The 41,136-nt window shown below is 63.8% G+C and carries 45 protein-coding genes and 3 tRNA genes; 21 read left to right on the top strand and 27 right to left on the bottom strand.

The genetic code is table 11. From position 1 onward, the window contains the following. Position 1: 1 nt before the first annotated feature. On the bottom strand, positions 2-904 hold the full coding sequence (locus tag X803_RS0108040) for a carbohydrate ABC transporter permease (protein WP_253907417.1): 903 nt from the start codon (positions 902-904) through the stop codon (positions 2-4). Continuing rightward, entirely contained in the window at positions 901-1,833 is a 933-nt protein-coding gene (locus X803_RS0108045) for a carbohydrate ABC transporter permease (RefSeq protein WP_051470597.1), read from the bottom strand. The genes X803_RS0108040 and X803_RS0108045 overlap by 4 nt, the downstream gene beginning before the upstream one ends. A gap of 256 nt (positions 1,834-2,089) precedes the next feature. On the opposite strand from X803_RS0108045, the gene X803_RS0108050 reads away from it, so the two are divergent. Beyond that, positions 2,090-2,710: a TetR/AcrR family transcriptional regulator gene (locus tag X803_RS0108050; protein WP_026544739.1), complete on the top strand. Its 621-nt coding sequence runs from the start codon at positions 2,090-2,092 to the stop codon at positions 2,708-2,710. Positions 2,711-2,824: 114 nt separating this feature from the next. On the opposite strand, the gene X803_RS0108055 is transcribed toward X803_RS0108050, so the two are convergent. From X803_RS0108055 to sigK, 3 genes are all read right to left on the bottom strand, one after another. Then, positions 2,825-3,247 (bottom strand): DUF3151 domain-containing protein, encoded by a 423-nt coding sequence (locus tag X803_RS0108055; RefSeq protein ID WP_026544740.1) that lies wholly within the window; start codon positions 3,245-3,247, stop codon positions 2,825-2,827. After that, positions 3,247-4,266 carry a class II fructose-bisphosphate aldolase gene (fbaA, locus tag X803_RS0108060; protein WP_026544741.1) on the bottom strand — a complete coding sequence of 340 codons (1,020 nt, stop codon included), beginning with the start codon at positions 4,264-4,266 and terminating at the stop codon, positions 3,247-3,249. The genes X803_RS0108055 and fbaA overlap by 1 nt, the downstream gene beginning before the upstream one ends. 98 nt (positions 4,267-4,364) lie before the next feature. Then, positions 4,365-4,964 (bottom strand): ECF RNA polymerase sigma factor SigK, encoded by a 600-nt coding sequence (gene sigK / locus X803_RS0108065; RefSeq protein WP_026544742.1) that lies wholly within the window; start codon positions 4,962-4,964, stop codon positions 4,365-4,367. A 175-nt stretch (positions 4,965-5,139) separates the two neighbouring features. Between sigK and X803_RS0108070 the strand changes: the two genes are divergently transcribed. Next, positions 5,140-5,634: a MarR family winged helix-turn-helix transcriptional regulator gene (locus X803_RS0108070; RefSeq protein ID WP_035778310.1), complete on the top strand. Its 495-nt coding sequence runs from the start codon at positions 5,140-5,142 to the stop codon at positions 5,632-5,634. 5 nt (positions 5,635-5,639) lie between these two features. Here the strand turns inward: X803_RS0108070 and X803_RS0108075 are convergent, their stop codons facing one another. Then, complete coding sequence (locus tag X803_RS0108075; RefSeq protein ID WP_026544744.1) at positions 5,640-6,290, bottom strand: TrmH family RNA methyltransferase; 651 nt, start codon at positions 6,288-6,290, stop codon at positions 5,640-5,642. A 69-nt stretch (positions 6,291-6,359) separates the two neighbouring features. Between X803_RS0108075 and X803_RS0108080 the strand changes: the two genes are divergently transcribed. After that, positions 6,360-7,139 carry an HAD-IIA family hydrolase gene (locus X803_RS0108080; RefSeq protein ID WP_026544745.1) on the top strand — a complete coding sequence of 260 codons (780 nt, stop codon included), beginning with the start codon at positions 6,360-6,362 and terminating at the stop codon, positions 7,137-7,139. 4 nt (positions 7,140-7,143) lie between these two features. Here X803_RS0108080 and X803_RS0108085 read toward each other — a convergent pair whose 3' ends face one another. From X803_RS0108085 to X803_RS0108100, 4 genes are all read right to left on the bottom strand, one after another. Further along, complete coding sequence (locus X803_RS0108085; protein WP_026544746.1) at positions 7,144-7,788, bottom strand: UdgX family uracil-DNA binding protein; 645 nt, start codon at positions 7,786-7,788, stop codon at positions 7,144-7,146. Positions 7,789-7,854: 66 nt separating this feature from the next. Beyond that, positions 7,855-8,850 (bottom strand): thioesterase domain-containing protein, encoded by a 996-nt coding sequence (locus X803_RS0108090; RefSeq protein ID WP_026544747.1) that lies wholly within the window; start codon positions 8,848-8,850, stop codon positions 7,855-7,857. Continuing rightward, the gene (gene pyrE, locus X803_RS0108095; RefSeq protein ID WP_026544748.1) at positions 8,850-9,413 is read right to left on the bottom strand and encodes an orotate phosphoribosyltransferase; all 564 of its coding nucleotides are present in this window, start codon (positions 9,411-9,413) and stop codon (positions 8,850-8,852) included. The genes X803_RS0108090 and pyrE overlap by 1 nt, the downstream gene beginning before the upstream one ends. A 90-nt stretch (positions 9,414-9,503) precedes the next feature. After that, entirely contained in the window at positions 9,504-10,820 is a 1,317-nt protein-coding gene (locus X803_RS0108100; protein ID WP_216699046.1) for an ROK family protein, read from the bottom strand. A gap of 151 nt (positions 10,821-10,971) precedes the next feature. Between X803_RS0108100 and X803_RS0108105 the strand changes: the two genes are divergently transcribed. The 12 genes from X803_RS0108105 to X803_RS0108160 all read left to right on the top strand — a co-directional run bounded on the left by X803_RS0108105 (position 10,972) and on the right by X803_RS0108160 (position 23,419). After that, complete coding sequence (locus X803_RS0108105; protein ID WP_026544750.1) at positions 10,972-12,129, top strand: substrate-binding domain-containing protein; 1,158 nt, start codon at positions 10,972-10,974, stop codon at positions 12,127-12,129. Positions 12,130-12,189: 60 nt separating this feature from the next. Further along, complete coding sequence (locus X803_RS0108110) at positions 12,190-13,695, top strand: sugar ABC transporter ATP-binding protein (protein WP_026544751.1); 1,506 nt, start codon at positions 12,190-12,192, stop codon at positions 13,693-13,695. Positions 13,696-13,697: 2 nt separating this feature from the next. Continuing rightward, the gene (locus tag X803_RS0108115; protein ID WP_026544752.1) at positions 13,698-14,672 is read left to right on the top strand and encodes an ABC transporter permease; all 975 of its coding nucleotides are present in this window, start codon (positions 13,698-13,700) and stop codon (positions 14,670-14,672) included. A 5-nt stretch (positions 14,673-14,677) separates the two neighbouring features. Then, positions 14,678-15,808, top strand: a complete 1,131-nt coding sequence (locus tag X803_RS18665; protein ID WP_035778311.1) for a Gfo/Idh/MocA family protein — start codon at positions 14,678-14,680, stop codon at positions 15,806-15,808. A gap of 10 nt (positions 15,809-15,818) precedes the next feature. Continuing rightward, a complete protein-coding gene (locus X803_RS0108125; protein ID WP_026544753.1) occupies positions 15,819-16,640 on the top strand; it encodes a sugar phosphate isomerase/epimerase family protein in 822 nt (273 codons plus the stop codon). A 49-nt stretch (positions 16,641-16,689) separates the two neighbouring features. Then, positions 16,690-17,862, top strand: coding sequence for a levoglucosan dehydrogenase (locus X803_RS0108130; RefSeq protein WP_026544754.1), 1,173 nt, complete (start codon positions 16,690-16,692; stop codon positions 17,860-17,862). A gap of 41 nt (positions 17,863-17,903) precedes the next feature. Then, positions 17,904-18,647, top strand: a complete 744-nt coding sequence (locus tag X803_RS0108135; protein WP_026544755.1) for a sugar phosphate isomerase/epimerase family protein — start codon at positions 17,904-17,906, stop codon at positions 18,645-18,647. Continuing rightward, positions 18,644-19,747, top strand: coding sequence for a Gfo/Idh/MocA family protein (locus X803_RS0108140; protein ID WP_026544756.1), 1,104 nt, complete (start codon positions 18,644-18,646; stop codon positions 19,745-19,747). Before X803_RS0108135 ends, X803_RS0108140 begins: the two co-directional genes overlap by 4 nt. Before the next feature lie 22 nt (positions 19,748-19,769). Further along, positions 19,770-20,768: a sugar phosphate isomerase/epimerase family protein gene (locus X803_RS0108145; protein WP_026544757.1), complete on the top strand. Its 999-nt coding sequence runs from the start codon at positions 19,770-19,772 to the stop codon at positions 20,766-20,768. Between the two features lie 96 nt (positions 20,769-20,864). Next, positions 20,865-21,692: an ammonia-dependent NAD(+) synthetase gene (nadE, locus tag X803_RS0108150; RefSeq protein ID WP_026544758.1), complete on the top strand. Its 828-nt coding sequence runs from the start codon at positions 20,865-20,867 to the stop codon at positions 21,690-21,692. Positions 21,693-21,766: 74 nt separating this feature from the next. Then, on the top strand, positions 21,767-22,567 hold the full coding sequence (locus X803_RS0108155) for an exodeoxyribonuclease III (RefSeq protein WP_026544759.1): 801 nt from the start codon (positions 21,767-21,769) through the stop codon (positions 22,565-22,567). Positions 22,568-22,570: 3 nt separating this feature from the next. After that, positions 22,571-23,419 carry a DUF8083 family protein gene (locus X803_RS0108160; RefSeq protein WP_026544760.1) on the top strand — a complete coding sequence of 283 codons (849 nt, stop codon included), beginning with the start codon at positions 22,571-22,573 and terminating at the stop codon, positions 23,417-23,419. Here the strand turns inward: X803_RS0108160 and X803_RS0108165 are convergent, their stop codons facing one another. The 6 genes from X803_RS0108165 to X803_RS0108190 form a co-directional block, all read right to left on the bottom strand. Continuing rightward, entirely contained in the window at positions 23,420-24,148 is a 729-nt protein-coding gene (locus tag X803_RS0108165) for an alanine--tRNA ligase-related protein (protein ID WP_026544761.1), read from the bottom strand. A 26-nt stretch (positions 24,149-24,174) separates the two neighbouring features. Then, positions 24,175-25,185, bottom strand: a complete 1,011-nt coding sequence (locus X803_RS0108170; protein WP_026544762.1) for a LacI family DNA-binding transcriptional regulator — start codon at positions 25,183-25,185, stop codon at positions 24,175-24,177. 25 nt (positions 25,186-25,210) lie between these two features. After that, a complete protein-coding gene (locus X803_RS18670; RefSeq protein ID WP_035778297.1) occupies positions 25,211-25,414 on the bottom strand; it encodes a hypothetical protein in 204 nt (67 codons plus the stop codon). 10 nt (positions 25,415-25,424) lie between these two features. Next, positions 25,425-26,282: a carbohydrate ABC transporter permease gene (locus X803_RS0108180; protein WP_253907423.1), complete on the bottom strand. Its 858-nt coding sequence runs from the start codon at positions 26,280-26,282 to the stop codon at positions 25,425-25,427. Between the two features lie 38 nt (positions 26,283-26,320). Then, positions 26,321-27,304 carry a carbohydrate ABC transporter permease gene (locus X803_RS0108185; protein WP_026544764.1) on the bottom strand — a complete coding sequence of 328 codons (984 nt, stop codon included), beginning with the start codon at positions 27,302-27,304 and terminating at the stop codon, positions 26,321-26,323. A 151-nt stretch (positions 27,305-27,455) separates the two neighbouring features. Then, positions 27,456-28,727, bottom strand: a complete 1,272-nt coding sequence (locus X803_RS0108190; protein WP_026544765.1) for an ABC transporter substrate-binding protein — start codon at positions 28,725-28,727, stop codon at positions 27,456-27,458. 243 nt (positions 28,728-28,970) lie between these two features. On the opposite strand from X803_RS0108190, the gene X803_RS0108195 reads away from it, so the two are divergent. Beyond that, positions 28,971-30,566 carry a glycoside hydrolase family 13 protein gene (locus X803_RS0108195; protein WP_156930016.1) on the top strand — a complete coding sequence of 532 codons (1,596 nt, stop codon included), beginning with the start codon at positions 28,971-28,973 and terminating at the stop codon, positions 30,564-30,566. A 59-nt stretch (positions 30,567-30,625) separates the two neighbouring features. Here the strand turns inward: X803_RS0108195 and X803_RS0108200 are convergent, their stop codons facing one another. The 9 genes from X803_RS0108200 to X803_RS0108240 form a co-directional block, all read right to left on the bottom strand. Next, positions 30,626-31,234: a hypothetical protein gene (locus X803_RS0108200; RefSeq protein ID WP_026544767.1), complete on the bottom strand. Its 609-nt coding sequence runs from the start codon at positions 31,232-31,234 to the stop codon at positions 30,626-30,628. Further along, positions 31,231-31,818, bottom strand: coding sequence for a DUF6286 domain-containing protein (locus X803_RS0108205; RefSeq protein ID WP_026544768.1), 588 nt, complete (start codon positions 31,816-31,818; stop codon positions 31,231-31,233). Before X803_RS0108205 ends, X803_RS0108200 begins: the two co-directional genes overlap by 4 nt. Next, a complete protein-coding gene (locus tag X803_RS0108210; protein ID WP_026544769.1) occupies positions 31,815-32,192 on the bottom strand; it encodes a hypothetical protein in 378 nt (125 codons plus the stop codon). The genes X803_RS0108205 and X803_RS0108210 overlap by 4 nt, the downstream gene beginning before the upstream one ends. Further along, positions 32,186-32,377, bottom strand: a complete 192-nt coding sequence (locus X803_RS0108215; RefSeq protein WP_026544770.1) for a DUF2273 domain-containing protein — start codon at positions 32,375-32,377, stop codon at positions 32,186-32,188. Before X803_RS0108215 ends, X803_RS0108210 begins: the two co-directional genes overlap by 7 nt. Positions 32,378-32,386: 9 nt before the next feature. Further along, a complete protein-coding gene (locus X803_RS18675; RefSeq protein WP_035778299.1) occupies positions 32,387-32,827 on the bottom strand; it encodes an Asp23/Gls24 family envelope stress response protein in 441 nt (146 codons plus the stop codon). 69 nt (positions 32,828-32,896) lie between these two features. Further along, the gene (locus X803_RS0108225; RefSeq protein ID WP_026544771.1) at positions 32,897-33,361 is read right to left on the bottom strand and encodes a hypothetical protein; all 465 of its coding nucleotides are present in this window, start codon (positions 33,359-33,361) and stop codon (positions 32,897-32,899) included. Positions 33,362-33,512: 151 nt separating this feature from the next. Next, positions 33,513-33,588, bottom strand: a tRNA-Phe gene (locus tag X803_RS0108230). A gap of 55 nt (positions 33,589-33,643) precedes the next feature. After that, positions 33,644-33,717: transfer RNA gene (locus X803_RS0108235), tRNA-Asp, on the bottom strand. A 62-nt stretch (positions 33,718-33,779) separates the two neighbouring features. Beyond that, positions 33,780-33,852 (bottom strand) — tRNA-Glu (locus X803_RS0108240). 128 nt (positions 33,853-33,980) lie between these two features. Between X803_RS0108240 and X803_RS0108245 the strand changes: the two genes are divergently transcribed. The 3 genes from X803_RS0108245 to X803_RS0108255 all read left to right on the top strand — a co-directional run bounded on the left by X803_RS0108245 (position 33,981) and on the right by X803_RS0108255 (position 36,907). After that, positions 33,981-34,340: a metallopeptidase family protein gene (locus tag X803_RS0108245; protein ID WP_026544772.1), complete on the top strand. Its 360-nt coding sequence runs from the start codon at positions 33,981-33,983 to the stop codon at positions 34,338-34,340. Between the two features lie 38 nt (positions 34,341-34,378). After that, on the top strand, positions 34,379-35,296 hold the full coding sequence (locus X803_RS0108250) for a cation diffusion facilitator family transporter (RefSeq protein WP_026544773.1): 918 nt from the start codon (positions 34,379-34,381) through the stop codon (positions 35,294-35,296). A 141-nt stretch (positions 35,297-35,437) separates the two neighbouring features. Then, the gene (locus tag X803_RS0108255) at positions 35,438-36,907 is read left to right on the top strand and encodes a C40 family peptidase (protein ID WP_026544774.1); all 1,470 of its coding nucleotides are present in this window, start codon (positions 35,438-35,440) and stop codon (positions 36,905-36,907) included. Here the strand turns inward: X803_RS0108255 and X803_RS0108260 are convergent. After that, the gene (locus X803_RS0108260) at positions 36,904-37,920 is read right to left on the bottom strand and encodes a universal stress protein (protein WP_051470587.1); all 1,017 of its coding nucleotides are present in this window, start codon (positions 37,918-37,920) and stop codon (positions 36,904-36,906) included. The two genes, X803_RS0108255 and X803_RS0108260, sit on opposite strands and share 4 nt — an antisense overlap. 263 nt (positions 37,921-38,183) lie before the next feature. Here X803_RS0108260 and X803_RS18680 point away from each other — a divergent pair, with 263 nt between their 5' ends. Further along, positions 38,184-38,879 (top strand): FAD-dependent monooxygenase, encoded by a 696-nt coding sequence (locus X803_RS18680; RefSeq protein ID WP_253907418.1) that lies wholly within the window; start codon positions 38,184-38,186, stop codon positions 38,877-38,879. Positions 38,880-38,918: 39 nt separating this feature from the next. Here the strand turns inward: X803_RS18680 and X803_RS0108275 are convergent, their stop codons facing one another. Continuing rightward, positions 38,919-39,599: a copper resistance CopC family protein gene (locus X803_RS0108275; RefSeq protein WP_051470589.1), complete on the bottom strand. Its 681-nt coding sequence runs from the start codon at positions 39,597-39,599 to the stop codon at positions 38,919-38,921. Between the two features lie 92 nt (positions 39,600-39,691). Between X803_RS0108275 and X803_RS0108280 the strand changes: the two genes are divergently transcribed. Then, positions 39,692-41,136, top strand: a 1,445-nt coding sequence (locus X803_RS0108280) for an NCS2 family permease (RefSeq protein WP_253907419.1), incomplete at its 3' end; no start/stop codon positions are given.

The following is a 41,136-nucleotide window of genomic DNA, read 5'->3' on the forward strand; positions in this document are numbered from 1 at the left end:
TTTATTTGACGCTTCCGGCGCTGAGTCCGCTGCTCCAGAAGCGCTGCAGGCCCAGGAACGCGATGATGAGCGGGACGATCGAGACCAGCGCCCCGATGATCACGTAGGTACGCAGCTCGGGGATCTGGCTGATCTGGCTGTTCCAGGCATAGAGACCAAGGGTGACCGGGAAGAGCGCCTGGTCACGCAGCATGATCAGCGGCAGGAAGAAGTTGTTCCAGATGGCCACGAACTGGAACAGGAAAATCGTGACGAGAGCCGGCGCCATCAGGCGGGTGGACACCGTAAAGAAAGTCCGCAGCTCACCCGACCCGTCCAGCCGGGCCGCTTCGAGGAGCTCACCGGGCACGCTGGCTGCGGCGTAGATCCGCGCCAGATACACCCCGAACGGGCTGACCAGACTGGGCAGGAACACCGCCCAGTAGGTGTTGGTCAGGTTCACCTCGCTGAAGATCAGGAACAGCGGCAGGGCCAGCGCTGTGGCCGGGACCAGCACACCGCTGAGGACCACGTTGAAGATCGCCTCGCGGCCATTGAACTCGTACTTGGCCAGCGCGTAGCCGCACATGGCCGCAATGATGGTGCCGAGCAGCGCTCCCGCACCGGCATACAGCGCACTGTTGGCCAGCCACTTGACGAACAACCCGTCCTGGTACTGGAACAGTCCGGTGAAGTTGGTGAAGAACGTCGAGATCGAATTCGGGGTGAACCACAGCGGTGCCGTCCCGGTGATCTCGCCCCCGGTCTTCGTCGAGGTGACCAGCAGCCACCAGATCGGGGTCAGGAAATAGAACGTGAAGACGCCCATCACCAGCATCGCGGCTGCACGGGACATCACGTTCTGGCGCGGGCCCCGCGAGTGCGCCTTCTCGGCGGCGGTCAGAGGAACGGTTGGTGTGCTCATTGGGATACCTTCCGCTGGGTGGCCTTCAGGAACACGAAGGAGAGGATGAACGTGGCGAGCGCCAGCACAACTGAGAACGCGGCGGCCAGGTTGTAGTTGGGCACAGACGCCGTGGTGTAGACGGCGAGGTTCGGGGTGTAGGTGCTGCTGATCGCGGAGCTGAAACTGCGCAGCGTCTGCGGCTCAGCGAGCAGCTGCAGCGTGCCGATGATCGAGAACACACCCGTGAGGATGATGGCCGGGGTGACCAGCGGGATCTTGATCCGCCACGCAATCTGCGTATTGGACGCGCCGTCGAGCCGGGCCGCCTCATAGATTTCCGTGGGGATCGCCAGCAGCGAGGCGTAGATAATGAGCATGTTATAGCCCACATACACCCAGGTCACGATGTTCGCGATCGACCACAGCACGAGTGATCCGCCCAGGAAGTTGACCTCCGAGGTCACCGCCCCGAACGGGGACAGCGACGGCGAGTACAGGAATCCCCACATGATGGCGGCAATGACACCGGGCACCGCATACGGGGCGAAGAACGCGAGCCGGAAGAACCGCTTGCCCTTCAGCAGCGGTGAGTCCAGCAGCAGTGCGAACAGTAGCGCCAGGCCAAGCATCACCGGCACCTGCACCACCCCGAACAGGAGAACCCGGCCTACGGAGGCCCAGAAGGCCTGGTCCTGGAAGACGAGCACGTACTGGCTGAACCCGCCGAAGACCTGCTGCGGCGGCCCGAACGTCCCCTCGCGCTCAACCGTCAGGAGCGACTGGATGACCGCGAAGACAATGGGCGCCGCGTAGAAGAGGAGAAAGAGCACGGCGAAGGGTGCAACGAAGACGGCCACCGCCTCGCGTGTGCTGCGTCCCTTATGCGCCGTACGCGGCGATCGCCCGGCCTTGAGCGGCGGGGTATGGGCTTGGTTCAGGGTAGCCATCAGGTGGGCCTCCTTGCCTGTTAGATCGGCGCCTACAGCGCCGACGGTACCTGTGGGAATGGCGACGACGTCAACAACTTCAATCTGAGCGCCAGCTTCCACGCGGGGTGCCGAGTGATAGTTGGTACGCGTTCTCGCCTCATCGTTTCTTGGCGCATTCGCGAAGCGCTGTGTCAATCGTTCGGAATATCGGTATGACAAGAATAACACGAAAGTCGAGTAATTACTCTAGATTAATTCGATCTAAACTTCCTGTATGACCACGAGAACCCCCGCACGCCGAGGCACCCGCGGACCTTACGCCAAAACAGCCGCGCGCCGACGTGAAATTCTTGAGGCGGCGGTATCCATTTTCGGCTCCAAAGGCTATAGCGGTGGGAGCATCCAGGAGGTCGCCGACCAGGCCGGAATAGCCCAAACGACCCTCCTTCATCACTTTCCGACGAAGGAGCAACTCCTCGTGGCGGTTCTTGAGTACCGAGACGAAATCAGTCCCAACACACCGGGCACCCGGGAACATTTCGCTGAGGTAGTAGCCGAGCAGGCAGAAAACAACGAGGGTGTCCCCCACCTGATCGAGCTCTACTCCGTACTGTGCGGCGAGGCGACCACGCGCGACCATCCCGCACGGGAGTATTTCGTCAAGCGCTTTCAACGGCTTCGGGCCGAATACAGCAACGAGCTACGCTATCTGGCCAGCATCGGTCGACTGCGCCCCGGAGTTGATCCGGAAATCGCCGGCCCAACGATCGTTGCCCTTTGGGATGGGATTCAGACCCAATGGCTGTTGAATCCGGAGCAGGTCGACATGCCGGGCACCCTCAAGGCCTATCTGGATCTGATCCTCATCAACCCCGAGCACTCCCCCACCCGATGAATCAGTAGCAACAGAGGGGAACTCCCGCAGAGGCCACACCAAGGACTGAATCCAACCTGGAGACGACAAGGGCCGCCCTCCCTGCCGGGAAGGCGACCCTTCTTTACCGGGACGTCAGGACCCGGAAAGCTTTTCGCTTGCCTCCGGGTCCGACTCCCTCAGGAACTTGGCGATGCGCTCCGCCTCATCGATCTCGCCGATGGAGGCCGCCGCACGGCCCAGCGCATTCAGTGCCCGCAGGAACCCGCGGTTGGGTTCATGCGAGTACGGCACCGGCCCGGCTCCACGCCACCCGTTGCGCCGAAGGGAGTCCAGTCCGCGGTGGTAGCCGGTCCGTGCGTAGGCATAGGACTCGATGGTCCGGCCTTCGCGGTACGCCTCGTCGGCCAGAATGGCCCACACCAACGACGACGTCGGGTGCCTGGCTGCCAGATCGACAGCCTCCTCCCCTGCCGCCAGCCGCGCCACGACGTCGGGCTCCTCGGGAAGAAGGGTGGGCTCCGGCCCAAGCAGGTTCTTGCGGAACTCGTCCGACATCAGAGCTTCTTGCCGGCTGAACCGAGCGACTTTGCTGCCTCGACAACGCGGGCCGCCAGCCCTGCTTCCGCGGATGCGCCCCACACGCGTGGGTCATAGGTCTTCTTGTTGCCGACCTCACCGTCAACCTTCAGAACGCCGTCGTAGTTCTTGAACATGTGGTCGGCAACCGGGCGGGTGAATGCGTACTGGGTATCGGTGTCGATGTTCATTTTGATGACGCCGTAGGACACGGCGTCAGCGATTTCCTGGTCGCTGGAGCCGGATCCGCCGTGGAACACCAGGTCGAACGGCTTGTCCTTGCCGATCTTGGCGCCCACCTGCTCCTGGATGTCCTTCAGGATCTCCGGGCGCAGCTTCACGCCGCCCGGCTTGTACACACCGTGCACGTTGCCGAAGGTGAGCGCGGTGATGTAGCGGCCGTTCTCGCCAGATCCCAGCGCGTCAACGGTGGCCAGCGCGTCATCGACCGTGGTGTAGAGCTTGTCGTTAATGGCGTTCTCCACGCCGTCTTCCTCGCCGCCCACGGTACCGATTTCCACCTCGAGGATGATCTTCGCCGCAGCAGCCCTGGGCAGGATCTCCCGCGCAATCCGCAGATTCTCCTCGAGAGTTTCGGCGGAACCGTCCCACATGTGGGACTGGAACAGCGGATCCTCGCCGCGCTTGACGGCTTCCTCGGAGGCCGCCAGCAGCGGCATCACGAACTCGTCCAGCTTGTCCTTGGGGCAGTGGTCGGTGTGGAGCGCGATGTTCACGTCATAGCTCTTGGCCACCTCGCGGGCGAAGGCCGCGAAGCCGAGGGAACCGGTGACCATGTTCTTCACAGATGCGCCGGACCAGTAGGCCGCGCCGCCGGTAGAGACCTGGATGATGCCGTCGGATCCGGCGTCAGCGAATCCGCGGATGGCCGCGTTGAGGGTCTGTGAGGACGTCACGTTCACCGCGGGGTAGGCAAAGCCGCCTGCCTTCGCGCGGTCGATCATCTCGGCGTAACTGTCCGGTGTGGCGATGGGCATGGCAACTCCTCGTATGGGTTTTGGGCGACCTAGGCTTCATGGGACATGAAGCCTCACTCCTGTCCCATCCTAACGAGGGCGCTAATTGCGCGGAAACCTTACGACGCAAGCGATGAATCGGGTTCGAGCGCGCTTCTCAGACGCCCCAGCCCATCCCGGATCCTGGCTTTCACCGTTCCGAGGGGAGCCTCCAGCGCCTCGGCAACCTGGGCATAGGTGAGCCCCCGGTAATAGGCCATCTCGATGGCCTGCCTCTGCTTGTCGGTCAGGGCACTGAAGGCAGCCCTCACCGCAAGGGACTCGTCCCGGGCCATGACCGACTCGGTCACCTCATCGAAGGGAGTGCCGGTTTCCGTCTCCGACCAGCGGTTGAGCCTGTCCCGGTGTGCCTGCTCCGAGCGGATCCTGTCCACTGCGCGGCGGTGCGCAAGTGTCATGAGCCAGGCCATCGGCGACCCGAGGTGCGGGGAAAATTCGGCGGCCTTGTTCCAGACCTGAAGGAAGACCTCCTGTGTCACCTCTTCGGAAATCGCCGGGTCAACCACGATCCTCCGCACCAGTCCGAAGATTCGCGCACTGGTGGAACGGTACAGCTCGGTGAACGATGCCTCATCCCCATTGCCTGTCTGCTGCAGCAGCCAGGCAAGGTCGGGTTCTCCAGTAGGCGCCGCCGATGGGGCTTCCCCGGTGCAGGTCATCGCTGGAGTGGCATCGGGATGCCGGACTGCCCGGGGGTGACGGTGAGCGACATTGCCGTACTTCCAATCTCAATTACTAGCTTAGCTAGTAGTTCATCCTTCGTTTCACTAGGAAACCTACCTAGTAGGTGACCATCCTGCAAGCCTGCCTAGTGAAAATGCTAGGATGGCCGCTATGAGCACCATTCCGGATTTACCCACCCGATCCACGGGCTACTGGTATGGGCGGGCCGCTGCGGACCTCGACGTGCTCAACGCTCTTCGCGACTACCGGGCCGCGGAAACGGCCATGCGGCGCCGGACACGCTCGTCCATGGGAATGAACGAGACGGACCTGTTGGCCCTCCGGTACCTTCTGGAAGCCCAGTATGCCGGCCGGGAAGTCAGCCCCAAGGAGCTCACGGCGAAGCTTGGGATATCCTCCGCGGCCACCACCACCCTGATTGACCGGCTGGCGCGGAGCGGCCATGTACGTCGCAAGCCCCACCCCCGGGACCGCCGCGCTCTAGTGCTCGAGGCGAGCGCCGAGTCGGGCGCCGAGGTGCGCCAGACCATGGGAACCATGCATACGCGAATGGTGGAGGTGGCCCGGTCCCTCCCACCGGAGGATGCCGCCGTCGTCGTCGATTTCCTGATGCGCATGCGGGAAGCAGTCGACCAGATCGACTGAGGACATCAGGACAGCTGGGAGCCCACCCGCTGGTTGAACACGTGGCGGCGCACCCAGCCGTGCATGGCGATTGCTGCCGCCGCCGAGGCGTTGATTGACCGGGTGGACCCGAACTGGGCGATGGACAGCGTAGCGTCCGCAGCCGCATGGACCTCGGCTGTGAGTCCCGGTCCTTCCTGGCCGAAGACGAGGACGCAGTCGCGCGGCAGGTCGTACGTTTCCAGCGGCACGGAGTCCGGAAAGTTGTCGATCCCGATGACCCTCAGCCCCGCCGACTGCGCCCACACGACGAATTCCTCCACCGTGGGATGGTGGCGGACATGCTGGTAGCGGTCGGTGACCATGGCGCCGCGCCGGTTCCACCGGCGTCGTCCGATGATGTGGACTTCACGCGCAAGGAAAGCATTGGCGGTGCGCACCACCGAACCGATGTTGAGATCGTGCTGCCAGTTCTCAATGGCGACGTGGAAGTTGTGCCGCCGGGAATCGAGGTCCGCGACGATGGCCTCGTGCTTCCAGTAGCGGTATTCGTCAACAACGTTGCGGGTGTCGCCGTGCGCGAGCAGCTCCGCATCCCATTGCGGACCGGAGGGCCAGACGCCCTCCCATGGCCCGACGCCCACTGTTCCCGGAGGGTTCTCCACGGTTTCTTCCACCCCCCAAGACTAAGGTGAAAGACTGTTCCCGGGTTCATGCCCAATCCAACGTCGTCACGGAAGAAGCGAATGCGCGAAAACGAACACATTGAGTGCTGGCTGACCGATATGGATGGCGTCCTGGTCCATGAGAACCAGGCGATTCCCGGAGCCGCGGAACTGATCGACCGCTGGGTGGCAACCTCCCGCCGGTTCCTGGTCCTCACCAACAACTCGATCTACACCCCGCGTGACCTCGCCGCCCGGCTGAAGGCATCAGGGCTTGAGGTGCCGGAGGAGAACCTGTGGACGTCAGCCCTCGCCACCGCACAGTTCCTGCAGGACCAGTTGCCCGGCGGGCGCGCCTATGTGATCGGTGAGGCCGGACTGACGACGGCGCTGCATGAGGCAGGCTTTGTGCTCACCGACCAGAACCCGGACTACGTGGTGCTCGGGGAAACCCGCACCTACTCGTTCGAGGCGATCACCAAGGCCATCCGGCTGATCCTCGACGGTGCGCGGTTCATCGCCACCAACCCGGATACCACCGGCCCGTCGAAGGAGGGTCCGTTGCCGGCCACCGGCGCAATAGCGGCGCTCATCACCGCGGCCACCAACCGTGAACCCTACATTGTGGGCAAGCCCAACCCGATGATGTTCCGCTCCGCCATGAACCAGATCGACGCGCATTCGGAGACAACCGCGATGATCGGCGACCGCATGGACACGGACATCATCGCCGGCATGGAGGCCGGACTGCACACCGTGCTGGTGCTCACGGGCATTACGCAGCGCTCCGACATCGAAGCCTTCCCGTTCCGGCCGGCGCAGATTGTGGACTCGGTCCAGGACCTGATCGAGCAGGTGTAACACCTCAGCCGAGCGCTGCGTCCCTCGCCACGACCAGATCGGCCACCAGTTCCCCGAGAGCCGGTTCGCGGTCTTCCGCGTTGCGCAGGCGAAGCAGCGCGGAGGGGTGGGTGGTGAGCAGCACCTGCGCCGGCGCAACGCCCTCCGGACCTTCCATGAGGATGCCGCGTTCAGCGCCCACCCGGACCGGCCGGCCGAGCACAGCCCGTCCCGCCGTTGCCCCTAGACAGACCACGACGACGGGGCGCACTGCCTGAAGTTCCGCCTGCAGCCACGGCAGGCAGGCAGTGATGTGTCCGACGTCGGGCTTCTTGTGGATGCGCGCCTTGCCGCGGCGCTCGAACCGGAAGTGTTTGACTGCGTTGGTGAGGTACACGGACCGGGTTTCAATCCCGGCGGCAGCGAGGGCGTCCGCGAGCAGCCGCCCGGCGGGCCCCACGAATGGGCGGCCGCGCTGGTCTTCCTGGTCTCCCGGCTGCTCGCCCACCAGCATGAGGGCGGCCTTCTGCGGGCCGGCGGAGAACACCACCTGCGTTGCGTCCCGGAAGAGTTCGCAGCCGCGGCAGTTCCCGGCGGCCTCGGCCAGCGCTTTCACGGCACTGGTTTCGGGCACCCACTGCCCTGCTCCGGGGCGTTCCTCGTCCACCATTCCGGCCTCCTCACCGTGCGTGTCCTGAGGCGACTATAGGCAGGTTTCGCCTCCTGTGCACCGGTGCTAGAAGATGCTCTTTGTCGCTCCGCCGGTGGGAATGGGCAGGAATTCCTGCTGCAGCTTCCGCGCTACCGCCTGGTAAATGAGCGGATTCCACTGGGGGCTCGCGTGCGCCGGCAGGGCGCCTTCGGTGACCAGGTCCGCGGAGACCATATTCTCCGGGAAGGCCGCCGCCCAGCCCGGCCGCGCCGTCGCATAATCCACCGTCCGGTCATTCGGGTTGCCGACAAACGCGAGCTCCGTAGCGCCGAGGCTGAACCGGGCGACGTTGTAGTGGAAGATGTAGGACGCCTGGGACTGGATCAGCACGCTCGAGGGAGCGAAGGGCGAGAGCTGCTCAAGCGTCTGGTCAACGATCTGCGCCCACGTGCGCTCGTTCTTGTGCACGATGCGTTCGGCGAGCTCGTACCCGCCGCGCAGCACCGTGGGAACACGGTAGCCGGCCTCGTAAAGGTAGACGACGCCGTCGAACATGGTCTGGTCAACAACGTCGAAACGGGCGTGAGGGCTCGAATCGAGCATGATGAAGCGCACGTCCACGCCCACCTCCCGGAGACGGGAGGCCACCTCTACCGCCACCATTCCACCGAAGCTGTGGCCGTAGAAATAGAGCGTGTCGATCTGCTGGGTGCGGATATAGCGCCGCAGCGAACCAACGATCGTCGACACGTCCAAGCCGCGGTTGGAGTAGCCCATCACGGCAAGCCGGGCACGTCTGCTCAGCACCGGACGGAGGGAGTTCATGATCCAGACTCCCTCTTCCCAGCTGGTCTTGTAGCCGGGGAAGAGGATCCAGCGGGCGTTGGGGAACGTGGCGTCGGCGTAGTCATCCGCCACGGGGATGATGGAGAGTTCCTCGCGGGCTTCCTGGATCTGCCGCGTGACAAAGAGGTCGGTGGCCAGGGCGAGGCCGAGGGCTGAACCGGTGAGGAATCTCCTGCGTGACATGCCCTTCAGGCCATGCGCGTACTCCAGGAGCCGCTGGGGATCGTTGGTCATTACTCCAGACCGAGTTCATCCTTGCTGTAGGCGAAGAGGTAGGGAACTCCGGCCTCCGCCTCGATCCGCTCCTTCGACCCGGTGTCCCGGTCCACGATGACCGCGACCGCCTTGACGTTGCCGCCGGCCTTCCGCACTCCCTCCACGGCGGTCAGTGCCGACCCGCCGGTGGTGGAGGTGTCTTCAAGAACGACGACGTCGCGCCCGGCGACATCCGGGCCCTCCACCTGGCGGCCCATCCCGTACGTCTTCTGTGCCTTGCGGACAACAAACGCGTCGATGGCGCGCTCTTCACGCGCGGCTACGTGCATCAGAGCGGTTCCCACCGGATCCGCTCCCATGGTCAGGCCACCCGCACTCTGGAAAGTGATGCCCGCGTTGTCCAGCAGTTCGAGCATGACCTGGCCGACCAGCGCTGATGCTTCATGGTGGAGGGTCACACGGCGCAGATCGATGTAGTAGTCCGCTTCCTTGCCGCTGGAGAGCGTCACCTTCCCCCTCACCACCGCCAGTTCCAGGATGAGATCGCGGAGTCGGTCACGGGCGGTGGGGATATCGGTCATGGCAATCAGTTTAGTAGGAGGGCCCGCGGGGTTCCCGTCGGCGTCGATTTGCGGAGGTTTGCCGGGTAGCTGAGCGTGCAGTCAGGACATTCAGCCGCGAGGAGTCCGTTCGACAAGACCGGGATATCCAGCAGGTGACCCGAGGGGGAACCAACGCTGAAACAGGGCCGGGGAGAAGATCTGGTCTAAGACCATAAACGCTGCCCCCCTAAGGCCCGCGTGATCAGAGTTCATAGACGGAAGGATACGAAGTGATCGCGTCGCCAATGGAAGAGAACGCTCGAGAATTGTTGTCCGGATTTGTGCAAGGTAAAAGTCGCCGGCCCCGATTACGCCTCCGCAGAGCAGGACCAAGGACGGGTTGAAAAGGTTCACAAGGGTGGATACTGCTTCACCGACCATCGCAGCAGACTCCTGTAAGAGATCCCGGGCTACTGCGTCACCACGACCTGCTGCGTCAGCTACGTCCTCGGCGCTTACGGACCCGGAGGCGTGGAGCCTTGCAGCCAGTAAGGCGCTGTTTCCGGCCCGCGCCACCTGCTCGCCGCGCATTCCTACCGCTGTGCCTCCTGCGAGTGCTTCGAGGCACCCCCTTTTCCCGCAGCGGCAGACCACTGCACTGGAATCTGAAGACACAATATGCCCAATGTCACCGGCACTGCCTTGGGCTCCGCGATGGAGGCGACCTTGCGAAACTAACCCAGCGCCGATTCCAGAACCCACCTTAAGACAGATAAAGTCAAGGTCACTTTTCGCCAGACCACTGCGAAGTTCACCCAAAGCGATGAGATTTACATCGTTGTCGGCCCAAACCGGGGCGTTGTACCTGGAGGAGAAGTAAGCCCTGACATCAAACCCGTTCCATCCCGGCATTATGGGCGGCACCACGGGCTGGCCGGTTGCAAATTCGACAGGCCCTGGAAGCCCGATGCCGATCCCCCACACCATCGCGCCGCCTTCGCGCGCGCTCAGCATCTTCGCGAAGAGCTCATTTACGCGGCTAAGAGCAACCTCAGGCCCATCTGTGATGTCGGCGTCCTCCACATGGACGTGGGAAAGATTGCCTGCAAGATCTGAGATCGCCACTGCAAGGCTTGTCGCACCAAGTTGTGCACTCAATATCAGCCCCGCCTCGGCGCAAAACGTTATCCGACGAGGAGCTCGGCCACCGTTGGAACGGGCCAGATTTCCCTCCCGGAACAACCCGGCTTCCTGCAAGGTCGAGACCCGTTGCGCAACAACATTGCGGCCCAGGCCGCTGCACTCGACCAACTCCGGGCGGGTAGAAGCCTTACCCGATCGCACCGCCTCGAGGAGGGAAAGCAGTCCTCGGACGTGGTCCAGAGTGCGCTCCCCCTCATCCAGTACTCCCATGAGTGCCGTCCCTTTCTTTTCGTCCTCGATCATAGTTTAGTACATAAGGGGTTGACTTTTGCATGATTCGTGCATAAGTTGTGATGTGTTCCACTAATCACTGAATCAGCAAGGACAGAAAAGGGTCCCTGATTCAAGCCGCTGCCGTTCCTTTGGCCTGAATGGCACCACCTCTGGGAGATCAATGATGAAACTCACCTATCGTCTAGCTGCGCTGGCAGCCTCGGCCGCACTCGCCGCGACCGGTTGCAGCACAACGAGCACCGCGACATCCAGCGAAAACGCCGATATAAGCGAAAAAGCCAATGCAGCGTTGGCGGAAATTTCGGAGTCCGTCCTAAGCGCCGGCCCGAACGGAGAGGAGGCGACCCCAGCCAGTGAAGTGGAACTCACCGAAGAAGACGTAGCAGCGGTCAGCGCCCTAGGCGCAAAGGCGGCAATTGTCATGCACTACGGCGGCAACGACTGGGCCACCGCGCAAGTCAATGGTCTCCGGAGCGAGTTTGAACGTCTCGGGATTGAAGTCACCGCCGTCACCGACGCCGACTTCAAGCCGGACAAGCAGGTCTCCGACCTGGAGACTGTGATGGTTCAGGACCCCGATATCATCGTTTCAATTCCGACTGATCCGGTCGCTACATCCGCCGCATACAAGCGGGCTGCCGATGCCGGAATTGAGCTGGTATTTATGGACAATGTCCCGCAAGGCCTGACAGCCGGCGAAGACTATGCTTCGGTGGTTTCTGCGGACAATTACGGCAATGGGGTGGCCTCGGCACACCTCATGGCTCGCGAGCTCGGCGGGCAGGGACAGATCGGGCTCATTTACCACGAAGCAGACTTCTTCGTGACACAACAAAGGTATGACGGCTTCAAAGAAACCGTCACCAGTGAATACCCAGACATCGAAATCGTTGAGGAGCAGGGTATCGCCGGCCCGGATTTCGCGGGCGATGCACAGGGTGCGGCCAACGCAATGATTACTCAATATCCAAACCTTGCAGGTATCTGGGCTGTATGGGACGTCCCGGCTGAAGGTGTCATGGCAGCCGCACGCGCTGCAGGTCGCGCCGATTTGAAAATCGCCACCGAGGATCTTGGCAAGAACGTGGCCATTGCACTTGCAAAGGACGAGCTCGTGATCGGGCTTGGAGCTCAGGTGCCATTCGATCAGGGAGTCACGGAGGCTCGTCTTGCGGCGTTGGCGCTGCTCGGCCGCGAAACACCCCCTTATGTTGCGCTCAGCTCGCTCCCCGTTGATCACGAAAACGTGCTGGAAGCTTGGGAGCAGGTTTACCACGAGGAAGCACCGCAAGACTTGCGGGACTCCTACAAGGACTAGGACTGGCGAACCCCGGGGGCCTAAGCGGTACTGGCCCCCGGGCAAACGAAAGGTAAGGCCATGACCGAAAAGGTCAAAGCAGTCCACATGCGGTCCATCTCTAAAAGCTTTGGTGGCGTGCCTGTTCTTCAGGATGTTGACTTCGACGTCGTCGCCGGTGAAGTGCACGCCCTTGCTGGCGGTAACGGGGCGGGCAAGTCCACACTGATGAAAATCCTCCAAGGCGTGTACCAACTGGATTCCGGTGAAGTGGAGATTTCCGGCGAGAAGACTTCGTTGAGCTCTATCCACGACGCAAAGGCAGCGGGCATTGGGATGGTGTTCCAGGAATTCAGCCTCGTGCCGGCACTCACGGTCGCGCAGAACATTTTCCTTGGGGTCGAGCCAATGAACCGAGGCCTCATACAGGACCATGAATCGGTACGTCGGGCAGCGAAGATCTTCGAGGAAATGGAGGTCGCTGTCGATCCGAGAGCGACCATTGCCGATCTTGGAACCGCGTATTGGCAGTTGACGGAAATCGCGAAGGCACTGGCTCAAAACGCAACGGTACTCATCATGGATGAGCCGACCGCCAGCCTTGCCCGCCACGAGGCAGAGGCGCTTTTCGAACTTGTTGACCGGCTCAAAAAGCGCGGAATATCCATCATCTATATCTCACACAGAATGGACGAGGTGTACCGCATTGCGGATCGCATCACCGTACTCCGCGATGGCCGATGGTTGTTTACCAAGGCGCTTACAGAGGTGACTCCCGAAGAAATTGTCGAGGGCATCGTCGGGAAGAAAATCGAAGGGCAACTCGCCTACCAGGCGCGCCATATCTCAACCAGTGAAGGAGCGCCCCTGATTGAGATCGAAGGGCTCACCGCTGGTGACCGGGTGCGCAATGTGACCTTGTCTGTCCGTCCCGGTGAGATTATCGGCCTTGCTGGTCTGATGGGTAGCGGTCGCACTGAACTGACCCGGGCCATTTTCGGGATTGACCGGGTAAGCAGCGGAACCATCAAAATCCGTGGGGAAAAAATGAGCATAAGCAATCCCCGCGACGCTATGGATGCAGGGATCGCGCTGATACCCGAGGACCGCCGCGAACAGGGCCTGGTCCTCGACCACTCAGTTCGTGAAAATCTGTTGCTTCCGCTTCTGGACCGCGTCAAGAGTGGACCATTCATCAATCGAGCGGCGGCAAAGTCGCTATCCTCCTCACTGCTCGAGCGCTTCGCCGTCAAAACTTCCCACCCCGACAAATCAGTGCGTCTCCTGTCGGGAGGCAATCAGCAGAAAGTCGTCCTCGCCAAGTGGCTCGGCACAGAACCGGACATCCTCATTTTGGATGAACCGACCGCCGGGGTCGATATCGGAACTAAAAGCGAAATTCTTACCGCAATCAGAGCGATAGCCGATGAAGGTAAAGCGGTGATCGTGATCTCTTCCGAGTATCCAGAGCTCCTCGCGGTCAGTGACCGCGTCCTCATTCTCAAAGCCGGATCCATTTCGGCGGAACTCGACCGGGCTGAGATCCCAGACGAGGAATACCTTCAACTCGCAGTCCAAGGAGTCTGATCATGAATGTCACACCAAGAGCAGTTTTATCTACATCGCAGATGAGCCAACGAGCTAAAGGGCTCGACTGGCGACGGTATGTCATCTACATCGGATTCGTTGTGGTCTTCCTCCTCTTCGCGATTTTACTGGGCGACCAGGGGTTCCTGAGCAGCAACAACCTCCTCAACATCTTCAGGCAAACCGCGACCATCACCGTCATCGCGGTCGGTATGACATACGTCATTGCGTGCGCGGAAATCGACCTCAGCGTGGGGTCGGTAGCCGGTCTATCGAGCGTATGTGCCGCCATGGCCATCGCACAGTGGGGACTTCTGCCCGGCATAGCCGCCGGCCTGGGCGTCGGCTTGGCTGTGGGCGCGATCAATGGTGCGCTGGTCAGCCTTCTGAGCATTCCCTCCTTCCTTGTAACTCTCGGCATGCTCGGCATCGCTGCCGGCGTCGCACAATGGATCACCGCCTCTGCTCCGCAACCCATCCTGAATGGGACCTTTAACATGCTTTTTGGATCCGGAAACGTGGGACCGATACCAGGGCTGCTGTTCTGGAGTCTGGCATTCGTTGCTATTGGTGCGGTTGTCATGTCCCGGACGAAGTTCGGTCGCCAGGTTGTGGCCACAGGAGGAAATCGCACGGCCGCGGAATTCACCGGCATCAATACCAAGAAAATCAAGTTTCAGGTTCTCCTAATCTCGGGTGGTGCCGCTGGCATCGCCGGCATGTTATATGCGGGGCGCCTGCAGTCCGGGAGGTTCCAGTGGGGGGAAGGTGACGAGCTTTCGGCTATCGCTGCAGTCATTCTTGGCGGAACCAGCCTGTTCGGCGGACATGGACGGGTGGTCGGCACCCTTGTCGGAGCCCTGCTCATAGGCCTAATCAACAACGGCCTCATCCTCGCGGGACTTGAGAGTAGCCAACAGCAAGTGGTCCGTGGCGCCATCATTATTCTGGCCGTCGCACTCGCGAGGAAGAAGTAATGGCAATGAATTCACCAGTCCGAGCAGGCATTATCGGCACAGGATTCATGGGTGGAGTCCACGCACAGGCCATTAGGACCGCCGGTGGCACCGTGACCAGGGTGTCGGGCAGTTCCTCCGCCAAAGCTGACTCCTTCGCCCGCCGTATAGGCGCCAAGAGCGTAGCATCCACCGCAGACGCTCTTATTGAGTCCGACGACGTGGACGTTGTCCATATCTGCACCCCCAACAACTCGCATGCTGAGCTCGCGCTCAAAGTGATCGAAGCAGGCAAAGCAGTGGTGTGCGAAAAGCCCCTGGCCACAAGCGTTGCTGAGGCGCAGGCTCTCAGCGCAGCGGCCGACGCAGCGGGTACAGTCACAGCTGTCCCTTTCGTCTACCGCTTCTATCCAGCGATAAGGGAAGCGCGGGCGCGGATCCTCTCCGGTGAGAGTGGCAATCTTTGGCTTCTGCATGGCTCCTACCTCCAAGACTGGCTGAGCACCGACGACGCAGCCAATTGGAGGGTCAATCCGGAGCTGGGCGGAGGGTCCCGGGCGTTTGGCGATATTGGTGTTCACTGGTGTGACCTGATGGAGTTTGTCACCGGCCATCGGATTGTGCGACTGACAGCAACCGTCTCAAATGCGTTCCCGCGTCGTGCTATGGAAGGGGGGATGAAAACCGTTATGACCGAGGACGGTGCGAACATCCTCTTCGAAACCGACCAGGGAGCATCAGGCTCGCTCGTTATCAGTCAGGTGTCGCCGGGACGGAAGAACCGGCTTTGGTTCTCCTTCGACGGCACCGCAGCGTCCTACAGCTTTGACCAGGAAAACCCCGGGAATCTTTGGATTGGTGGCAGTAGATCCACGCGGATTTTGCCCTCAGGCAATGACAGTCTCGGGGCGTCCGCTTCGGCCGAGTACGCGTTCCTGCCGGCGGGTCACCCGCAGGGCTATCAGGACTGTTTCAACGCGTTTGTGGGGGACATGCACGCAGCCATACATGGGAAACGGCCGGAAGGGCTTCCCTCGTTCGCCGACGGCCTGCGTTCAGCGCAACTCACCGAAGCTGTCCTTGCCTCCGCGGCCTCGCGTTCCTGGGCCGAGATCCCCCTGCCGGTCAAAGCCCCCAGGTACCAATCAATCTCTTGAAAGGCTAGTCATGAAACTCGGATATCACTCGATAACCTGGGGTGGAGTTATCGGCCACCCAGTCGGCGTCACCAGCATCAAAGACCTCTTCTACCGAACCAATGGGTCCATGGAGGATGCCATCCGCGACATCTCTGCAGCCGGATACGCAGGCACCGAGATGTTCGATGGCAACCTTGTGGACTATGCCGATCAACCCCAGGTACTCATCGACGCACTTGAAGATGCAAACCTTGAGCTTGTAAGCGTCTACAGCGGGGCGAACTTCATCTATGCGGATGTTCTTCCCGATGAATTGCATCGCATCCACCGCGCATCCGAACTGGCCGCAACCTTCGGCGCCGAGCGCCTCGTAGTAGGCGGAGGTGCCAGGAAAGCTGCCGGGACCAGCGATGATGACTATCTGCGACTGGGCGATGCCCTGAACCAAGTCACCGATATCGCCGCCGGATACGGGCTCTCCGCCACGTACCACCCGCACCGGTCAACGATCGTAGAAAGCCCTGATGAGCTGGAACGCCTTATGGGCAAGACGCGTATCGGTTTCTGCCCGGACACCGCCCACCTAGCCGCGGGGGGTGGGGACCCGGCAGCACTGATCCGCCGGTACCCTGACCGTGTCCGACACGTCCACCTCAAAGACGTTCGCCTGGACCCATTCCAGTTCCTGCCGCTGGGTGAGGGGGATCTGGACTTCCCCGACATCATCCGGGCAATCCGCGAATCCGGGTACGACAGTTGGCTGATGGTGGAGCTCGATTCCTACGACGGTCACCCGAAAGTGGCCGCGGAAATCAGCAAGAAGTACCTCGACCAGCTCCTGAAGGACTAGAACTTCTAACAACGTTTTGCCAATCGTTACAGCAAAGGAAAAAGACATCATGCGCAATTTGAACGTAGGACTTATCGGTGGCGGCTTCATGGGCAAAGCGCACTCGCTCGCTTATGCAGCCATGCCAATGTTCTTTTGGCCGGCGCCGGCACAGCCTGTCCGTAAGACGATCGCCGAGGCAACGCCCGAACTCGCCAATGAGGCAGCGCGCCGTTTTGGGTTCGAGCGGTCCACGTCGGACTGGCGAAGCATCATCGACGATCCGGAAATCGATGTGGTTGATATAGCCACGCCGAATCATCTTCACGCAGAAATCGCGATCGCAGCGGCAGAAGCCGGCAAGCACATCATCTGTGAGAAGCCGCTGGCGCGTACTGGGGAAGAATCGAAAGCCATGTACGACGCCGTGAAAAACACGGATTTGGTGCACATGGTTGCATTCAATTATCGCCGCACCCCCGCTGTTGCCCTAGCCAAAAAATACATTGACGAAGGGGCGATTGGTCGAATCACAAACTTCCGCGGCACATACCTCCAGGACTGGAGCGCCGATCCTTCGTCGCCCCTGTCCTGGCGATTCCAAAAATCCATTGCTGGCTCCGGAGCGCTCGGCGACATCGGGACGCACGTCATCGACATGGCACGTTACCTGGTGGGTGAAGTGGCTGCCGTAAATGCGGTTATGTCGACCTTCATCTCTGAGCGGCCGCTGCAGAGCGGGGGTGCCGATTCCCTGGGCAAGGCCCGTGAATCGGAAGGGCCAAAGGGCGCCGTAGATGTAGACGACGAGTTCATGACGCTGGTTCGCTTCGATAATGGCGCCGTGGGCTCCGTCGAAGCGACCCGCAATGCGCACGGCCGGAACAATTTCCTGACCTTCGAAATCCACGGAACCGAGGGCAGCATCCTGTTCAACTACGAGCGCAGGGACGAACTTCAGGTTTGCTTTGCCGGCGACCCGGCCGACCGCAAGGGGTTCAGAACGGTGTACACAGGCCCAGCCCATCCCTATGGTGACGGCCTGTGGCCCATTCCTGCTCTGGGCATCGGCTACGGCGAAACCAAGATCATCGAAGCCTTTGACTTCTTCAGCGCCATCGCCAACGGCGGGTCGGTCAGTCCAAACTTCGCGGACGGCTATCAGGTGGCCCTCATCGATGACGCAATAATCCAGTCGGCCCAATCGGACGAATGGGTAAAAGTTCCGCGGATCGAAAGCTGACATGAACGGGCGACCCTCCGCGCCCGCGAAAGGATCTACCCATGCCTACTCCGCCCCTTTCAGTTCAGCTCTACACAGTCCGCGAAGCCCTCGACGCCGACTTCGACGGCACCATCGACAGGATTGCCTCGATCGGTTTCGAACGGGTCGAGCCATACAACTTCGCGGCAAACACCGAAGCACTTGCGTCGGCCCTGGCCCGTAACGGTCTCACCGCTCCGTCCGGCCACGCGCCGCTGCTGAGCGGGGACCGTGACCTGATCTTCGAGGCGGCACGCACGCTGGGCATCGGTACTGTGATCGACCCGTTCGTTGACCCGGCCCGCTGGAGCACGGAAGAGGCGATTGCGCAGACCGCACAGGCTCTCAATGAGGTGGCCGCCCTGGGGGGCGAGTACGGCGTTACGGTCGGTTACCACAACCACTGGTGGGAGGTGGAAACCGACTTCGGCGGCCGCACCGGACTGGAGTTGCTCGCCGAAAGGCTCGATCCCGCCGTCGTGCTTGAAGTGGACACCTACTGGGCGGCGGTGGGTGGGCAGGATCCGGCGGAGCTGCTCGGGAAGCTCGGTGACCGCGTCCGGTTTATCCACATCAAGGACGGGGCGGTCGACCGGGACAACAAGTCGCAGGTCGCCGTGGGTTCCGGTCGCATGGACATCCCGGCCGTCCTGGCTGCCGCTTCCTCCGTTGAGGTGGGCGTCGTCGAGCTCGATGACAGCGCAGGTGACCTGTTCCAGGCCCTTGAGGAGAGCCTGCGTTACCTGAACGGCGCCAGCGCATGAGCGGGCCGGTGCGCGTCGGCATCATTGGCGCCGGGGTGATCAGCAAGGAATACCTGACCAACCTCACCGCATTTCCCGATATCCAGGTCCAGATTGTCGCGGACCTGTTTCCGGAGGCGGCCCAGGCACGTGCCGAGGAGTTCGGGATCCCAGCCTTTGGACCGGTTGAGGACGCACTGCAGCATCCCGGCGTCGAGATCATCGTCAACCTCACCACTCCCGCCGCACACGTGCCGGTCGCCCTCAGTGCTGTGGCTGCCGGCAAGCACGTGTGGAGCGAGAAGCCGTTCTCCCTCGACCGGGAGTCCGGGCAGACTCTTCTGAAGTCAGCGTCCGACGCCGGTGTGCGGCTGGGGTGCGCCCCTGACACTTTCCTCGGCGCCGGGCTGCAGACCGGCCTGCGCATGATCCAGCGCGGCGATATCGGTGTGCCGCTGACGGCGCTGACCCTCATGCAGTCCCCCGGCCCCGAAGCCTGGCACCCCAACCCTGCCTTCCTGTTTCAGGAGGGGGCAGGCCCGCTGTTCGACATGGGCCCGTACTACCTCACCACCCTCGTGCAGGCCTTTGGCGCGGTCCAGACGGTAGCGGCCCTGGGCTCCCGGTCACGCGAGACGCGCATCATCGGCTCCGGGCCACGTGCCGGGGAGGAGTTCGCGGTCACGGTGCCCACCCATGTGAGCGCTCTGGCCCAGTTTGAGGGCGGCGCGTCCTCCATGAGCACCTTCAGCTTCGATTCGCCGCTGCCCCGCCACGGTTTCGTGGAGATCACCGGCTCCGAAGCCACCATCGCCTTCCCGGATCCGAACCGGTTCGACGGCGACATCCGCCTTCACCGTCGCGGCGCCGAAGACTGGGAGACCCTGCCGTCCGTCGGATCCACCTATGGTCGGGGCAGCGGTGTCCTGGACCTGGCCCGGTCCATTCGCGCCGGAATCCCGCACCGCGCACAGGGCGAAACAGCGTTCCATGTCCTGGACACCATGGCCTCCATCACCGAATCAGTGGAGACCGGGACCTTTGTTGAGGTCGGCAGTTCCGCGGTGGCTGCTGAGCCGCTGCCCGAAGACTGGGATCCGACCGCCCGCACGCTTTCCTGACCAAAACACGAAGGAGAAATACATGGCACGCAACTTCACCCTGTTCACCGGCCAGTGGGCGGACCTACCGTTCGAGAAAGTGGCCGAACTCGCCGGCCAGTGGGGCTATGACGGGCTGGAGATCGCCGTCTCCGGTGACCACCTCGACGCCTGGCGCTGGGACGATGACGCCTACATCCAGAACCGCCTCGACATCCTGGAACGCAACGGGCTGAAGGTCTGGACCATTTCCAACCACCTCAAGGGCCAGGCTGTCTGCGACAACCCGATCGACTTCCGCCATGAAACCATCGTGGGGCCGAGGGTGTGGGGCGACGGCGATCCCGAGGGTGTCCGGCAGCGTGCGGCCGAGGAAATGAAACTCACCGCGAAGCTTGCGCAGAAACTCGGGGTGAAGACCGTCGTCGGCTTCACCGGATCCTCGATCTGGCAGTACGTGGCAATGTTCCCGCCGGTGAGCCAGGACGTGGTCGACGCCGGCTACCAGGACTTCGCCGACCGCTGGAACCCCATCCTCGACGTCTTCGACGACTGCGGCGTCCGGTTCGCCCACGAGGTGCACCCCTCCGAAATCGCCTACGACTACTGGTCCACCCGCCGGGCGCTCGACGCCGTCGGGAACCGGCCGGCGTTCGGCCTGAACTGGGACCCAAGCCACTTCATGTGGCAGCAGATCGACCCGGTGGCCTTCATCTCCGACTTCGCTGACCGGATCTACCACGTGGACTGCAAGGACACAAAGATGCGGATGGGCGGCGGCCGCAACGGCATCCTCTCCTCACATCTGCCCTGGGGAGACCCCCGCCGCGGCTGGGACTTCGTCTCCACCGGACGCGGCGACGTCCCCTGGGAGGACAGCTTCCGGGCCCTCACCGCCATCGGGTATGACGGGCCGATCTCGGTCGAGTGGGAGGACGCCGGCATGGACCGCCTCGAGGGCGCGCCGGAGGCGCTGGCGTTCCTCAAGAAATTCGACTTCGCGCCGTCGTCGTCGTCCTTCGACGCAGCCTTCAAGCAATAGCCGGGCACCCCCCTCCAGAAGTTTTTGTCGCCGATCTGCTGCTTTGAACGCGTTATAACGGCAGATCGGCGACAAAAACTTAGTAACGTGGGCCGTATGCGTGAACTCCAGGCGAAGATCATCGACGAAATGGGCGTACGCCCCACCATCGACACAGCGGAAGAGATCCGCCGGCGCGTGGACTTCCTGAAGGACTACGTCCGGGCCAGCGGAACCAAGGGCTTTGTGCTCGGGATCAGCGGCGGCCTTGACTCCACCCTCGCCGGGAAACTCGCCCAGCTGGCGGCGGAGGAACTGCGGGCCGACGGCGCGGACGCCACCTTCGTGGCCGCCCGTCTCCCATACAACGTGCAGCATGACGAGGACGACGCCCAGGCCGCCCTGGCGTTCATCCAGCCTGACCGGTCAGTGGTCTACAACGTTGCTCCCGCCGTCGACGGTTTCCAGCGGGAATTCGCGGCCGCCGCAAGCAACGAAATGTCCGACTTCAACAAGGGCAACGTCAAGGCGCGCGTCCGCATGGTCGCCCAGTACGCGCTCGCCGGCGACGACAACCTGCTGGTCATCGGTACGGACCACGGCGCGGAATCGGTCACCGGCTTCTTCACGAAATACGGCGACGGCGGCGCGGACATCCTGCCCCTGTTCGGGCTGAACAAGCGTCAGAACCGCCAGCTCCTCAAGGACCTCGGCGCCGAGGAACGCCTCTACAACAAGATTCCCACGGCCGATCTGCTCGATGACAAGCCCGGCCAGACCGACGAACACGAACTGGGCCTCACCTACAACGAGATCGACGACTACCTCGAGGGCAGGGACGTCCCGGAGGAAGCGGCACAGCTCATCGAACGCCGCTACCTGATGACCCGCCACAAGCGCACGGTTCCGGTGACCATCCACGACTCGTGGTGGCGGCAGCACTGAACCGCTGATTCCGGGCCGTGGCACGGGTCGGAACGCTTATCAGCATCACCCGCCGATTGGGTAACGTAGCCACTGTGAAGATTGCGACCTGGAACGTCAATTCCCTCCGAGCCCGTGCCGACCGTGTGGAGGCGTGGCTCGACCGCTCCGATGTGGACGTCCTTGCCATCCAGGAAACCAAGTGCAAGGACGACAACTTTCCCTGGGACATGTTCGAGAAGAGCGGCTACGAGGTGGCGCACTTCGGCGTGAGCCAGTGGAACGGCGTGGCCATAGCGTCTCGCGTGGGCCTGACCGACGTTGAGCGGACATTCCCCGGCCAGCCCGTGTTCGGCAAGGACACGGATCCGGTCCAGGAAGCCCGAGCGATCGGCGCCACCTGCGGCGGAGTGCGGGTGTGGAGCCTGTATGTGCCGAACGGACGCGCGCTCGGTGACCCGCACATGGCGTACAAGATCGAATGGCTTGAGCTCCTGCGCAAGCACGCCGTGGGGCTGCTGGAATCCGACCCGTCGGCCCAGGTTGCGCTGACCGGTGACTGGAACATCGCGCCCCGGGATGAGGATGTCTGGGATATCGACCTGTTCCTCAACAACGGCTACACCCATGTCAGCCCTCCCGAGCGCGCAGCCTTCCACGCCTTCGAGGATTCAGGCTTCTCGGACGTCGTCCGGCCGCACACTCCCGGACCGGGCGTGTACACCTACTGGGACTACAAGCAGCTGAGCTTCCCGAAGCGCATGGGAATGCGCATCGACTTTGTGCTCGCCTCCCCCGCCCTGGCCGAGCGCGTGAACGGGGCGTCGATCGACCGCGAGGAGCGCAAGGGCAAGGGCGCCTCCGACCATGCACCGGTCATCGTGGAGCTGGCCTGACCCATGGCGGACGTGCCGGGCGCGGGCCGCAGTTTCCCCTACGTTTCCTTCCTGCGGGTCTACGAGCCCCTGGACGCCTTCAGCGATGCCCAGCAGCTGGCCATCCTGGAACAGCGCACCCGCGAGCGCCGCGTCACCGAACAGCTTGACCGCGCCGATGCGCTGCGGCGCATCACGCGCCTGGTGTCGGATCCCTTTCCGCACCATGCGCAGGACCTGGTGCGGGTACTGCACTTCCCGCGCAGCAATGGCACCACCGCCCCGTTCTACTGCCCCAACCAGCTGGCCGTCCGGACTTTCCTGGCCGCCGAGTCCCTGGAACAGACCATCCGTGGCCCGCTCCTGGATGTCCTCCTTCCCGAGGTTGCCCGTGAGGCGCACCAGGCGAGACTGGATCCGGAGACACTGACCGAATCCACCGCCAAGCTGCACACCCGCTCAGCCACTTGGGGCGTCCCCTTCGCCTGGTTTGTCCTCATCCATGAGGACGACCTCACGGAAGTGATCGACGACGACGGCGAGGTCCACACCGTCCGGGTCTCCGTGACCATCAGCGAGTGCATCGACCGGGCCCGGCGGGCAGTGGCCAACCTGGCCATCGCCGCACCGGAGCTGGACCTGCTGGAGGAACTGACCGAGATCACCGAGTGGCTTGAGACCTTCCGCCGCGACGCCGTCGTCGAACTGGATTACGGGCCGGTGGCCGATCTCGTGTTCCCCGATGAGTCCCCCATGGACGTTCGGATGGGCATCGAGTGCCTCGCCGAAACGGACATGACCGGCGCCGCCGCGGCATACCGGCGGCTGGCTTCGCGGTGGGTCCCCATCCGCCAGCTCGCCCGCGCCTCCTAGCTAGTTGAGGCCGTCCACTGCGTAGGACACCTTGGTGATGCCCTTCTTCGACCTGACCTTTGTGATGTTGAGCTTCCCCACCTCGGCAACGTCCTGCACATGGGTTCCGCCGCAGGGCACGCCGAAATCCGCGTTGTAGAGCACAATCCGGGCGGGCTTGTTGGTCGGGATATTGTCCGGGACGTGCCGACAGTAATCGCCCATCTCGGCCACCGGCATGAAGCGGATCTCGTTGCGGCTGCCCTCGGCAATCACGGCCGCGACCTCCTGCTCCACGCGCTGCCGGATCTCCTCGGCGTCACCCGGCAGCTCACCGTTGTACTCCACGAAGGACATGTGCGGATAGTGCGCGCCCTTCCCGGGCATCCACGGCAACCCGAGCCGCTCCACCGCGAGGTCCACAATGTGACCCGCGGAGTGGAGCCGGGTATTAACGGCCCGCCGCTCGGCATCAACCTCCAGTACGACGGCGGCACCCACCGACAGATTTCCCTCACCCAGGTGGTGCACCACCTGGTGCTCATCGAGCCGCACCTCCTGGACGGTGAAGGCGTCGTCTCCAGCGCGGATTGTGCCGGTGTCCCAGTCCTGTCCGCCGCCGCGGGGGTAGAAGCAGGTGCGGTCCAGTTCAATGTCCGTCCGGCCGTCGTCGAGCGCGGTTACGGCGGTAACGGTGGCTGAAGCGGTCAGCACGTTGAAATCGTCAAGGTAGAGGAGCTCGGTAGCCATTCCTCCAGCGTAGACGCCGGTACCGTTCAGTGCAGTGGCGGGCCGGTCGAGGCGCGCTCGATGAGTTCATGCGGCTGCGTCACCGGCCCGCCCTCCAGCTTCTTCCCCTCCAGTTCGGCAAGCATGAGCTCGGCCGCGTAGGCGCCCTGCTCCTCGGGCATCTGGCGGACGGTGGTCAGGCCCATCGGATCAGCGAACTCGTGATCGTCAATGCCGATCACCGACAACTCCCCGGGAACGCTGATTCCCAGCTCGGCCGCCGCGGTCAGGGCCCCGAACGCCATCTCGTCCGATGAACAGAACAGGGCGGTGGGACGTTCAGCGGCGTCGGCGAGCATCGCCGTAACGGCAATCTTGGCCTCCTTGAACCGGAAGTCCCCAAAGACGGACCACTCCTCCCGGACCGGGAGCCCGTGGGCTTCCATGGTCTCCTTGAAGGCGTCATTCCTGATGCGAGGCACGTCGAAGTACATACCGAAGGAGTCGCCGCCGCGCACATGCCCAATACGCGTGTGTCCCAGCGCGATGAGATGCTCCACGGCGTCCCGCACCGCGGCGTGGTCATCGATGCTCACGTGCGGCACACCCTGTACGCTCCCGCCGACCACGATGGTGGGCGAATCCAGATCCCTCAGGGAGCGGTACTCGTCCTCGGTCAGCTCCATGCACATCACGATCAGCGCATCGATGCGTTTGCGGAGGATCGAACGGTGGAACACCCGTTCCCGGTTCCCGCCGAACCCGCCCAGGCTGAACACGATCAGGTCATACCCCGCGGTGCGCAGCTGCCGGTCGATTCCGTCCAGCATCGCCGAGAAGTACCACCGTTCAATGGAGGGAAGAAGGACGCCCATGGCCATGGTCCGCCCCGACGCCAGGCCGGAGGCGGAGGACGACGGCACGTAGCCCAGCTCCCGCGCGACGGTCAGGACCTTCGCCCGGGTGGCCGGTGAGACCCCCGTCAGCCCCCGCAATGCGCGGGAAACCGTGGCGGTGGACACTCCGGTAGCTACAGCGACATCCTCAATGATGACCACGGTGCAGCACCCTCCCCCTCAGTATTTACCTGTCTTCGCGCGGCCTGATTTTGAAGAGCCCCCACATGCTCAGCACGATCGTGAGCAGCGCCACCGACCACATGGCGGCATTGTCCCGGCGCAGCTGGATGGTGATGATCACGACCACCAGCACGACGGCGAAGAACCCCAGAAACCCGATCAGGATATCGAGGTTCTCCGCCAACCGCTCTTTGCGTCTATTCGCCACGGACCATGCCCTACTTGACCGCTCCGGCGGTCAGGCCGGCAACGATACGCCGCTGCAGGACCAAAACCAGCAGCACCAGCGGAATGGTCACGATGGTTCCCGCCGCCATGACCGCGGTGTACGGCTCCTGCTGCGGCTGGCTGCCGGCGAAGGATGCGATGGCCACCGTGACCGGCGCCGTCGAGTCGCTGGACAGCTGGCTGGCAATCAGGAACTCATTCCACGCGGAGATGAAGGCGAGGATCGCCGTCGTAAAGACAGCCGGTGCCGCGAGCGGCATGATGACCTTACGGAACGCCTGGCCGGGCGTGCAGCCGTCGATGCGCGCCGCTTCCTCAAGTTCCCAGGGCATCTCGCGGAAGAATGCCGTCAGCGTGTACACGGTGAGCGGCAGGACAAATGAGATGTTGGGAATGATCAGCGCCTGGTAGGAACCGATCCAGCCGATATCGGTGAAGAGCTGGAAGAGCGGGGTGATCAGGGCGACGCCCGGGAACATCGACGCACCGAGGATCACGCCGAGGATGACGAACTTGAACCGGAAGTCGATCCTCGCCAGGGCGTAGGCAGCGAACACGCCCACAACCAGCGCGATCAGTGTGGTGGTTGCACCGATGAAGAAGCTGTTGAACAGCGCGAGCGTGAAGTTGTTGCCCGCGTCGGTCGCGAACGCCGTCCGGAAGTTATCGAGCGTGACGTGCGTCGGGTAGAACGCAGTGTCATAGGTGAAGGCGACATCCCGGAATGCCGTGATGATCATCCAGTAGAACGGGAGGAGACACCAGATGACAATGATCGCGGCGCTGATGTAGGTCCGGATCGCAGCCCACCGTTCACGGGAAGCTGCGGCCCGGCGCCCGGGGGTCATCTCCGTGGCACCGCCCGACGGGGTTGCTACTGCCTGTGTCATTTGGTGACCTTCGCCTTCTTGATCACGCCGGAGCCCTCAGACACGTTAGCCCCGAGGAATCTGACAAAGATAAACGCGACGATGAAAATAATGATGAATGTCAGCGTGGATAGCGCCGCCGCGCTGTTGAAGCCCTGGCGGATCTGGTTGACCACCAGGATTGACAGCGTGGTGGTTCCGTTGGCGCCGCCGGTGAGGATGGCGGGGAGATCGTACATGCGCAGGGCGTCGAGCACACGGAACAGGACCGCGACCATGAGGGCGGGCTTGACCAGCGGAAGAGTGATGTAGCGGAACCGCTGCCACGTACTGGCACCGTCCATTTTCGCTGCCTCATAGACGTCCCCGGGGATCATCTGCAGCCCGGCGAGGATGAGCAGGGCCATGAACGGTGTGGTCTTCCAGACGTCCGCGATGATGATGGCCCATTTGGCCGGCCATTCGGAACCCGTCCAGAGGATCGAGGTGTTGAACAGTTCGTTGGCGATGCCCTGGAAAGCGAAGATGAAGAACCACAGCTTCGCGGTGACAGCGGTGGGGATGGCCCAGGGCACCAGAACAGCGGCGCGGACCAGGCCGCGGCCCTTGAAGGAACGGGCCATGATCAGCGCCATCCAGAACCCGATGATGGTCTCAAGGGTCACTGTGACGGCAGCGAAGAAGAAGGTGATCCCGGTGGCGTTCCAGAACTGGGACTCGAGGGTTCCTGGCGGGCAGGGTACCGTGCCGCCGCCGGCCGCCGGGCACTGCTGCAGGATCCAGGCGGTGTAGTTGGTGAAACCGGCGAAGCCTCCGTCGGTGAACAGACCGGTCTCCGGGTCAAGCCCGGAGTCGGCCTGGAATGACATGACGATACCGCTGATGATCGGATACACGATCACGATGCCCAGCAGGATCAGGGTCGGCGCTATGAGGATTGTTGCCCATTTGTTCTTGGAAGCCGCCCGGCGGTCAGCGCTCTCCGCCGCCTGGTGGTGCATCTTCGCGTTGGGGTCTTTCTTGCCCCTGGGTGGCACTGCCAGACGTGTGGCCATGACCCGTCCTTTCAGTCCCGGCAACCGTGCCGGTTAGTACAAGCAGGTACCGATGGCGGGAGCGCTGGATGCACTCCCGCCATCGCTGTGGTGTGCGTCAGGAACCGGCCTGACTGATGGAAGCCGCCATATCCGTCAGCGCCTCATCGACAGTTTTCTGTCCCTGGAGCGCAGCGTAGGCATTTTCCTGGATTGCAGTGGTCACCGCGGGGTAGAACGGTGTGACCGGACGCGGAACGGCCGTCTCGATGGAATCGCGCAGGACCGGCAGGTACGGAAGCTGCTCAACGAGCTCAGGGTCGTCATACAGGCTCTCCAGCACCGGAGCCAGCGAACCCTGGGTTACGTAGAAACGCTGCTGCTCTTCCTGCGTGATGAATTCCAGGAAGTCGCGCGCGGTTGCCTTGTTGTCCGAGTACACGCTGATCGCCAGGCTGTGCCCGCCCAGTGAGGACGCACCGGAACCATCGGCGCCCGGGAGCGGGGCCATGCCGAGCGAGTCCTTGACCTGCGAGGATTCCTCAGTGGTTGCCAGGCTGTAGACGTAGGGCCAGTTGCGGTGGAAGAGCAGGTTGCCCTCCTGGAACGCGATGCGGCCCTCTTCCTCGGTGTAGGTGATGGCTTCTGCCGGGATGTTGCCGGACTCGAATGCTTCCACCAGGTTTTCCAGGCCGGCCTTTGCCTCCGGGGTATCGAGGGTGGGCTCACCCGCCTCGTTGATGACGGTTCCGCCGGCACCGTTGATGGCCTCCGAAGCGTTCACGGTGAGGCCCTCATACTGTGCGAACTGGCCTGCGTAGCAGCCCATGTCATTTTCCTCGGCGATGGAGCACATTTCCATCATTTCGTCCCAGGTGGTGGGCGGTTCCTCAATCAGGTCCGAGCGGTAGTAAAGGATACCGCCGTCGGAGTGCTGGGGAGCCGCGTACAGGGTGTCCTGGTAGGTTGCGGAATCCACCGTTGCAGGCAGCATGCCCTCGGTGTCGATGGCCATGTCGCCCTCAAGCGGCTGGATCCAGCCCTGCGCAGCGAACTCGGCGGTCCACACCACGTCCACGGAGACGACGTCGTAATCAGCATTCTGTGCCTGGAAGTTCTGGACGAGGTCATCATGCTGCTGGTCAGCCTCATCGGTCTGTTCCTTGAAGGTCACCTCCTCGTCGGGGTGCTCCTCATTCCACTTCTCGATCAGTGGCCGGACAACACCGCTGTTGTCCTTGCCCTGTACGTAGGTGATGGGGCCGCGGTCTTCGAGACCCTCTTCCGCAGGACCGCCGCCTTCGGTGGATCCGCCGCCACCGCAGGCCGAGAGCAGAAGAGTGAGAGTTGCCGCGGATGCTGCTGCGGCTAGAGATTTCTTGTTCTTCATGTACATCTTCTCTCCAGTGAGAAGGCGGAATCGCATACCGCCCGTTGAGTGATGCCTGTCACTCTAGTAAGCTCTCTGGTGTTACGCAAGCGCTTACATACAGAGCTCCGCGAGTTTATCGAAAGGTTATCCGTGTCCCTCCAAGCCGCACCCGCACCCGGCAAACAAACAACTGCCTGGTGGGAAGACGCCGTCATCTACCAGATCTACCCCCGCTCCTTCGCCGACGGTAACGGCGACGGCATGGGCGACCTGCACGGCATTACCGGCAAGCTCCCGTATCTGCAGAATCTCGGCGTCAACGCCGTCTGGCTCTCCCCCTTCTATGTGTCACCGCAGGCGGACGCCGGATACGACGTCGCCGACTACCGGGACGTTGACCCCCGGTTCGGTACGCTTGCCGACTTCGACACCATGCTCGCCGAGGCGCACCAGCGTGGCCTGAAGGTCATCGTGGACCTGGTGCCGAACCACACCTCCGATGAGCATGAGTGGTTCAAGGCTGCCCTGGCCGCCCCGAAGGGTTCCCGCGAGCGCGACCGCTACATGTTCCGGGACGGGCGCGGCGAGAACGGCGAACTGCCCCCGAACAACTGGCAGTCGATCTTCGGCGGCAATGCCTGGACGCGGGTTGCTGACGGCCAGTGGTACCTGCACCTGTTCGACACCAAGCAGCCGGACCTGAACTGGGAGAACCCCGAGGTCCACGATGAAATGATCTCCGTCCTGCGGTTCTGGCTTGACCGGGGTGTTGACGGTTTCCGCATCGACGTGGCGCACGGCCTGGTCAAGGCCGAGGGCCTGCCCGACTGGGCCGGCCGCGAGAGCATGGTCGGTGATGTGAAGAACCCCGACGCACTCGAGGAAGCCACCGCAACGGAACCCACACCGCCGTACTTCGATCAGCCGGGCGTCCACGCAATCTACCGGAGCTGGAACCGCGTCCTGGCCGAATACCCCGGCGACCGGATGCTCGTCGCCGAAGCCTGGGTGGAACCGGCCGAGCGGCTCTTCCACTACGTACGCGCCGACGAAATGCAGCAGGCGTTCAACTTCGACTTCCTGCGTGCCGGGTGGGATGCCGGGCGGCTCAGCGCCAGCATCGTCGAATCGCTCACACAGGCGGGCAACGTCGGGGCGCCGAGCACCTGGGTGCTGTCCAACCATGACACCGTGCGGCACACCACCCGCTTCGGCCTGCAGGATCCGACACAGCTTCCCAAGGGAGTCGGCCCACTGGACGAGCAGCCCGATGAAGCCCTGGGGCTGCGCCGCGGCCGCGCGGGCATCCTCACCATGCTGGCGCTCCCTGGTTCGGCCTACCTGTACCAGGGGGATGAGCTGGGCCTGCCGGAGCACACCCTGCTCGACGACGCCGTCCGCCAGGACCCGGCGTTCTTCCGCACCGAGGGCGTTGAGCGCGGCCGGGACGGCTGCCGCGTGCCCATTCCGTGGAAGGCTGACGCTCCCGGTTTCGGCTTCACCACCACCAACGACGACGGCGCTGCCGCCCCCTGGCTGCCCCAGCCGGCCTCCTTCGCGGAGTACGCGGCGGACGTGCAGGTGGGCCGGCCCGGATCGGTTCACGAGATGGTGAAGTCGGCACTGTCGGAGCGCTCCGGGCGAATGCTCGGCCGTGGAGCAATCGAGTGGGCGCCCGAGCATCGCCCCGAGGACGGCGTGGTCGCCTTCACCAATGAGTCCATCCTGCTGGTGGCAAACATGGGTGAGGCACCGATCCAGCTGCCCGCCGGCGTCGTGGTCGTGGCCAGTGCGGAAGATGCAGTGGCCGGACAGACGCTGCTGCCGGACAGCGCTGTCTGGATTGAGCGCCACTGACACCAGGCCGAAGCGGCCCCTGGATGTGACCAGTTCACTTCCAGGGGCCGCTTTTTCGTCTAGCGGACCCGCTCGGCACGCGTAAAGCGGGTGCGCGCGCCGCCGCTGATGCTGATCAATACCGGCGTCTGGACCCCCAGCGCAGCGTCGAGTGCCGTGACGAGCGCCGACACTTCATCTGCCACCACATCCGGCGCAACCCCCTGGCGCGGGGAGACCCTCACCTTCAGCGCGGGCCGGTTCCTGAACTCATAGGTGGACACGGCGGAATTGACCAGGTCCACACGCTCGCTGAGAGCCGCCTTCAGTGCCTGCTCAGCCACTGCGGCGTTGATGGTGACGCTGCCGGGAACCGGGGTGTCGCTGTCGTCATAGGCAAGCGTCCCCGAGCGGCCCTTCCCCTGGTTGGCCACCCACGCGACCATGAGGATGATCAGCAGGACCAGCAGCAGCGCCGCCACGATCCAGAGCCAGCTGTCCCGCTGGCCCGGAAGCGTGGTGGACTCCAGCACCCCGCCGATGGTGCCGCCGGCCCGGGCAGCGGTTGACTGCCACCACGCGGCAACCGCCGGAGTAGTGAGAGCCATCGCCAGCGCTCCGGCTGCCATCAGGAGGAGCCCGAACACCGCCAGGAGGATCCGGTTGAGGGTCCGTGGGGTCTGGTTCACTGCCCGATCACCCCTGACTCCGCGACTGCCACGCGGACCTCCGGCACAGGGTCCACGGCGGTCCGGCGCAGTTCATCCTCGACGGCAGTCTGCACCACCTGCGCGCTGACCGGGATGCCCGACGTCGGCCGCACCTGCACCTCCACCAGCCGCCGGCCGATGGTCACCAGCACCTGGTCCGGCGTGACGCCGGCAGCCACGCGGGCACGGCGCGCCAGCGAGGAGGCCAGCACCTCCGCATCGACGACGACGGCGGCACGCTTGTTCGGAATACTGAGCCGCGCCTTCCTGCCCGGCAGAACCGCGGCGAGGAAGAAGAAGAGTCCCAGCAGGAAGACCAGCGCGCCGGCCGCAGCCAGCACGCTCGGCGAGATACCGGCCGGAAGGGAACCGACCCAGCCGGCCGCGTCCTCGGGCGCCAGCAACCACGGGTCCTGGCCCAGTGCCTTCAGCGCCGTTTCCAGCATCAGGTAGAGGGAGGCAAGGATCACCAGCACAGCCAGGATCGTGGACGGTACAGCACGTGACGAGTGTGTTTCCCGCCGGATGATCTCGGCGGTCAGGCGCTCTGTCTCGTCCGTCACCTGGCCCTCCCGCCGTCAGACACCCGGGCGCCGGTGACCCGGATGTCCACGCGGCTGAGGCGCGATCCGCTCAGGCGCATGACCCGCTCGAGGATTTCCGCCTTGGCGCGGTGCGCGCGTTCCTGCACGGATCCGCCGAACACCTCCACGGCTGCCGGATCCGCGGCGACGCGGTGCAGGGAGGGAATCGCAATCGGCAGGGCGAGGCTCAGCGCAAGCAAGCCGGCGTCGTCGAACCAGCTGGCCCGGATGTCCCGGACCGGCACGCGGAGGACATCCGCTGCGACGGCGCAGGCAGTGCTGGTGAGGGCCTGCGTGCTGATCCGGTTGTGACCGGCGAGCCGCTCAGGCGCGGAGGGAGCGGCGGTCACGATGATGAGCGGCGTCCGGCCAGGGCATCACGCACACTGCGCAGGTCGAGTTTCCCCTCGGCGACCCTGCCGACAAACGCGCCGATAGCCATGAAAAGGGCCACCAGCAGGAAACCCCAGAAGTGGAAGATGAGCGCAGCGAAAGCCAGGACGGTGCCCACGAGGATCCCGACGACGGTGAGGTTCATGGTGTCTCCTTAGCTCGCCGCCGGGCGCGGCTTGTCGGTGCTCTTTGGATCATTCAGGCCGGGCACATGCACGTCATTGATCTCGACGTTCACCTCGATGACCTGCAGGCCGACGAGCTCACTTACCGCAGCGTAGACCGCGGCCCGGACCTGGTCGGCGACCGCGGTGAGCGGGTAGCCGTATTCGGCGACGAGATTGACGTCCACGGCGGCCTGGACCTCCCCGACTTCCACGTGGACGCCCTGGGCGAGATCACCGGCACCGACGACGTCGCGAAGCGCTCCGAGCGCACGGCCGGTACCGCTGCCGAGCGCATACACTCCGGGCACCTTGCGGGCGGCCAGGGCTGCGACCTTGCCGACGGCCGTTTCCGAGATGGTTGTCTTGCCGGTTGCTGACGCCGTGACCGGCACCATGCCCGCCGGCGGGACCTCCTGCTCGTTCTCCATGCTGGCACCCTTTCTCTTTCCGCCCAGCCTAACCCTTCCGCTGAACCTTTGACACGGGAGGGTTAAGGCTCAGCGAACGGGTTCGCTGCAGTGGTCCGCGAGCCACTTCTGCACCGGCTTCAGCGCTTCCCGGAAAGCGGGTTCGTCGAACTGTCCGGCCCCGTCCGGACCGCTCTCCGCGGCATCGCCTACCCGGGCAAAGTGCGGTTTGAGCTCGTCGGGCACTTTGCCGTGGAGATGGTGCAGCTGGTCCTCGAGTTTCGCCATGGTCTGCGGATCCTCATCACCCATGAAGCTCAGCGGCGCAAGCATCATCGATGACACCCCTGCCGCCACGATGAGGCAGTCTTCCATGGCGGGGACGGTGTTCCCGGTTTCATCGGCAAGCCCTGGGGCGGGCCCGGAGGGAGCCGTCTGTGGCGGCGTGGGAGACTCGACAGGCATGCTCAGGGTGCTCGTCGCCTCCGGAGCGGCACCGGCGCAGCCCGCGAGGGCCAGGGCACTCGAAGCAGCCACCGCGAACAGCAGTCTCACGCTGATGGTCCTTCCCGCTCCGGCCGTTGGTTGGTGTTCGGTGGAGCCTTTCCGCTTGCCGGCAACCCTCCACGGTATTAACGGTCAACGGGCCAACTCTTCTCCCGCACCCGGGCAAAGCAAAAGCCCCCGGTTTCCCAGGGGCTTTCAGTGGTGGCTCCGACCGGCGTCGATCCGGTGACCTTTCGATTTTCAGTCGAACGCTCTACCAACTGAGCTACAGAGCCTTGCAACCATCTTGTGATGATCACCGTCGACGTTCGGATTGCTCCGGCGTCTCAGCGACCCTGACGGGACTTGAACCCGCGACCTCCGCCGTGACAGGGCGGCGCGCTAACCAACTGCGCTACAGGGCCTTGCGATTTTGCAAGAGTTTTATCCTACCAGCACCGTTACGGTGCCTCGAACCACTCCTGCGTACCCCCAACGGGATTCGAACCCGTGCCGCCGCCGTGAAAGGGCGGTGTCCTAGGCCGCTAGACGATGGGGGCCTGGACCACACAAGTGCTTTACTCCTCGTTGTGGACCTCTAAAACTATAGGGCCTCGGTCTCGATTACACAAAACCGGTCCCGGCCTCCGGAAGAGGCGGCGGTAGAGTTTCCTGCGTGCCCATCGACATGAGCCTTGAAGACTTCGAATCGGCTGTGGATGACGCCATCGACCAGATCCCCGACCGGCTGGCCCGTGCGATGAACAATGTGGCGATCTTCGTCAGGGAGGAGTTCGAGCCGGGTCCCGGTGAAGAGCCTGATCCCGATCTGCTGGGCCTCTATGAAGGCACGCCGCTCACGGAACGGGACTCCTGGTGGGATGCGGGATCCCTGCCGGACCGGATCAGCATCTTCCGCCAGCCGCTCCTGCGGATGTGTGAGAGCCGCGAGGAACTGGTCGAGGAGATCCTCGTGACCGTCATCCACGAGGTTGCCCACCATTTCGGGATCGATGACGAACGGCTTCACGATCTGGGCTGGGGATAACCGGGGCCCGGGAACGGGCAGGGCTTCATACTGGTTGTATGGGCGCACACACTCACGGGCATCCGGTCACCGCCACCGGAAAACACCGCAAATCCCTGGTGCTGGTTGTGGTGATCACGCTCTCCGTAGTTGTCATCCAGGTGATCGGTGCCGCATTGTCCGGGTCGCTGGCCCTGCTCGCCGACGCGGGCCACATGCTCTCCGACGCCGCCGGCGTCTTCATCGCACTCCTTGCCTCCTGGATCGCAGGCCGTCCGGCGACGGCGCGCAGCACCTATGGCTACCAGCGTACGGAAGTTCTCGCCGCGCTCGCCAACGCCATGCTGCTGGCGGTGATCGCCGTCGTCATCATGATCGAAGCGTTCCGCAGGCTGGGTGAGCCGTCCGAGGTGCGGACGGACATCATGCTGATCGCGGCGCTGCTCGGCGGCGCGGCCAACCTGGTCTGCCTCATGATCCTGCATGGCGGGCACCGGGAGAGTCTCAACATCCGCGGCGCCTATCTGGAGGTGCTGGGAGATCTGCTGGGGTCGATAGCGGTGGTGGTTGCCGCCGTCGTGATTGCAGTGACCGGGTTCCGGCAGGCGGATGCCCTCGCCTCCATCCTGATCGCGGTCATGATCCTCCCCCGGGCGTGGAGCCTGCTCAGTGATGTGATCAACGTGTTGCTTGAATCTGCGCCCAAGGGCGTAGACCCTGCAATGATCCGCGAACACATCCTGACTGTCGAGGGGGTAGTGGATGCCCATGACATCCATGCCTGGACCATCACGTCCGGCGTCCCGGTGTTCTCGGCCCACGTGGTGGTGGACGCCGAAAGCCTCAACGCGGAGGGTGTGGACAGGATGCTTGACCGGCTGGTGCACTGCCTCAGCAACCACTTTGACACCGAGCACTGCACCTTCCAGCTGGAGCCGCTGGAGCACGCCATCCATGAGAGCCGGCAGCACGCGTGAACACGCCCGACACGCCGCCAAACGCTGAATCGGCCTAAATGACCGTCGTGTTATTTATGCTACTGGTGTGACAAATGTTGCCAATGTGACATTTGTGGCCATATCCTCGGACATGTTTGGTTACCGTCCGAGGATCGAGTCATGCTGCACACCTTTACAACGCGCGGGTATCCCGTACTCGCCGCCATGCTCGCCGGATCGCTCCTCACCGTCAGCCTGACGCCCTCCTCAGCCTTCGGCGCCCCTGCCATCCCCACAGCGGAAGACATCCGGGCCGCGGAGGACAGCACCGCACGGACCGGCGAACTCGTCACGGAGATCGAGGGCATTCTCGAAGACGCTGCGGCTGAGCTCCAGGCCGCACAGGTTGAGGCGATGAAATCGCAGGGTGCCTACATCGACGCCCTCGCCGAGCTGGATGACCGGCGGGCTGCAGCACAACGGCTTTCGGCGCTGGCTTCAGAGGCGGAACAGACCTACCGCACGGCGTCCTCGGAGCTGGGGCAACTGGCCGCCGACATCTACCGCGCCGGCGGGATCATGCCGGACAGCAGCCTGCTTGCCTTTGCGCAGGATCCGGGCAGCATCATGTACCAGGCCTCAACGGTCGAGGGGATGGCTGCCTCACGGTCGCGGACCGTGAGCCAGGCCGAAACGGCAGCGAGCTCGCTCGACTCGCTGAAGGCCGACGCGCGTCAGGCGGAAGAGGCAGCCGCCGAAGCAGCCGAAACTGCGGAAGCGGCCGGCGCTGCGACCGAGGCCGCCATGGCAACCGCCGCTTCCCTGGTGGAGCAGAAGCAGGCCGAACGCGCGACACTCGTCGCCCAGCTTGCCGAGCTGCGCGACACCACGGCCGCGCTGGAGGAACAACGGATTGCCGGGCTTGAACAGGCCCGGCGTGAAGCGGAGCTGGCGCGGATTCTTGCGGCGTCCGCGGAAGCTGCGGCAGCACTGCCCGCGGCGCCGGCGGCACCGCGATCGGCAGCTCCCACACTGGTCCCGCCGGTTGAGGCTGAACCCGCTGCCCCGCGGGCGCCACAGACAGCTCCTGCTCCCGTGCAGCCACCTGCCTCCGAGAGGCCGAATGCTCCCGCGCCCCGGCCAACGACGCCGGCTCCCACACCGGCTCCTGCCCCGCCAGCGCCCGCACCGGCTCCTCCGGCTCCCGCTCCGGCGCCTCCCGCTCCGGCACCCAAGCCCACCCCGCCACCACCCGCTCCCCCCGCAACAAATACCGGCGGAGTGGCCGCCGCGGTCAACTACGCCCGGGCGCGGATCGGGGCCCCCTACTACTACCAGTGGGGCGGCAACGGTCCACGCGGTTACGACTGTTCCGGGCTGACCCAGCAGGCGTTTGCTGCCGGCGGGATCTCACTTCCGCGCACGGCGTCGGCACAGTACTACGCCGCCCGCACCCACGTGCCGCTCTCCCAGGCGCAGTACGGTGATCTTGTCTTCTGGGGCGAGGGAGCCGGGATCTGGCACGTGGCGATCTACGTGGGCAACAACACCGTGGTGAACGCCCTCAACCCCAGCCAGGGCATTGTGGAAGTGAACCTCGCAAACATGAGCGGGATGGGCGCGCTCAACCCGCTCGCGGCCCGCTTCTAGGCGGCCATCGGCCCGAACTTCTCACGGTCGGCCAACCGCGGATCCTCGCGGTCCGGTACCACCAGCACCGGGCCTTTCGCGTGGTGCAGCACGCCCTGACTGGTGGAGCCGAGGAGCATGCCGGCGAACCCGCCCCGCCCGCGGGTTCCGAGCACAACCAGTTCGGCCCTGCGGGATTCCTCGATGAGCACCTCCACCGGCGGCCCGTCGAGCAGTTCGACCGAAATCTCAAGCTGCGGAAAGTGGCTCTGCAGCCAGGCCTTGCCTGCGTCGAGCTGCACCATGATCTCGGCATGAAGTGCATCGCGGTCAACAGGGGTAGGCATCCACGCCAGGGAACCGGTGAACGGCGGCAGCGAACACACTACCCGCAACGGGAGCCTGCGGGCCTCGGCCTGCTCTGCGGCCATCAGCGAGGCCATCCGCGCCTGCTCTGAGCCGTCGACTCCCACGACGACAACCTTCTCGACCTCCTCCGCGCGGGGGCACGGCTCCCCCTTGGGCTTCGGCGCCGAGACGCCCGCTTCATCGAGCCGCGGAGCACAAAAAAGCGGCACGACGACGGTGGGGCACTTGGAGTGGGCCGGAAGCGCCGAGCTGACGGACCCCAGCAAACGTCCGACGAAGCCGCCCCTGCCGCGCGATCCCACGACCATGAGTTCGGCTTCCTCGGAAAGCTCCAGCAGGACACCGGCTGCATCGCCGCTCTCCACGCGCGGCACGATGTCCAAGGAGTGGTGCCCAACGATCTTCCCGATGGCCTGATCCAGGACAGCCTGCGCACCCTCGCGGATCACGGAGTCATCCACGGTTGCGTACCCTGCGTCCATGCTCGAGGCGGCGAAGACCGGAACGGTATAGGCGGTGACTACGTGCAGCGGAGTCTGGCGCCGCTCGGCCTCATGCGCGGCCCAGACCAGCGCGCACATGCTCTGGTCGGAGCCATCAACCCCGACAACTATTCCGCGCCCCTCGAAAGGCCTCGGTGCACCCGGCACGTGAGCTTCATTCATGTTCCGCCTCCTTGCGGTTGGACCACATTGACACCATCGCTCAGCCGTCCGGTTATTTCTAGCCTACTCTTCAGTAGGGGGTCTATTCAGCACCCAAAAAGTTATATAGGCTTCGAGAATCGTTATCGGGCGGATGGTCTCCACAAAGGGTTCCCGCCCGCTTTCAGTGCGCTTGGTTGACCCGTTCGCAGCCAAGTGTCCGCACAGCCCGGAAGAGGCGCCGGGCTGTGCGGAATTCTCCTTCAAGCAGGAGGTTTTCACCGATGATGCCGGAGCCCGCCACCCGCGCGGCCGCTGATTCCTTCATGCCCGCCGCCGCAGAGATCACAACCACCGTGGTGATCGGCTCCGGGCTTTCCGGACTGGCCGTCGCCAGCGAGCTGAGCCGCCGCGGCGTCCAGTCCATCGTCGTCGAGAGTGTGGAGTGCCTCAATTCGGGCCCCAACCGCACCATCATGACGGACTCCGTGTCCCTGTCTGAACGGACGGAACTGCTGCGGCTGCTGCGCTGCTACGCGTCAAGCCATTCCCTGGACATCCGGCAGGAGACCGTGGCGGAGGGCCTCTGTATGGTGGGCTACTCCCAGGTCCTTCCAGCGCCCGTGCTGGGCGCCAAGAAGTGGGCAGTCCAGACACGGAACGGCGTCCTGCTCGCTGACCATGTGGTCCTGACCAAGTACCCTCAGAACCAGCTGCGTCGCTTTGTGCAGTCCCTCGGGCTGGCCCTGGGAAGCGATATCAAGGCGGCCCTGCGCGCTATCGGCCTTTACCTCATCGGTGTCGGCGATGTCCTGACGCCCACAACAAGGGAAATTGTCCGTCAGGCGAAACTCATCAGTGATTCGATCGTCACGCAGGGTGCGCGGGCGGCCCAGGCGATCCAGCCGGTCAAGGGCTCCGTGCTGGCCGCCGTCGCCGTGAGCGGTTCAGCCCAGCGCCGGTCCGCCATTACTGCCTGAGACCATTCCCCGCCTCAGACCCAGCGGCTGAGAAAGCGCCTATGCGGCGTCGCCGCTGTTGCCCTGCCGGAGCCTCCGCCGCGCACCCAGCGCCAGCACAATGGCGAGGGCGATCAGCACCGCGATCATGAGGATCACACCCCAGGACACATCAGAGCCCGCGGCCGGTTCCTGATCAAGCGCGCCCGGTTCGGCGGTCTCAATAGGGCCGGCCGTTCCCGCCGATGCGCGGGGCGATTCGGAGTCCGCTGGAGTCTCGGCAGCGGCAGGCGTTTCAGGTGCAGCGCCGCCGGTGGCCGTGAACTCGAAGGTCCCCTCGATGGGATGTGAGTCAGCGGAGACGACGCGCCAGTTCACTGTGTAGTTCCCGGCAGGAGCGCCATCGCGAACAGCCTGGGTGGCCACCGCGTCGGTGATGGACACTTCCCCCTCGGCCCAGTCCTCACCGCTCTCGTCGAGAACCTGGATGTCCGAGCCGATCGTCGCCGGAACGTTGGTAAAAGTAAGTTCGATTACCTCGGGGACAGCCTCAAGCGTGGCCCCGGCCTCTGGTGCGGACGCGCTCAGCTCGTCATGTGCCGAGGCGGCAGTGGCTGATCCGAAGATCAACCCGCCGGCGGCCAGGAGCAGGCCGGCCAGGAGCAGGGCCAGGTACCGGAAAAGCTGTGTGCCTGGACGTGCCGTGTGACATGCTGCAGCTGCTGCGGGGAACTCACTCATGATCCAAGCGTACGGGACCCGTCTGGCAGGTTCCTGGGCTACACATTGGATAGACTTTTCAGCGAACTCCCCCCACCAGCAGAGGAATACCTGTGCCTGCATCGCGCACCGCAATGGACCGCTACTTTCAGCTCACAGCCCGCGGCTCAACCTATTCGAGGGAGATCAGGGGCGGCATCGCCACCTTCTTCGCCATGAGCTACATTGTGGTGCTCAACCCGCTCATCCTCGCCGGGGCGGACGCCAGTGGAGCCAGCCTCGGCTTTGAGCGCGTGGCAGCCGTGACCGCCCTCGTTGCGGGCGTGCTGACCATCCTGATGGGCGCGTGGGCAAAATACCCCTTCGCGCTTGCCACGGGCCTGGGCGTCAACGCCTTTGTGGCGATCACGGTCGCCACAAATCCCGAGCTCACCTGGCCGGACATGATGGGAGTGGTGGTGCTGGCTGGGCTCACCATGCTCATCCTCGTCCTCACCGGGTTCCGCACCGCTGTCTTCAATGCCGTACCGGAAAGCCTGAAGACGGCGATCGTCGTCGGCATCGGTCTGTTCATCGCACTGATCGGGCTGGTGAATGCGGGCTTCGTCCGGCGCATCCCCGACGTCGCCCAAACCACTGTGCCGGTAGGGCTGGGCTTCGAGGGTGTGCTGCTGGGCTGGCCCACCCTGGTGTTTGTTTTCGGCCTGATCCTCACGATCGCCCTCGTGGTCCGGAAGGTCCGCGGCGGAATCCTGATCGGGGTTATCGCAGCGACCATCCTCGCGGTCATCGTCGAGGCGGTCGCGAACGTGGGGCCCAGTGTCGGACCGGAGGGCGCCAATCCCCAGGGCTGGTCACTCGTTGTTCCGGAGCTTCCCTCCGGTTCCTGGATCGGATTCCCGGATCTGAGCCTCATCGGCAGCGTCAGCGTCTTCGGTGCGTTCGGCAGTCTGGGAGCAACCGCTGCCCTGCTGCTGACCTTCACCATCCTGCTCAGCATCTTCTTTGACGCCATGGGCACCATGGTGGGCCTGGCCAACGAGGCGAAGCTGGTGGACAAACACGGCAACATCCCCGGGGTTGACCGCGTGCTCATCGTGGACGCCCTCGGCGCCGTGGCCGGTGGCGCAGGCTCGGTCTCCTCCAACCAGATCTACGTCGAATCCGGAGCGGGTATCGGTGAAGGCGCACGCACCGGCATTGCCAACATCGTGACAGGGCTGCTGTTCCTCGTCGCGATGTTCTTCACGCCACTGATTTCGCTGGTGCCGTTCGAGGCAGTGGCGCCGGCCCTCGTCGTCGTCGGTTTCATGATGGTGTCTCAGGTGGGCCGGATCGACTGGCAGGACTGGGGCATCGCCATTCCCGCGTTCCTGACCTTCACGCTGATGCCGTTCACCTACTCGATCGCCAACGGTCTCGGCGCGGGATTCATCGCGTATGTCCTGGTGCGTACCTTCCAGGGCAGGGCCAGGGAAATCCACCCGCTCATGTGGGCCGTCGCAGGGGCGTTTGTGGTGTTCTTCGGGATCGGCCCGATCGAGCAGCTGCTCGGCGT

This window comes from Arthrobacter sp. 35/47, assembly GCF_000520475.1.
GTDB classification, from domain to species: domain Bacteria; phylum Actinomycetota; class Actinomycetes; order Actinomycetales; family Micrococcaceae; genus Arthrobacter_D; species Arthrobacter_D subterraneus.

Excerpts from the sequence above, each read along its gene's own strand:
- X803_RS0108040 (WP_253907417.1), bottom strand. The coding sequence starts at position 904 with ATGAGCACACCAACCGTTCCTCTGACCGCCGCCGAGAAGGCGCACTCG.
- X803_RS0108045 (WP_051470597.1), bottom strand. The coding sequence starts at position 1,833 with ATGGCTACCCTGAACCAAGCCCATACCCCGCCGCTCAAGGCCGGGCGA.
- X803_RS0108050 (WP_026544739.1), top strand. The coding sequence starts at position 2,090 with ATGACCACGAGAACCCCCGCACGCCGAGGCACCCGCGGACCTTACGCC.
- X803_RS0108055 (WP_026544740.1), bottom strand. The coding sequence starts at position 3,247 with ATGTCGGACGAGTTCCGCAAGAACCTGCTTGGGCCGGAGCCCACCCTT.
- fbaA (WP_026544741.1), bottom strand. The coding sequence starts at position 4,266 with ATGCCCATCGCCACACCGGACAGTTACGCCGAGATGATCGACCGCGCG.
- sigK (WP_026544742.1), bottom strand. The coding sequence starts at position 4,964 with ATGACCTGCACCGGGGAAGCCCCATCGGCGGCGCCTACTGGAGAACCC.
- X803_RS0108070 (WP_035778310.1), top strand. The coding sequence starts at position 5,140 with ATGAGCACCATTCCGGATTTACCCACCCGATCCACGGGCTACTGGTAT.
- X803_RS0108080 (WP_026544745.1), top strand. The coding sequence starts at position 6,360 with ATGCGCGAAAACGAACACATTGAGTGCTGGCTGACCGATATGGATGGC.
- X803_RS0108085 (WP_026544746.1), bottom strand. The coding sequence starts at position 7,788 with ATGGTGGACGAGGAACGCCCCGGAGCAGGGCAGTGGGTGCCCGAAACC.
- X803_RS0108090 (WP_026544747.1), bottom strand. The coding sequence starts at position 8,850 with ATGACCAACGATCCCCAGCGGCTCCTGGAGTACGCGCATGGCCTGAAG.
- pyrE (WP_026544748.1), bottom strand. The coding sequence starts at position 9,413 with ATGACCGATATCCCCACCGCCCGTGACCGACTCCGCGATCTCATCCTG.
- X803_RS0108100 (WP_216699046.1), bottom strand. The coding sequence starts at position 10,820 with ATGATCGAGGACGAAAAGAAAGGGACGGCACTCATGGGAGTACTGGAT.
- X803_RS0108105 (WP_026544750.1), top strand. The coding sequence starts at position 10,972 with ATGATGAAACTCACCTATCGTCTAGCTGCGCTGGCAGCCTCGGCCGCA.
- X803_RS0108110 (WP_026544751.1), top strand. The coding sequence starts at position 12,190 with ATGACCGAAAAGGTCAAAGCAGTCCACATGCGGTCCATCTCTAAAAGC.
- X803_RS0108115 (WP_026544752.1), top strand. The coding sequence starts at position 13,698 with ATGAATGTCACACCAAGAGCAGTTTTATCTACATCGCAGATGAGCCAA.
- X803_RS18665 (WP_035778311.1), top strand. The coding sequence starts at position 14,678 with ATGAATTCACCAGTCCGAGCAGGCATTATCGGCACAGGATTCATGGGT.
- X803_RS0108125 (WP_026544753.1), top strand. The coding sequence starts at position 15,819 with ATGAAACTCGGATATCACTCGATAACCTGGGGTGGAGTTATCGGCCAC.
- X803_RS0108130 (WP_026544754.1), top strand. The coding sequence starts at position 16,690 with ATGCGCAATTTGAACGTAGGACTTATCGGTGGCGGCTTCATGGGCAAA.
- X803_RS0108135 (WP_026544755.1), top strand. The coding sequence starts at position 17,904 with ATGCCTACTCCGCCCCTTTCAGTTCAGCTCTACACAGTCCGCGAAGCC.
- X803_RS0108140 (WP_026544756.1), top strand. The coding sequence starts at position 18,644 with ATGAGCGGGCCGGTGCGCGTCGGCATCATTGGCGCCGGGGTGATCAGC.
- X803_RS0108145 (WP_026544757.1), top strand. The coding sequence starts at position 19,770 with ATGGCACGCAACTTCACCCTGTTCACCGGCCAGTGGGCGGACCTACCG.
- nadE (WP_026544758.1), top strand. The coding sequence starts at position 20,865 with ATGCGTGAACTCCAGGCGAAGATCATCGACGAAATGGGCGTACGCCCC.
- X803_RS0108160 (WP_026544760.1), top strand. The coding sequence starts at position 22,571 with ATGGCGGACGTGCCGGGCGCGGGCCGCAGTTTCCCCTACGTTTCCTTC.
- X803_RS0108165 (WP_026544761.1), bottom strand. The coding sequence starts at position 24,148 with ATGGCTACCGAGCTCCTCTACCTTGACGATTTCAACGTGCTGACCGCT.
- X803_RS0108180 (WP_253907423.1), bottom strand. The coding sequence starts at position 26,282 with ATGACCCCCGGGCGCCGGGCCGCAGCTTCCCGTGAACGGTGGGCTGCG.
- X803_RS0108185 (WP_026544764.1), bottom strand. The coding sequence starts at position 27,304 with ATGCACCACCAGGCGGCGGAGAGCGCTGACCGCCGGGCGGCTTCCAAG.
- X803_RS0108190 (WP_026544765.1), bottom strand. The coding sequence starts at position 28,727 with ATGAAGAACAAGAAATCTCTAGCCGCAGCAGCATCCGCGGCAACTCTC.
- X803_RS0108195 (WP_156930016.1), top strand. The coding sequence starts at position 28,971 with ATGGGCGACCTGCACGGCATTACCGGCAAGCTCCCGTATCTGCAGAAT.
- X803_RS0108215 (WP_026544770.1), bottom strand. The coding sequence starts at position 32,377 with ATGAACCTCACCGTCGTCGGGATCCTCGTGGGCACCGTCCTGGCTTTC.
- X803_RS18675 (WP_035778299.1), bottom strand. The coding sequence starts at position 32,827 with ATGGAGAACGAGCAGGAGGTCCCGCCGGCGGGCATGGTGCCGGTCACG.
- X803_RS0108245 (WP_026544772.1), top strand. The coding sequence starts at position 33,981 with ATGAGCCTTGAAGACTTCGAATCGGCTGTGGATGACGCCATCGACCAG.
- X803_RS0108250 (WP_026544773.1), top strand. The coding sequence starts at position 34,379 with ATGGGCGCACACACTCACGGGCATCCGGTCACCGCCACCGGAAAACAC.
- X803_RS0108255 (WP_026544774.1), top strand. The coding sequence starts at position 35,438 with ATGCTGCACACCTTTACAACGCGCGGGTATCCCGTACTCGCCGCCATG.
- X803_RS0108260 (WP_051470587.1), bottom strand. The coding sequence starts at position 37,920 with ATGAATGAAGCTCACGTGCCGGGTGCACCGAGGCCTTTCGAGGGGCGC.
- X803_RS18680 (WP_253907418.1), top strand. The coding sequence starts at position 38,184 with ATGATGCCGGAGCCCGCCACCCGCGCGGCCGCTGATTCCTTCATGCCC.
- X803_RS0108275 (WP_051470589.1), bottom strand. The coding sequence starts at position 39,599 with ATGAGTGAGTTCCCCGCAGCAGCTGCAGCATGTCACACGGCACGTCCA.